A 57,671-nucleotide genomic window follows, 5' to 3' on the forward strand; every position below is an offset into this window, starting at 1 on the left:
CAAGCTACGCACTCATATATTTCGATAGAAGAACGTATGAAGGAGGATAACTCGATGAATCTCATTAAACAAATTGTGAATAAAAAATTAAATCATATTTCTACAAAAGAGTTATTGAAATATAGTAAAGAATATGAAGTTTCAATTACAACTGCACAAGCTGATCAAATTGTTTTACTTATGAAAGGAAAGAATATTAACATTTATGATAATAATGAGCGACTAGAACTCTTAAAACAAATCGCAAAAGTAACTTCCCCTGCTACTGCGCAACAAGTAAACACTTTATTTCAGCAACTACTAAAATAAGGAGGGGATACCCCCCCTCCTTATTGCGCTTTAATTTTTTCAAGAATCCCCTCATCAAAAGTACCGTTTTTCAGCATTTCGATTTCTAATTTATATGGTGGCTTCTTATCTTTTTTATCTTCACCTACATATGGTGTTTCAAGAATTTTTGGCACGTTCATTAACTGCGGATGATGTACAATATGATGCAATGCTTTATAACCGATATGACCAAAACCGATATTTTCGTGACGGTCCTTTCCGGCCCCACGCACATTTTTACTATCATTAATATGAAGCACTTGTAATCGATCTACACCAACAATCTTGTCAAATTCGTTCAATACACCGTCAAAATCATTTACAATATCATAACCCGCATCATGCGTATGACACGTATCAAAACATACAGATAGCTTTTCATTATATTTTACACCATCAATAATCTTTGCAATTTCCTCAAAGCTACGACCACACTCTGTTCCTTTTCCAGCCATCGTCTCTAGCGCAATGTTAACCGTCTGTTCAGGCGTTATTACTTCATTAAGCCCTTTAATAATTTGTTGAATACCTGCATCTGCTCCAGCACCAACGTGCGCTCCTGGGTGAAGAACAATTTGTTTCGCAACACCTAATGCCGCTGTTCTTTCAATTTCCATGCGCAGGAAGTCTACACCTAATTGGAATGTTTCTGGCTTCGTCGTATTACCAACGTTAATAATATATGGTGCATGGACGATAATTTCCTCAATACCATTCAGTTCCATATGTTTACGTCCTGCTTCTATGTTCAATTCTTCAATTGGTTTTCTTCGTGTATTTTGCGGTGCACCTGTATAAATCATAAACGTCGTTGCACCGTATGAAACAGCCTCTTCACTTGCTGCTAATAACATTTTCTTACCACTCATTGAGACATGAGATCCAATCTTTAACATACAATCACCTCTTCAATATACAATAGTTATAATGATAGCATAATTTGTAGAAATATGTAGTGAATTGTTTGTTCACAAAAAACGCACTACACAAATTTATATGACTATTTAAACAGACTATACTCTTCATTTAAATGAACTGGATTAAGTGAAGCTTTAATCCATATTTTTCTACCCATATTGATTACGACTCTCACAAATAGCTGGATAAAAAAAAGATAAGGGAAATCCCTTATCTTTTTTTATTGCTATATTTTTTCTTCACTTTGTCACGTTCTGTTGCAAGTTTTCGCTTATAGTTTGGTTTTACTTTTTTCGGCTTTTTAACAACTTTTGTTGCCATAACATCTAGTCCATCATTTGGTTTTTTACGACTCTTACGACGACGACGGTCACCTAAATCCGCCCACTCATCTCCGCGTAAATCTACATGCTTAAATTCGATATGACGTTGTTTTTCCAAACTATCTAACGCTTCTTCATTTGCTGGATCATAAATTGTCACTGCAATCCCTGAATGACCCGCACGTGCAGTTCTTCCAACGCGGTGAACGAAGAAATCTAAATCCGATGGAAGTTCATAGTTAATAACATGGCTAATTCCTTCAATATCAATACCGCGTGCCGCTAAATCTGTTGCGACAATGTATTGGAACTCTAAATCACGAACTTGTTTCATCATTTTTTTACGATCACGTGGTGATAAATCACCGTGTATACGCCCTACTTTTAACCCACGTTCAGCTAATCCATCGGCTACTTCATCAGCCTTCTTCTTCGTGTTTGTAAACACAATTGCTAAGTACGGTTTAAATTGAAGTAGCATATTTTTCACTAATTCAATTTTATTACGGTGTCTTGAAGGCACAAGGTAATGCTCAATATTTCCTGCTGCAACTTGTTTCGGATTAATATGAATATGTTCTGGATTCTCCATATATTTCTTCAAAAATGGTTTTAATTTTTGAGGAATTGTTGCAGAGAAAACTAGCATTTGCAAGTTTTTAGGCATACGTGCTGCAATTTTATCTACATCTTGAATGAATCCCATATCAAGCATTAAATCCGCTTCATCGACAATAATAGTATCCGCTTTATAAACAAATAGCGCCTTTTCTTCTACTAAGTCTTTAATACGTCCTGGTGTTCCAACTACAATATGTGGTTGTTTTTTCAACTTTTCAATCGATCGTTGTTTATCAGTTCCACCAATTAAACAACGTGCTGTAATCATTTGATCTTCTGCACAGAACTTTGTTAATTTCACGATTTCTTCGTAAATTTGTTGTGCTAACTCACGAGTAGGAGCTGTAATAACAAGCTGTACTTCTTCACGACTTGGATTAATTCTGTTTAATGTAGGAAGTAAGTATGCATGTGTTTTCCCAGAACCTGTTTGGGATTGTCCAATTACACTTACACCTTTTTTCACGACCGGGAAAATTTTCTGTTGAATTCCTGTCGGCTCTGTAAAGCGTAGTTCACGAATTGCATCTATTAAAAATGGTTTAAAATCATACTGTGTAAAAGTTTGTTGTGTCATAAGTTACACCTTCTTTCTAAATTTCTACTGCGCGCACAAATCAGTCAAGTCTACATTATATCGAAATCTACAAGTAAAATCCATCTTTAGTTTAGGTTTTTACTTCAAAAACTAACCTTCTTCACTCTTATTGCATATTGTATGTGTATATACCTAACTGAAGAAAGGAGGATTTCTCACATGTTTCCAAAATCTCCCGTAAGGCAAATGTATCCGAATCCAGGCCAACAACCTTATACACCATACCCCATTCCACAACTACCACCGATGGCACAAAAAAAGAAAGGGTTCCTTGCTAAACTCTTTAAAAAACACGATCCAACCGAACCTTTCATGCAAATGGTTCCGCCTTATCGACAAATAGAAGGACAGCCGCCAATGATGCACCAACAACAGCCACCCCAATATCAACAGCAATACCAACAACAATACCAACAACAATACCAACAACAATACCAACAACAATACCAACAACAATACCCGCATCAATACTCACAGCAATATCAACCATACATGCAGCAGTATCCAGAGCAAATGATTCCCCCTCAAATGTATGAATCAAACGAAACGCGCGGCGGTGCAGCCACTACAGCAGCATCTAGCAGCGGCATCGGCAGTTTTTTTTCGAATTTAATTTCGAATCCAACTAATATGATAAACAATATCGAAAAAGTATCACAAGTCGTTCAATCTGTAAGCCCTGTCGTCGAACAGTACGGTCCCATTATGCGTAACCTACCAAGCATTGTTAAAATCCTCACCTCTGGAAAAAGTACGGAAGAAGATCAAACTGAAGATCTAACAGAAAAGGTTGAGGTAGCAACTCCCCCTCCTCCACAAAAAAAAAGAAAAAGAAAAAAAATAGTGATTGAGCCAGCCATAGAAACAGAAGTACGAGAGGAGCCTGTTCAAAAAATAGCAACAAAACCCAAACTATATGTGTAACAATCCTTTGTTTTCTATCCTCTCCTCCTTTATAATGTAAAGGACTATGCACAAAAGTATCCCTTGTTTAGAAGGAGAGGATTACTCATATGAAAATTGTTAAAATTTCCCCTCGTGGTTATTGCTACGGTGTTGTCGATGCAATGGTAATTGCACGTAACGCTGCATTAGATAAATCATTACCGAGACCTATTTATATTTTAGGTATGATTGTTCACAATAAACATGTTACAGACGCTTTTGAAGAAGATGGAATCATTACGTTAGACGGACCAAGTCGCTTAGATATTTTAGATCAAATCGATTCTGGTACTGTTATATTTACTGCTCACGGTGTTTCTCCTGAAGTTAAACAACGTGCAAAAGAAAAAGGTTTAACGACAATCGATGCAACTTGTCCAGATGTTACAAAAACACATGACCTTATTGAAGCAAAAAAAGCTGAAGGATATCATGTCATTTATATCGGCAAAAAAAACCATCCAGAACCAGAAGGCGCGGTTGGTATTGCACCTGATATCGTTCACCTTATCGAAAGAGCGGATGATTTAGAAACATTAGAAATCCCAACGGATAAAATTTTAGTTACGAATCAAACAACGATGAGTCAATGGGATGTTCAACATTTAATGGAGGACATTCAGAAAAAATTTCCAACAGCAGAATTCCATAAGGAAATTTGTTTAGCAACTCAAGTTCGTCAAGAAGCTGTAGCTAAACAAGCGGATGTTGCAGATTTAACAATCGTTGTTGGTGATCCAAAAAGTAACAATTCGAATCGCTTAGCGCAAGTATCACAAGAAATTGCTGGTACGAAAGCTTACCGTGTTGCGGATGTAAGTGAAATTCAATTAGAATGGCTACAAGGTGTAGAAAACGTAGCTGTTACAGCAGGTGCTTCTACTCCAACACCAATTACAAAAGAGGTTATCGCTTTCTTAGATCAATATGACCCAATGAATCCGGCTACGTGGGAAAGAATTCGAAAAGTACCACTTCAAAAAATCTTACCTCGTGTAAAAGTGAAAAAAGAACAATAATAAAAACCGTTGCCTACATGAGCAACGGTTTTTATTTTTCTTATACAAATGTGAATGGATCTGTATGTAACTGCGAAGCATGAATTTGTACATTGAATTTTTTCGCATCTACTTTTTCTTGCAGTTGCTTTTGCACACCTTGCTTCATTACCTTTTCAACGTTATGTCCTGGATCAACTATATTTAAACCGAGCATCATCGCATCATGAGCGACATGATAATACATGTCACCTGTTACATATACATCTGCCCCTTTAAATTTCGCTTGGTTTATATATTTATTACCGTCCCCACCAAGTACAGCAACTTTACGCACTTTATCACCTAACTTGCCGACAACTCTTGCGCCCTTCACGTCTAAGGATTGTTTCACATGTTCAGCAAACTGTCCAAGTGTCATTTCTTCTTGTAAATAGCCTATTTTTCCAAGCCCTAACGTTTCACCTTTATTATCAAGAGGATATACATCATATGCCACTTCTTCGTATGGATGAGCTGCCAACATCTCTTTCATAACTTTTCTTTGTAGTGAAGCTGGAATTATCGTTTCGATACGTACCTCTTCCACACGTTCTAACCGCCCAGTTTCCCCGATATAAGGATTTGTTCCCTCCTGAGGTACAAACGTGCCTGCTCCCTCACTACTGAACGTACAGTGGCTATAATTGCCGATATGACCCGCACCTGCGTCTCCTAATGCTTTACGAACCTCTTCTGCATGAGTTACTGGCACAAACACAACAATTTTTTTCATTTCTTCTGCGTATGTTGGAGCTAATACTTCTGTATTTTGTAATCCTAACGCATCAGCGAGTAAATCGTTTACTCCACCTTTAGCGACGTCTACATTTGTATGAGCGGCATAAATGGCAATATCATTCTTAATACACTTTTCAATAATTTTCCCATACGCTTTCTCTGTATGAATCGCTTTTAACGGATTAAAAATTAAAGGGTGATGCGCAATAATGACATTCGCACCTAATTGAATTGCTTCATCTACAACCTCCTCCGTTACATCTAAAGCGATCAATACGTGCTGCACAGGTTTATTAAGCGCCCCAATCTGCAGGCCAATCTTATCCCCTTCCATCGCTAAATGCTTCGGGTACATACTTTCAAATAAAGAAATAACCTCATGGCCATTTGGAATTTTACTCATGATAAAATCTCCCCTATCATTTTCATTTTCGCTTCTACTTCTACACGTTTCGCTTTTGTTTCTTCAGAATCTGCTGCACGTTCTAATTGTTTTAAGATATTTTGGAAGTTTTTCAATTCTCCTTCCCACTTTTCAACAAAAGCCTCACCTTTTTCTTTTATTAAAAATGGACCCATAAATAATTCAGCTTGTTTATTATCCGAGTAAGGTGCTGCAATATTTCCTCGTTCCCCAACTAAAATTTCGTAAATTTTCCCGTCTTCTTTTACGATTTTCTCACGGATAAGCTCCCAGCCATTTTCAATAAACCATTCACGAATGTGATGTGCTGCAATGTTCGGCTGTAAAATTAAACGTGTTACACCTTCTAACTTTTCTTTACCACTTTCTAAAATGTCACGAATTAGTGCTCCACCCATACCAGCAACTGTAATTACATCTACTTCCCCTGGTGTAATTACTTCTAATCCATTCCCTTTACGAACATCTACTTTATCTTGTAAGCCACTTTCAGCTACAGTTGCTTGCGCAGAACGAAACGGCCCATCTACAACTTCTCCTGCAACTGCTTTTGTAGCAATATTATTTATAATTGTATAACACGGTAAATACGCATGATCCGATCCAATATCAGCTACTGTAGATCCTACTGGAATCTCGCGCACAACTTCTTCTAATCGTTTTGAAAGCTTTACTTCATTCATGTATTTCCATTACTCCTTCTCTTGTCAGTCTGTCTCCATGATAATGAATTTATAGTAGTTGTTGCAAGCCCATAACAACAATTCCATTCTCTATTACTCATCGTATTTTAGAAAGTATAGAAAAACAAGCCTTTTGCAAAAGCAAAAGGCTTGTTTTATGGAACCTTATTTTTTCTTAGATAGCCAATCAGCTACTTTAGCCGCTTGATCAGCTGGAACTAAATTTGGCGGCATATTTCCTTTTCCTTTCGAAAGAATTTCTTTAATTTCATCCTTTGAAAGTTTTCCACCAATTTTTTGTAAATTAGGCCCTACCGCCCCTTGTAACTGATCGCCATGGCAGCTCGTACAGCTTTGCTTCACAATATCCTCTGGCTTTGATGCTGTTTGCGCTGGCTTCCCGCCATTTTTTGTATCAGCTAACTCTTTAGATTTATTTAGCCCCTGAAATGAAAATACAAACATAACGATAATACCTAATGCTGCAATAAGAGCGAACGGAATCAGCGGATTACGTTTCATATCTCTTCTCCCCCCTCTATACCCCTAAATAGTTAGATGATTCAGTCATTTCCATTGTACTTGAAAACGCTCTATCCGAAAAGAGTAAACTATCACTTGTTGAAAATATTCCATAAATTCAGTTTATTGTTTTTTATTGTTATATCGCTTATTATTTCGATAATTATTAACGTTTCTCATCATATTTTTCGCTTTTCTACATATTTTTTTGTATAGAATAAACAAAATTAATCGAAAAATCGAAAAATGAGCATTTGCAAATCAAAAGACAATTCTGTAAAATAAATTACAAGAAATTGTAATCGTTGCCGATAGCTAAATTTTAACAAAAATTAACAAAATAAAAAAGTTTACTTCACAAAAGTGAAGTAAACTTAAAGTTAGCCTATTCTAAGAAATCCTTAAGACGCTTACTACGACTTGGATGTCTTAATTTGCGAAGTGCTTTCGCTTCAATTTGACGGATACGTTCTCTCGTTACGCCGAATACTTTCCCAACTTCTTCAAGCGTACGAGTTCGTCCATCATCTAAACCGAAACGAAGACGTAGAACATTTTCTTCACGATCTGTTAGTGTATCTAACACATCTTCTAATTGTTCTTTTAGCAATTCATACGCTGCATGGTCCGCAGGCGATGTTGCTTCTTGGTCTTCAATAAAGTCACCTAAATGGGAGTCGTCTTCTTCACCAATTGGTGTTTCAAGAGAAACTGGCTCCTGTGCAATTTTTAAGATTTCGCGTACTTTTTCTGGCGCAAGATCCATTTCTTCACCAATCTCTTCAGGAGATGGTTCGCGTCCTAAATCTTGTAACAATTGACGTTGTACACGAATTAACTTATTAATCGTTTCAACCATATGAACTGGAATACGAATTGTTCGCGCTTGGTCTGCAATCGCACGTGTAATTGCTTGGCGAATCCACCAAGTTGCATACGTACTAAATTTGAAACCTTTACGATAATCGAACTTTTCAACCGCTTTAATTAGACCCATATTTCCTTCTTGGATTAAGTCTAAGAAAAGCATACCACGGCCCACGTAACGCTTTGCAATACTTACTACAAGACGTAAGTTCGCTTCCGCAAGACGGCGTTTTGCTTCTTCATCGCCTTCTTCAATACGCGTCGCAAGTCGAATTTCTTCTTCAGCGGATAGTAAGTCAACGCGACCAATTTCTTTTAAGTACATACGAACAGGATCATTGATTTTCACACCTGGTGGCACACTTAAATCATTAAGGTCGAATTCTTCTTCCGTTTTTGTAATTTGGCGATTATTAGGACCTTCTTCGTTGTCGTTATCGCCAACTAAGTCAATCCCTTGTTCACCTAAATATTCATAGTATTCATCCATTTGATCGGATTCAATTTCAAATCCATTCATGCGTTCTGCGATCTCTTCATATGTAAGAACGCCACGTTTTTTTCCGACCTCAGTGAGTTGTTCTTTCACTTGCTCAAGGGTCATTTCAGTTTCAATTTGTTTAGAACGAGCTGGTTTGTCAGCCATCTGTTCCCCTCCTTACGCGAGATACAAACATTCATTATACTAAATCTTTACCAAAAAAGCTATTTTCTCGCTTTTTGATTTTGTAAATATGCTACATAATATTTAGCAGCCTCTACAGGATCTGTTTTTTCCATCTGTTTTACTTTAAAGATGATTTCCATCTTTACAAGTTTTTCCTTATGACGTCTAAGCGTCTCTAAATGGCCTTGTAACACTTCTTCTGTGTATTCTGGATTAATAAATTCATCCGTCGAAATATCAGTGATAATGTTTTTCAACTTTTCATCAGAGAGCCAACTTAAAAATGTTCCGACTGAAGGTTCATTTCCCTTTTCATAATATGCGTATAGTTCATATAAAATCCCTTTATGTTCTTCTGTATGAAAATCTTCTATATGGGATTCCATGCGAACGGCTACTTCTGCACTTTGCAACATATGATAAATAATTTCTCTTTCTGCCCTTTCAAAACCTGTTAACTTCGGTTTTGTTTGAACAACTTGAGACGGCTTAGAAACCTGCTTTATTTGTTTTTGCTGTACCTTTTGTTCTTTGCGATATTGGTGCAATTGATTCAAAAGTGTTTCCATTGAATAAGAAAACTCTTGCGATAACGACTTCAAATATGATTCTGCCTGCATCGCGTCTTGTAACAACGACAACTCTTTTAAAACACTTTTCACATATTCTTCTTTGCCAGACTCATCTTGCAAATTTTTCCCTAAACGCAAATAATTTATTTTAAAACCAACAAAACTTATACTTGATTTCACAAGATTTTCAAAAGCGGTTGTCCCATATTGTTGCACATATTCATCAGGATCAAGCTTATCTGGCAAGGATGTGACTTTCACTTGGCAACCAACTTTTAACAGTAATTGCCCTGCTTTCATCGTCGCTTCTCGTCCTGCTTTATCACCATCATAGCAAAGAACAACAGTTTCAACGTTACGTCGCAGAAGTTTTGCTTGTTCTTCAGTTAAAGCTGTTCCCATTGTCGCAACAGCTTCTTCCACACCACTCTTTACCGCAGCTAGTACATCGGCATACCCTTCAAAAAGGACTACTTGCCCACGCTTTCTAATAAACGGCCTTGCTTGGTGGAAGTTATACAACAATTTACTTTTGTGAAAAATCGGTGTTTCAGGGCTATTTAAATATTTCGGAGTGTCATCTCCTAAAGCCCTTCCACTAAACGCTATCACCTTACCTTGTAACGTATGGATTGGAAACATAACTCTTCCACGGAAGCGATCATAATGACTACCATCCTTCTCACTTCTTATTAGAAGACCGGCTTGTTCCATACTAGACAGCGATAAACCTCTTTTTTGTAAAATTTTCGTTGCAGCATCCCAAGCAAGTGATGCATAACCAATTTCAAACTTCTCAATCATCTCTTTCGTAATACCACGGTTTAATAAATATGAAAGTGCTTCATTTCCCTCTTCCGTATTTACTAATAAATGATGATAATACTTTTTCAAAAGTTCGTGAGCCTGTTGCATGATGACAGTGTCATCAGATATGTCTTCTTGTTGTACTTGCCCTGATGTATACTCTGCAACCGCAATTCCATTTCTTTCACCTAACTTTTGAACAGCCTCGGTAAAAGCAAGTCCTTCCATTTTCATTAGAAAGGAAAATACATTTCCACCTTCTCCACATCCGAAGCAATGAAAAATTTGCTTATCAGATGAAACAGAGAATGAAGGAGAATTCTCACCATGAAATGGACAAAGGCCGAAATAGTTACGTCCCTGCTTTCTAAGTTGAACGTATTCACCAATCACTTCTACAATATCGGATGACGTCCGAATCTGTTCAACAACTTCTTCGGGAATTCTGTTGCCCATAACTCCATCTCCGTGTCGTATTTTGTATTCGATATAAATTAAAAAATTCCTTTATAATTCGACAATATTTTTTCTAAACTTGTTAGAAAGTATTGTCGATCACATTGTGTAAACGACTTTGGACCTCTTATATAGGCCCTTTGTCTGCGTAACTTCGCAGATACATACTACTATATAAAATTGTATTCATATGCTCATCTATTACAAATGCACCTCTTGAAGACAATACATATACACCTTTTTTACAAGAAGACTAGCAAGCCTCATATACTGTATGATCATGAGATCTGTTACCTTTGCAAGTTGATAGATATAAATCAACTTCATCTTGTCCAGAATCTACATAAATCCAATTGCCTTGCTGTTTTCTTGAACGATGAGTATACGATGCGACAAACACAATTTCGACATGAAATTCAGTTCCAACTTGCACAATCTCATCCTTCACGGGATATGCATCTGCATCAACTAATACGTTATTGATGTTTTGCATATTTCTGTATTCTACATCCCTTCTGTGAATCCTTCCATAATGTGCGTTTTCTTGTATAGATTTTGTCGATTTAATGTAATTACATGTCTTTTTTGTAAATCCTATCCCTAGTTTATTCTGAAAAATTAAAGTCTAAACGTAAAATATAGGTTTTTATCACAATTTTTTATTATAATATATTTTCTTCAACTACGCTACATATCCCTTTATTTTTTCATCTTCTACTTTAGGATAACTAAACCATGCTTTTCACATAATAAAAAAACAGAAGAATATAAGTATAACCACTCCGCTATAATCTATTACTAATCCAACAAGTATCGTATTTCATATGAGCGAAAAAAGCACATTCACCTTCGGTAAATGTGCTAAAACATTTTTTGGTTTTGCACTGCATTCACAATAATATTTGCTGTTTCTTCAATCGCTTTATTCGATACATCAATTACTTGACAATTTATTTTACTAATTACTGCTTCAAAGTGATCAATCTCTTCTTGAATACGATTAATATTGGCATATGTTGCGCCGTCACTTAATCCAAGTGATTTTAATCGTTCTTTTCGAATATGATTTAACTTATCCGGTGTAATTTTCAAACCGAAACATTTCTCTTTTGCCACTTGATATAATTCCTCAGGTGGATCCACTTCTGGTACAAGCGGCACATTGGCAACTTTCAACCGTTTGTTATGAGCTAAGTATTGAGAAAGTGGTGTTTTTGATGTACGTGAAATTCCAATTAACACGATATCCGCTTTTAAAATACCTCGTGCATCTCTACCATCATCGTACTTTACAGCAAACTCAATTGCTTCAATCTTTTTAAAGTACTCTTCATCTAATCTACGAACAACACCCGGCTCATATCTCGGCACTTGCCCTGTAATTTCTTCAATTTGATCGATAAGAGGTCCGATAATATCGTATGCCTCTACCCCTTCTTTTGCAGCCTCTTTCACTAAATACTGGCGCATTTCCGGCTTTACTAACGTAAAACAAATAAGCGCTTGATTACTCTTAGCAATCGAAATCACTTCTTTTAATGTCCCTGTATCTTCTACATACGGTACACGTCTAATATCAGGAGCAAATGGGAATTGCCCCATTGCTGCTCGAACAACTAAATCAGCCGTTTCTCCTACAGAGTCAGATACGACATATACGATTTTATTATCCATTACATTACCTCACTTTAAACAAATTACACTTATTCGTTATTTACTAGGTTTACAAACGCACGTGTAATATTTGTTTTTGTAATTCGTCCAATTACTTCTAAACCTTGCTTCGTATCTTTCACAACCGGCATCGCATCAATCTGTCTTTCTATTAATTCCATCGCAATATCATATAAAGAATCTTCTCTACGACACATGGCAATGTTTGGCATCCTTGTCATGATAATATTAACCGGAAGAGAGGTTAAATCCTGCTTCCCTAAGCTAGCTCTTAATAGATCTTTTCGAGACACAACACCAACTAATAGTGTAGATTGATCTACAACAAACAATGTACCAACATCCTCTAAAAACATCGTACAAATTGCATCGTATACTGATACATTTTTATCAATTACAGCCGGTCTAGATTGATAATCTTGCACTTTAATTTTCTTAACAGCTTCAGATAATAGCTGCCCCCCAGTTTTCCCCGTATAAAAATAACCTACGCGTGGACGCGCTTCTAAATAACCAGCCATCGTTAAAATTGCTAAGTCTGGTCTTAGCGTTGCACGTGTTAAACCCAATTGCGCAGCAATTGACTCCCCTGTAATAGGACCGTGATCTTTTACAATCTGAATGATATGTTCTTGCCGTTTATTCAGCTCTATGATAATCACCACCTTTAATGCACAACGAAAAAAGTTATACTATCTCTTAAATATTATATACTAAATATGCTATTCGAAAAAGAAAGTATGTAAAAAGGACCGTATACGGCCCCAAATTATATTTGAAACTTATCAAGTTGCTCTAGGAAACGTCTTGATTTCAAATAAATTCCGCAATATTCATCATAATATGTATTCAATACTAAGCGCATTTGTTTTTTTGTGCTATCCTTCACTGATACATTGCCGAGCCTATGTAAATCGAAATGGAAGAAAAGACGTAACAATTTATGTACAGCTTCTCCCACCGGTATACGATACGGATCTTGCTCCGCATGACGTGAGCACAGAAAACCGCCTTCCCTGACAGAGAAGGCGACAAAATCTGTTTCTTGATGACAAATCGCACATGTATCAAAATACGGGCGCATCCCTAATACCGGAAGCATTTTCGTTTGATAAATTAATGATAATACTTCTGGATCAACACCCTCACACATATAATGCAACGTTTGATATAACATTTCAAATAAGTACGGATTATGTTTTTTATCTTCTGTTGCTTTATCAGTTAACTCAACAACAAATGATGCATAAGCAGTTAAAAATATATCCTCGCGAATTTCTTTCATAGTTGAAATAATCTCGCCTTGTTGCAAAGTTCCAAGCCCAGATCCCACTTGAATAAGAAAATGCCCATGTGTCATAAGTTGCGAAACAGATGCTAACCGACTTTTCGGTTTTTTCGCTCCTCTTGCCATTGCACTTATCTTACCGAATTCTCTTGAGAATATTGTAACAATCTTATTCGTTTCTCCGTAATCTGTCGTACGGATAACGATGCCCTCAACTTTTTGAAACATGTTCGTCACCATCCAAGGTTTGAACAAAACGGGTCAAGAAATTGGAGAGTCTAGATGCGCTAGCTCCTCATCATGTTGATCCATCTCATCGTTTACGTCTTTTTCCATCTCTTTTAAAAGCAAATACGTTTCAATGCTTCCTGTTTTGGAGAAAAACTTCCAGGTAAAATCTAGCATAAGAATCCACCTTTCTCAATAAGCGTAGCCTATAAACCAATTTCCTTTGTTATTAAATTGACCCATTTTGTCCATTTTCATGTGAGAAAAATTTTTCCTAATTTATTAAAGTTTACAAAAACCAATAATCAGCGGATGAGCAAACATCCACTGATTACAGCCTTACTTTATTTTAGTACTCGTCTTCGCGGAAACCAAGATCACGAAGCTGAGACATCTTATTGCGCCAATCTTTTTGTACTTTTACCCATACCTCTAAAAATACTTTAGAACCAAGAAGTGCTTCAATATCAAAACGAGCTCGTTTCCCGACTTCTTTTAACATCTTCCCTTGTTTCCCAATAATAATTCCTTTTTGTGACGCACGTTCAACAACAATCGTTGCATTTATATAAACTGCACCGCCCTCACGCTTCTGAATTGCATCAATAACAACCGCTACAGAATGTGGCACTTCTTCACGTGTTAAATGTAGTACTTTTTCACGAATAAGCTCTGCAATAATAAATCGCTCCGGATGATCCGTTACTTGATTATCTGGGTAGTATTGCGGTCCTTCTGGTAAATATTTTTTAATTGCTCCAATTAACGCTTCTACATTATTACCGTCTAATGCAGAAATTGGTACAATTTCTGCAAACTCATGTAGTTTACGATATTGATCAATTAACTCTAATAATTGCTCTGGATGAACTTGGTCAATTTTATTAATTACCAAAAATACCGGTTGTTTCGTTTCTTGTAATTTCTCAATAATGAATTCCTCACCACGACCAAATCCTTCAGTTGCATTGACCATAAACAGAACAATATCAACTTCTTTCAATGTCGTTTGAGCCATCTTCACCATGAAGTCACCTAGTTTATGTTTCGGTTTATGTATTCCTGGTGTATCAATGAAAATTACTTGTGAATCATTTTCTGTATATACGCCTTGAATTTTATTACGAGTCGTTTGTGGCTTGTCACTCATAATGGCAATTTTTTGGCCGATAATACGATTTAAAAATGTAGATTTCCCAACATTCGGTCTGCCAATAATAGAGACAAAACCTGATTTATAACCTTTTCTATTCATGTAAATCCTCCGCTAAAAATGCTCCTGGTAACAATTCTCCGACTGTCGTCTCTTGAACGTCACCATGTAAATTTGATAGGTATACTTTCGTATCCTGTTTACATAATTCTACCATAACTTGTCGACATGCTCCACAAGGAGGTACTGGGCGTTTTGTATCTGCTACAACCGCAATAGCTACAAACTCTTTATCCCCTTCAGAAACTGCCTTAAATAAAGCAGTTCTTTCTGCACAGTTGCATAAGCCATATGATGCATTCTCAACATTACAGCCACGATATACTTTTCCATCGTGCGTTAATAATGCTGCACCTACTTGAAATTTTGAATATGGTACGTACGCTTGTTTACGCGCTTCGATTGCTTCTTGAATTAATTGTTTACTATTCATATCCCGCATCCTTCCTGTTCACAGCTGTGAATAGATACACTCTCTCACTAAAGGCCTTTATAGCACTTCCAAGGCTTAATAAAAGCTTCGGAATGCAACTATACCACATACGGTACAAAGATAATAGCACCAATTATAACGGCTATAACTGCAAAGAGTAAAACCGCTCCTGCTGCGACATCCTTTGCAATTTTCGCAAATGGATGTATATCAGCAGTCACTAAGTCTACTGTTTTTTCCACAGCCGTATTTACCATCTCTAAACCCATTACAATCCCTATCACAATAAGTAATACCACCCACTCTATTTTCGTAATATGGAAATAAAAGCCGCAGCATATAACAATGACTGCGGCTAAATAATGAATTCTCATATTTCTTTCATGACGAAGACAAAAGAATATACCAGCTATAGCATATCCAAAACTATCTAAAAGTTTTCCTTTTTTCATCGTCCTAATCCAAATGCTTCTAAAATTTCTTTTTGTCTTCCAAACATTTCTTTTTCATCTTCTTCTGTCATGTGATCATAACCAAGCAAATGTAAAAAGCCATGTAACGCTAAAAACCCAAGTTCCCTATCAAAAGAGTGTCCATATTCTTCAGCTTGCTCTTTCGCTCTTGGAATAGAAATAATAAGATCTCCTAACATACGCGGCATCTCCGCACCGACAATTTCCATTTCACCTTCTCCCATTTCTTCCATAGCGAAAGAAATAACATCCGTAGGCTGATCCTTATCTCGGTAATCACGGTTTATTTCACGAATACGTTCATTATCTACAAACGTAACCGATAATTCTGCCCCTTCTTCTATGTTTTCCATTTGAGCCGCTTTCTCTACCAGCTCTCGAATCAAACTTATATAATCGTCTTTCACTTCTTCTGTTTCATCAATAAAATCAATTAATAAACTCATTCTTTCTCCTTCTCTTCCGGTAGTTCCGGATATGTAATACGCGAATGGAAAATACCATTTAACGTCTCGCATAACGTTTTTCCAACGATTTGTAGCTCTTTAAATGTCAAATCACATTCACTAAATTGTCCATCTTGCAAACGATCTTTAATAATACTTTGCACTAAATTATTAATTTGATCTGGCGTTGGATGATTCATAGAACGCACCGCGGCCTCTACACTATCAGCAATACCAACAATCGCCGACTCTTTAGAAGTTGCTTTGGATCCTGGATAACGGAACATCTCTTCTGTATATTTTTCTTTATCTTCTTTAATCGCCTTATAGTAAAAATATTTAAGTAACGTTGTACCATGATGTTGTCCAGCAATATCAATAATTTCTTGCGGAATATGGTACTCTTCTAGCATCCTCACCCCGTCCGTTACATGAGCGATAATAATATCTTTACTCGTTACAGGGGCGAGTTTATCATGTGGGTTTTCAATCCCCATCTGATTTTCAATAAAGAACTGTGGTTGTACCGTTTTTCCTACATCATGATAATACGCCCCTACACGGGCTAATACACCATTTGCCCCGACTGCTTCACAAGCAGCTTCAGAAAGATTCGCTACCATTACACTATGGTGATATGTCCCTGGCGCTTCTAGCAAAATCTTACGCAAAAGCGGATGATTTGGACTTGATAGTTCCATAAGCTTCATACTTGATACAATGCCAAGTCCACTCTCTAAATATGGTAAAATCCCCATAGCTAACACCGAAGAGATAATCCCTGAAACAGAAGCCATCAATAATTGTGTACCAATTTCAAGAGGCGAAAAATTCCCATTACGCAACAATAATAACGCTGCCAATACGACCACATTTAACACAGAAACGAGTATACCCGCTTGTAAAATCATCGTACGACGATTTTTTTCTCTCAAGAAAATACTAACTGATAGTGAACTTAGTAACACATAGATCCCCACACTATAATTCAGGGTGCTCGTTACTCCTTCATTAAACATAATGCTTCCGCATACAGAAAAAATCATGCTTGTTAAAAAAACAAATCGATCACCAATCATTAGTTTTACAAGTATTGTTCCCATTGCAACTGGAACGACATACGCGATCCCTGCATATTCAAGCTTTTGGAACAAGCTAATGATTTTCATTAAAACGATCGTGATCGACAAAATGGTAATGTACGCTAAAATATACGGTCTATCTTCCCTTTTCCGTTGTAAAAATACTTCAAACTGCTTATGCATAAAGTACAATAGCACACCAATGAGTACCGCTAATCCAACATAGGGTTGAAAACTGTTCCCTTTTTCTAACAGACCAACTAATTTCAACTGATTGTACATATCACTTGAAATCGTTTCACCTTCTCTAACAAGGACTTGCCCTTGAAGAATATAAACAGGTGGAACTAAATCTTCTTCCGCTTTTCTCTTCTCTTTTGTTAAGGTCGGATCATAAAAATAGTTTGCAGAAATCGCATATTTCCCTAACGCCTTAATAGATTCCTTTAAACCATTATCAACATTAACACTATTCATCTCACTTACATATCGTTCCTTCGCATCCTTCAATTCGTCCATTTTAATATGCTCAGTCATGATACTATTAATAGCTGTAACTGCTGCATCTTTTGCTAATACTAATTGGTTCGAATCTGCATTAATTAAGTTTAGTAAGTTTAAATCAGATAATTCTTTCGTTAAATCAGTAGGCAATTTTTTTTTCAACTTGTCCACTTTTTCAGCATCAGTAATCTTTTTTTGCTCATCCGGCCCAACCGCTTTAATCTCTTGTATCACTTCATCTACTTTAGCAAAGACGTCATTCACAATATCCACTTTATTTTGTTTATACTCACTTTTATATGTATATTGATCTTCAACTTTTGTAGCGGCTTCTTTTTTCTTTTTGTCCGTTGTAACTTTATCTTCAATTTTAATAGGAGAATGGATTGTTTTTTTCGCAATAGAATATGTTGTAACATCTAATTGCTCTGGTTTTACATTATTCATAAGTGCAAAAAACAGCACTGCTCCTAATAAAACGTAAGAAATCCAACTTAGTTTTTTCGAATGTTGTAAATTACGAAACCACTTAGAAATTTCTTGAGATCTTGACATGATTTCAATACCTTCTCCTCTCCAGAAATAAAGTGAAACTATTTATAGCTTTCGTTTCTTCTAATAAGCGACACTTTTAGAATCATACGTCATTTATCGCTTATACTCTTCTTCTTTCATGATAGTAAAAAAATTGCTATTCGCCAACCTTATCATACAAAAAGAAATGATCCTGACAAATAGGATCATTCCATTTTATCATACGCCTCAATAATACGTTGCACTAACGGATGTCTCACAACGTCGCTTTGCTCTAATGTAATGAACGAAAGTCCTGATACACCAGATAAAACATTTGTAGCAATAGAAAGACCTGATTTTGCCCCTTTTGGCAAATCTACCTGCGAAGGATCCCCTGTTATAACCATTTTAGAACTAAAACCTAATCTTGTTAAAAACATTTTTATTTGGACACCAGTTGTATTTTGCGCTTCATCTAAAATAACAAATGAATCATCAAGCGTACGCCCTCTCATATAAGCAAGAGGCGCGATTTCAATTACACCTCGCTCCATCATACGCTGCGTATATTCTTGTCCAAGAATATCGTGCAGTGCATCATACAATGGACGTAAATATGGATCTACCTTCTCTTTTAAATCCCCTGGTAAAAAACCTAAACTCTCTCCAGCTTCTACAGCAGGCCTTGTTAGAATAATTTTCTTTACATACCCTTGTTTTAACGCTCTTACAGCCATTACTACAGCTAAGTACGTTTTTCCAGTTCCAGCAGGTCCTATCCCAAATACAATATCATTCTTCTTCATCGCATGAATATATCGTCTTTGTCCAATTGTTTTTACACGAATAGATTTACCCTTTGCCGTTTTAAAAATTTCTTCTTCATATAACTCTTCAAATTGAGCAATTTTCCCTTGTTGTGCGAGCTGAATTGCATACGCAACATCTCTTTCTGTAATGGATACACTTTTACGAATAACAACAAGTAATTGCTGTAAGATTTTTTCTACGAGTGTCACGTTTTCATCTGCCCCAGACACATGAACTGTTTCACCTCTAGTTACGATAGATACATTAAGTTCTCGTTCCATTACTTTTAAATGAGCATCATTGACTCCAAAAAGAGCGATTGCTTCGTTAGTATTTTCCAATTGTTGGTTCATTTCTACTAATTGTTCTGCCATTACTCAGTCTCCTTGAATATCGGATTCGGATATCGGTTGTGACTCTGCAATATTTTCAATTACAGTATAATGCAATGTAACTTTTAGTTGATCCGCCTCAACCTCTTTACTCAAAATCTTATCACTTACAATCATAGCATGTTCATCCAATTTTTTCTTTAGTTCTTTTTCAGCCATCTCTTTCGCTACTTTCAATGCCTGTTTTTCTGTGTATTCTCGATTCGCTTCTTCCTCTTCTCGTACAATATCTTTTTCATATGCAATCGGTAATGTAAAACCAAATAATTTCACATCATGTTTTACATGTTCAGTACGAGAGCGTTTATACTTATCATGTTGAAATCCCCATATTTTTATTTTTGCACTCCCAAACTTAAGAAAGTATTCATTATACGCATTACCAGTATACACTTGAAATTGTGTTTTCAGCGGCACACTCACCTCGGATGTATACCAAGTTTCTCCATATACAATACCTTTCGCCGAAACAACTGACGGGTTTTCCTCATTACCATATATACCTGATACAAGAAGTTGTCCTTTTTCGACATGGTCATTTTTCATAACGACTGGTTTTCCAACCTCTACAAACGTTTTTGTAATAATTGCTTCTTTTTTTGCCACTAAATTTTGTGGATGCTGTTCCTTTTCTTTTTTCGGCTCGTTTTTTTCCACAATTTTAAAATGATAGGTGGTCCCTCTTACTTCCAGCCCCGCCCAAGTAATCGCATTAATATTGTCCGTCAAATGGCGTTGCACATCTTCTACACTAGGCATTTGAAACTGTAGTTTTCCTTTCTTAATACCCATTTTATCCAATTCTTTCATCAATATATATTCTGTTTCAGGTTTCGCTCCTGTAATCTCAATTTTCCAAACCATATTTGACATTGCAATCATACCAAAAAAGAAAATTAAAAAACCGATTAAAAACCCACTATTTTTAATTAAACGCTTATTCCAAAAAGGAAAACCGTAGCGTCCAATGAAATATAATTTGCATTCATTTTTTCTATAAATTGGTTTTAATCTTTTCACATCGCGTAACAACATACAAAAAACTAACGTTTCATCAGCAATCTTCTTAACATCCCAAACTAATAATTTTCTACGTACGCATTCATTAACGAACCGTTCCGCTCCTCTACCTTCAATTCGTACTTTTACATATCCAAGCCACTTTATAAACCATTTATTTTTCATCTACTACCTCCACTACCTTTCCCAAAAGTAGACATACTACTTTTCACTTTAATTAGCAAAATAGCTCGTACGAAAATGATATAAAGAGTTTTACTGCCCATAAATAGCGAGATAACTGAATAGTAAGGTCGAATCACGAGAATAAAGAAGAAAAACTTCACATACGGAAGTTTCCCTCACTCTTTTTGCTTTTCACTTTCTAAAAACATCACTTGCTCAATGATCCCTTCAAGCAAAAGCTCCTCTGGAAGGATTGTTTTAATAACGAAGGATTGCCCCTTAATTAATAATTGACCATGTTTTAGCAACAATCTTACTTCTTTATCTGAAAACACTAATAAACCTTGATGATTTTCTATATAGATATGCACTTGCCCAACAAGCGTGATCCGAGGTAGATCCATTAGCACATCCACTGGCAGGTCTATTTGCTTCGTTAACCAACTCTTCATTTGTTCTAATTTTTTCATCTTAAAAGACCTCCTCTCATCCCATATGTATGAAAAAAGAGCTTGTAATATCACGTCCAAACTGAAAAAAAGCATAAAAAAACGTCTCATACGAAATGAGACGTTTTTTTATGCTAATAGCTGGATAACCAGCTTATTCACAAGTGATCCGTCTGTTTTACCTTTTACTTTCGGCATAACAGCAGTCATCACCTTACCCATATCTGCTTTTGATGTCGCACCAACTTCAGAAATAACTTGCTTGATTACATCAATCAGGTCTTCTTCAGTTAATTGCTCCGGCAAATATGCGCTTAAAATCTGAATTTCACTTTGCAGTTTATCAACAAGGTCTTCACGACCAGCTTTTTTAAATTCAAGGAGGGAGTCCTTATACTGTTTTACTTCACGAGCTAAAACTGTTAATTCCTCTTCTTCAGTAAGAGTATGTTGCAGTTTAATACCTTCATTTTGTAAAGCAGCCTTAACCATACGAATAACGGTTAATTTTTCTTTTTGTTTATTCTTCATCGCTTGTTTCATATCATCGTTTAAACGACCGAGAAGACTCATAACTTACACCCTCTCTTAGAATTTACGCTTTCTTGCCGCTTCAGATTTCTTCTTACGTTTTACACTTGGTTTTTCATAAAACTCGCGCTTTCTTGCTTCAGCAAGTGTACCAGTTTTAGAAACCGATCTTTTAAAACGGCGAAGTGCATCCTCCAAAGACTCGTTTTTACGAACGACTGTTTTTGACATTCTCTTTCCCTCCCTCCGAAACATCACACTTACATACTAACTTCAGCATGCAAAAAGAAACACTTCTTCAGCATGTCTTTTACGATTATAATACATTTTATCACTTCAGGTCAACTATTTGACAGAATAAAAGAGGAATAGATGCTCTTCCTTTTTTATTCTGTCAAATAGCTATCATCCTTTTCCACTGAAAACAACTATATTTTTATCATTGCACCTTTTCAACACTTAACTTTTCCATGAAAAAAGAAAGCATGCAAACCGTTTCCGTTTGCATGCTTTTTTTACGCGCTCGCTGATTCTTTTTTCACATCATCTTCAATAACACGAACAAATTGCGCTTCGTTATATGGATAACCAGCTTTCGTAATTTTCACTTTCACTAGCTTACCAATTAATTCTTCTGACCCTTCAAAGACAATTTTCAAATAGTTATCTGTATAACCTACATATAACCCTTCACGATCGCCATCTTTAAATTGCTCTTCCGGGATAATTTCAAGTACTTCTCCTTCAAACTGTGAAGCATACTCTTTCGCTAATTGATTAGATAGTTCAATTAGACGGTGAACACGATCATTCTTCACATCTTCAGGAACTTGATCTTCCATACGCGCTGCAGGTGTTCCCGTACGTTTTGAATAAGGGAATACGTGTAACTCAGAGAAGCGATTCTCTTTAATGAAATTGTACGTTTCCATAAATTCTTCTTCTGTTTCACCTGGGAAGCCAACAATTACGTCTGATGTAATCGCAAGACCTGGTAACGCTTCTTTCAAACGATCTAAACGCTCTTGGAAAAATTCCATTGTATACTTACGACGCATACGTTTTAATACAGTATTAGATCCTGATTGCAACGGAATGTGCAAGTGGCGTACAACTACTTCAGATTTGTCTAACACTTCAATTACTTCATCTGAAATTTGACTCGCTTCAATAGAAGAAATACGAAGACGTTTTAATCCACCTACTTCTGCTTCCATATCACGAAGTAATCCAGCTAAGTTATAATCTTTAATATCTTCACCGTATCCACCTGTATGAATACCAGTTAATACGATTTCTTTATAGCCTGCATCCACTAATTGCTGCGCTTGTTTAATAACTTCTTTTCCATCACGAGAACGCATTAAACCACGCGCCCAAGGAATAATACAGAACGTACAGAAGTTATTACAACCTTCTTGTATTTTTAATGAAGCACGTGTACGATCCGTGAAATATGGTACATCAAGTTCTTCGTATACACGTGTTTTCATAATGTTACGGACAGCATTAATTGGTTGACGCTCTTTACGGAATTCTTCGATGTATCCTAACATCTTTTCACGATCTTGTGTACCAACTACAATATCTACACCTGGAATTGCCATAATTTCAGCTGGAGATGTTTGCGCATAACATCCCGTTACACAAATAACCGCATCTGGATTTTGACGCACAGCACGTCTAATTACTTGACGGCTTTTTTTATCTCCAGTATTTGTTACTGTACATGTATTAATAACATATACATCAGATTTCTTTTCATATTCAGTTCTTTCATAACCACCTTGTTTAAACAATTGCCAAATAGCTTCTGTTTCATAGTGGTTTACTTTACAACCTAACGTGTGGAACGCAACAGTTGACATTGATCATCACCCCATCAATTCAAAATGATAAGAAGCAGCACTTAACGCATAAAGCGGTGCCGTTTCCGTTCTTAAAATCCTTGGTCCTAAACTACATAGTACAAATTTATGTTCACGAAGCGCCGTAATCTCTTCCTCAGCTAAACCGCCTTCTGGGCCAAATACAATTAATAGCTTTTGATCTGGTTTCATTGTCGTTAAAGCTTTCGCAAAATTAGATTTCTCGCCTTGTTTTGCTTCTTCTTCATACGCAACAAGACAAACATCATACTCACCACTCATTGAAAGCAATTGCTTAAACGATGCTGGAGCATGTACTTCTGGAACTTCACTTCTATGCGATTGTTCCGCAGCTTCTTTCACAATTTTTCTTAAACGCTCAACTTTTTTATCAGCTTTTTTCGCATCCCATTTTACGATAGAGCGAGATGCTTGAAATGGTAAAAATGCGGCTGCCCCAAGCTCGGTTCCTTTTTGAAAAATTAACTCTAGCTTGTCTCCTTTTGGCAGTCCACTTGCAATCGTCACGAACACAGGAAGTTCACTTGATGCCTCTACCCATTCTACAATAGCTGTCTCAACAAATTCACTGGTAATTTCATCAATTGAACATACTGCTGTTTTTCCGTTTACACAGCAATAAATGTGATCACCAGCTGACATACGCATTACTCTCGCAATGTGATGTACATCATCACCTACAATGCGAATCTTTGCTTCACTTACATGTTTTTCTTCTACAAAATAACGTTGCATATAATCACCTTAGTAGAGTTTCGTTCCTTTCGTAAGTCAACACTTACGAAAAGAACGAAACGTTATCATTTTTCATATAACAAACGGCAAGTCCCTCACCTTATAGTGAGAGACTCCCCTTTTCATTATAAACTAAAATCTATATTACGCATTTCGTGCAATAATTGCTACCCAATCATCCATTCGTAATACTTCTTCAATTGTAAATCCAGCTTTTTCTAACGCCTCAGAAATTACTTTTTCTTTCGCTGCAATAATACCAGATGTAATGAATAATCCACCTGATTTTACAACTCGTGCTGCATCTTCAGGGAATAGAAGAATAATTTCTGCTAATAAATTCGCTACGATTAAATCAACAGGTCCTTCAATACCTTCTAAAAGACTATTTTGTCCAACAGATACGATATCATCTGTTTTATTTAAACGTACATTCATTTCCGCACTTTCCACTGCAACTGGATCTAAATCGTATGCTTGAACAGAAGACGCACCTAATTTTGCCGCTGCAATACTAAGTACACCTGAACCCGTCCCTACATCAATGACAGTATCACCTGATTGAACTGTTTTTTCTAAAGCACGAATACACATCGTTGTTGTTGGATGAGTTCCTGTACCAAACGCCATACCCGGGTCTAATTCAATGATTTTTTCATCCAGAGAAGATGGTGTGTATTCTTCCCATGTCGGTACGATTGTGAATGTATCAGAAATTTGTACTGGATGGTAATACTTTTTCCAAGCAGTAGCCCAATCTTCTTCATTGACTTCGTTAATGGTAATATTTCCAGTACCAATTTCAATGTCGTAAGATGGAAGCACATCAATAGATGATTTTACACCCGCAATCGTTTCGTGTAAAGAATCCGTTTGTGGGAAATATGCTTTTACTAATACACCCTCTGCCGGGTATTCATCTGGGTTCAATGCATAAATTTCACCATATTGTTGCTCGCGCTCTTTCGTCAACTCTGCTGGATCCTCAATTGCAACTCCACTAGCACCAGCTTCATGTAAAATATGAGAGACAGCTTCTACTGCTTCTTCTGTTGTATGAATACTAACTTCTGACCATTTCACAATTTACCAACTCCATTTTTTATTTCCATTATTCCCCTTTGAAAGCACGTTTAAGCTTTCCGAATAAACTATCATCCTGCTCTTCTTGCCCTGCAAATTCACGTAATAAATCTTTTTGATGTGAATTTAATTTTGTTGGTACAACAACACGAACGACTACATATTGATCTCCTTGACCGTATCCACGTACGTTTGGAGCACCTTTTCCTTTTAAGCGGAATTCTGTTCCTGTTTGTGTTCCTGCTGGAATTTTCAGCTTCACTTTCCCATGAACAGTAGGAACTTCTACTTCAGCACCAAGTGCCATTTGCGCAAATGTTAATGGCATTTCGCAAATAATATGATCACCTTCACGCTCGAAGAATTCATGATTTCTTACATGAACAACTACATATAAATCTCCTGCCGGTCCACCATTTACGCCCGCTTCACCTTTTCCAGATACACGAATTTGTTGGCCATTATCAATACCAGCTGGAATCTTAACGTTAATTTTTTTACGCTTACGTACTTTACCTGAACCGTGACATGTCGTACATTTTTCTTTAATCATTTGACCAGTTCCTGAACAATGACCACAAGCTTGACGGTTTACAATACGACCAAACGGTGTATTTTGTTCTACACTTACTTGACCTGATCCTGAACAATGTTTACATGTTTCTTTTGAAGTTCCTGGTTTTGCCCCGCTACCTTTACAAGTATCACATGGATCTTCTACTGGAATTTCAACGTTTAACTCTTTACCAAAAATAGCTTCTTCAAAGTCTAAAGTGACTTGATATTGTAAGTCAGCACCTTGGCGCGGAGCATTTGGATCACGACGTCTGCCGCCGCCGCCAAAGAACGAACTAAAGATATCTTCAAAACCAAAGCCACCGCCGAAGTCTCCTCCGCCACCGAAGCCTTGATTTGCACCAGCATGACCAAATTGATCGTACTGCGCACGCTTTTGATCATCGCTCAACACTTCGTATGCCTCTTGTACTTCTTTAAACTTTTCAATTGCATCTTCTTCTTTACTTACGTCTGGATGGTATTTTTTAGCCAAACGACGATACGCTTTTTTAATTTCATCTTTTGAAGCACCCTGGCTAAGTCCAAGGACCTCATAATAGTCTCGTTTACTCATAAATTTGCAACCCCCGAATCTTTCACATAAACGTAATTTTAACACCGAAAGAAAGTGCTTTGCAACAAAGTTTCCTCACTTACAGTATGCAAGCTAAAAAACTTAAGATCCTCACACATTTCTCCTCATTTATGAAAAAAGCCAAAGCCAAGGCACGCTTGACTTTGACTTTTTGTCATCTTACTTATTATGTTTGTACTTAAATTACTTGTCTTCTTTTACTTCTTCAAATTCAGCGTCTACTACATTATCTTTTTTCGCGCCAGCGTCTTGTGCTCCTTGTGCACCTTCTGCTTGCCCTGCAGCTGCTTGAGCTTGCTCGTATAATTTAACGCTTAATTGTTGTACGATTTCTTGTAAAGCATCTTTTTTCGCACGGATTTCATCAAGATCGTTTTTCTCAATTGCCGCTTGCAACGCTTCTTTCGCTTCTGTCGCTTTTGCAACCTCAGCCGCATCTACTTTACCTTCTAAATCTTTTACAACTTTATCTGTTTGGAATACAAGTTGGTCAGCTTCATTACGAAGTTCAACTTCTTCCTTACGTTTTTGGTCAGCGTCAGCATTTGCTTCTGCTTCTTGTACCATACGATCTACTTCTTCATCAGAAAGACCTGAAGATGATTGAATTGTAATAGCTTGCTCTTTGCTTGTTCCTAAGTCTTTTGCACGTACGTTAACGATACCGTTCGCATCAATATCGAATGTTACTTCGATTTGTGGAATACCACGTGGTGCTGGTGGAAGATCCGTTAATTGGAAACGACCTAATGTTTTGTTGTCAGCTGACATTGGACGCTCACCTTGTAGTACATGAATGTCTACTGCCGGTTGGTTATCAGCAGCTGTTGAGAATACTTGTGACTTACTTGTTGGAATTGTAGTGTTACGCTCGATTAATTTCGTGAACACACCACCCATAGTTTCAATACCTAAAGAAAGTGGAGTTACGTCTAATAATAGTACGCCTTCTACATCACCAGTAAGTACGCCACCTTGAACCGCAGCACCTAATGCTACAACTTCATCAGGGTTTACGCCTTTGTATGGCTCTTTACCAGTTTCACGTTTAATAGCTTCTTGAACAGCTGGGATACGAGTAGATCCACCAACAAGGATAACTTTATCTAATTCACTTGGAGCAAAGCCAGCGTCTTTTAATGCACGACGAGTCGGCTCTAATGTTCTTTCAACAAGACCTGCTGAAAGCTCTTCGAATTTTGCTCTTGTTAACGTTAATTCTAAGTGTAATGGGCCAGCAGCTCCAGCACTAATGAATGGTAATGAAATTTGTGTTTGTGTTACACCTGAAAGATCTTTTTTCGCTTTTTCAGCTGCATCTTTCAAACGTTGAAGTGCCATTTTATCTTGGCTTAAATCAATGTTATTTTCTTTTTTGAATTCAGCTACTAAGTGATCGATGATAACTTGGTCAAAGTCATCTCCACCAAGGCGGTTGTCACCAGCAGTTGAAATAACTTCGAATGTGCCGTCTGCTAACTCAAGGATAGATACGTCAAATGTACCGCCACCTAAGTCATATACTAAGATTTTTTGCTCTTCATCTTGTTTTTCTAAACCGTAAGCAAGTGCTGCTGCTGTTGGTTCGTTAATGATACGCTCAACTTCTAAACCAGCGATACGACCAGCATCTTTCGTTGCTTGACGCTCTGCATCGTTGAAGTATGCAGGTACTGTAATAACAGCTTTCGTTACTGTTTCACCTAAGTATGCTTCAGCAGAAGCTTTTAAGTTTTGTAAAATGATTGCAGAAATTTCTTGAGGTGTAAAATCTTTACCTTCAACTTCTACTTTGTAGTCTGTACCCATATGACGTTTAACAGACATGATTGTATTTGGGTTTGTAATTGCTTGGCGCTTCGCAACTTCCCCAACTTGACGCTCTTCATTTTTGAAAGCTACAACAGAAGGTGTTGTACGGTTTCCTTCTGGATTTGGGATCACCTTTGGTTCTCCACCTTCCATAACAGCTACACAAGAGTTTGTTGTACCTAAGTCAATACCGATAATTTTACTCATGGCGAATCCTCCTACTTTTATGTAAATTATTGATTTACTTTTACCATTGATGGGCGAATCACACGGTCTTTTAGTTTATAACCTTTTTGGAATTCTTCAACTACCGCGTTTGATTCAAATTCACTGTCTTCCACTTGCATAATAGCTTGGTGTTCATTCGGATCAAACTGTTTACCAACAGCTTCAATCGCTTCCACACCTTCTTTAGTCAACGCTTCTAGCAATTGACGATGCACCATTTCCATACCTTGTAACAAGGATTTCGTTTGCTCGTCAGTCGCTTCCACTTGCATCGCTCTTTCAAAATTATCAAGAGCTGGCAAAATATCTGAAACTAGACTTTGTGCTCTATATTTGTCAGCAGCCTGTTTATCCATTTGGACACGGCGCTTATAATTTTCAAAATCAGCTTGTAGACGTAATGTGCGACCTTCCGTTTCCGTTAGTTTCGCTTGTAACTCATCTACTTTTTCTTGTAAAAGAGCAGCCTCACTTTTTTCTTCTACAGTTTTTTCACTGTTTTCTGGCGTGACAGCTTCTTCAACTTGCGCTTCTTTCACTTCTTCTACCACTTGTTCGTTACGCTCTTCCACAATTTTCACCTCCTTAAAAGGTATTAGGTATCATGCTTAGCATGATTACCTAATCATTATATATTACACACAGCAATGAAAATTTCATTACTTGAGCGAATGTATTACTCTCATTTACTTTTTAAGTCCGTCTGTAAACTGTCTTGTAAATAACTGCAGTAAACTAATTACACGAGAGTATTGCATTCTCGTCGGACCTAAAATTGCAATTGTTCCAAGTTGCTCTTCTCCAATCGAATACGTTGCAGAAATCAAACTGCAATCCTCCATTGCCGTAGAAGAATTTTCTCTACCAATTTTCACTTGAATTCCGACTTGTTTATGACGCAAAATGTCATAAAACGCAGCCTCATTATCAATCATCGTCAGCAAAGATCTTACTTTATGAATGTCATGGAACTCCGGTTGCGAAAGCATATTCGCTTTCCCTCCAAAGTATATCTTTTCCGATAACGGAACTTGAAATGTACCATCTAACATTTTTATCGCACTATCGTAATTATGAACATACCCACGTAAAACTGTAACAATCTCTTTAAAGATTTTATTATGAAGTTCTGCCATCGGTACACCAGATAGCTTTTCATTTAAAATGTTAACCATTTTTTCTAAATCTGATAAATCAACAGATTCCGGAACGGTAATCGTTTTACTTTGTACATGCCCTGTATCCGTTACAATAATAGCGACTGCTGTTTGACGATCAAGCGGCACAATTTGTACGTTTTTAAGTTTATTTGTGCTTAACTTAGGCCCTAGAACAATCGCCGTATAGCTCGTAAGCTCTGATAAAATTTGAGCAGATTGCTGTGCAACTTTTTCTGCTTCAAAAATTCTTTCAGCAAATAAATCTTTAATTTGTACAATTTCATCGTTCGGTAAGTTTTGCGGCGCTAAAAGATGGTCTACATAAAATCGGTATCCTTTCTCAGAAGGAACCCGTCCAGAAGAACTATGTGTTTTTTCAATAAAACCTAATTCTTCTAAATCAGCCATTTCATTTCGAATAGTAGCTGAACTAAATGTGATTTCTTCTTTTTTAGCCAACGTTCTAGACCCAACGGGCTGCGCTGATCCAATAAAGTCATCAATAATTGTTTGTAAAATTAAGAGCTGACGTTCCGTAAGCATCTCATCATCACCTCTGTTAGCACTCTTTGTCTTCGAGTGCTAAATCTATTAATAACTTACCAAAATTGACATTCAATTGTCAACGGAAACGTCACGAAATAATGAATTTTTTTCACGTTTATGAAACATTTAATTAGTCAATCAAAAATGACTGGAACACTTCATTCCCTAATAATTTCCCTTTTCGTGTTAAACGCACATATCCATCTCTTTCTTCAAGCAACCCTTGTTCTTGATTGCCTTGTAACTGCTTCGCGAAAACTTGATCCATCTCCATATTGAATTTCTTTTGGAATGCTATTTTAGAAACACCTTTTGTTTTTCGAAGTCCTAAAAACAACTCTTCTTCCATTTTTTCCTTCTCAGTCACTTCATGAACATCTAAATAAGGAAATCCTGTTTCATCAATTTTCGTAAAATACTGCTTGAGCGGTCCTACATTTTGAATACGTTCTCCATTTACATAACTATGCGCTCCAGCTCCAAATCCATAGTACTCTTCATTATTCCAGTATGTGAGATTATGTCTACTTTCATTATCACCTTTTGAGAAATTACTAATTTCATACTGGTTATAACCGTGTTTCTCCATTTCATCCATTACCATTTCATACATTTTCGCTTCATGGTCTTCACCCGGAAGACGCAATTTCCCTTTATTCATTAAGTTATAAAACACTGTTTTGGGTTCCACAATTAATGAATATGCCGAGAAATGTTGTACACCAAGCGTAAAAGCAATGTCTAATGTTTCCTTCACATCTTCTATCGTTTGTCCTGGCAAAGCATAAATAATATCTACATTAATATTTTTAAAGCCTACTTCTTGAGCTTCTCGAATCGCTAGGAATGCATCTTCCCTCGTATGCTTGCGCCCGATTTTCTCCAGCAGTTCATCACGGAACGTTTGCACACCAAAACTAATTCGATTCACTCCACCTTCTAGCAGTACATTCAACTTCTCTTTCGGCAGATCTCCTGGATTCGCTTCAAATGTCAATTCACAATTCGGAGCAAACGGACGCAAATGACGATTAATAATCTCGAGTAATTTTTTTGTCTGTTCCATATTTAATGCTGTCGGCGTTCCTCCACCAACAAAAATCGTTTTCATACTATCAAACGGTACTTTTTGAACCGTATTTATTATTTCTTTCTCTAAGTACTCTAAATATTGATCTACCGGTTGGCGTTCAATAAACACTTTATTAAAATCACAATAGTGACAAATATGCTGACAAAACGGAATATGAATATATGCAGCTTGTACCAAATATAACTCCTACCTTTCTAAAAAGAAAACCTCCGCACTCCGGAGGGTTCTCTACTTCTCTAACGTATTACGGATTTGTTCCATTCGCATTTTTCCCCAATCATACATCATTTCAACGATTGGTAAAAGTGACATGCCTAGTTCCGTCATATAATACTCAACACGAGGAGGAATTTCGGGATATACTGTTCGATCAACAATCCCATCTTCCATTAACTCTTTTAATTGGTTCGACAAAACTTTATGAGAAATGCTTGGGAATAACCGTTGTAATTCGCTAAAACGATGAGGCCCTTCCACACCAAGATGCCACAGTATCACAACTTTCCACTTTCCACTAATAATAGAAAGCGTCAATTCCTTTTCACAATTAAAATTACCATTTTGTAGTTTCTCTTGAATATCTTTTCGAATATTTTCGGACATTAATAATCTCCTAACTCTGTATGAACTAAAAAGCTCTCTCACTATTGTAAATGAGAGATACTAAGATGTCTAAAAAGTAATGATACAGAAAAAAAGAAGCCGCATAAACGACTCCTTCTTTATTTTATATTAGTTGTCATCCATTTTCAGTACAGCCATGAATGCCTCTTGCGGTACTTCTACAGAACCAACAGACTTCATACGTTTTTTACCTTCTTTTTGCTTATCAAGAAGTTTACGCTTACGAGAAATGTCACCACCGTAACATTTTGCAAGTACGTTTTTACGCATCGCCTTAATTGTAGAACGTGCTACAACCTTGTTTCCAATAGTAGCTTGAATTGGCACTTCGAACTGTTGTCTTGGAATCAATTCTTTTAATTTCTCTACGATTACTTTACCACGGTCATACGCTGAATCACGGTGCACAATGAATGATAAAGCATCCACTTGTTCATTATTTAAAAGAATATCCATTTTCACAAGTTTAGACGGTTTATAACCAATTAACTCGTAGTCAAATGATGCATATCCTTTCGTATTTGATTTCAATTGATCGAAGAAGTCATATACGATTTCTGATAACGGGATTTCATATGTTAATGTAACACGCGTTTCATCTAAATATTGCATATCAATAAACGTTCCACGTTTACCTTGGCAAATTTCCATTACAGCTCCAACATAGTCATTCGGAACCATAATTGAAGCTTTAACAAACGGCTCTTCTACACGATCGATAGACTGTGGATCTGGCATATTAGATGGATTATCAACAATAACATCTTCACCGTTTGTTAAATAAACTTTATAAATAACGCTTGGCGCTGTTGTAATTAAGTCAATCTTAAATTCACGTTCAATACGTTCTTGAATGATTTCCATGTGAAGTAAACCTAAGAATCCACAACGGAAACCAAATCCTAGCGCTTGAGATGTTTCTGGTTCAAACTCAAGAGCAGAATCGTTTAACTCTAATTTTTCTAACGCATCACGTAAATCGTTATAACGAGCAGAATCAATTGGATACAGCCCACAGAATACCATCGGGTTTAATTTACGGTAACCTGGTAACGCCTCTGCAGCCGGACGTTTCGCATGTGTAATCGTATCACCAACACGTGTATCACCTACGTTTTTAATAGATGCTGCTAAGAAACCTACATCACCTACAGTTAACTCATCACGCTGCGTTGTTTTCGGTGTAAATACACCTACTTCTGTTACTTCAAACTCTTTACCAGTTGCCATCATACGTACTTTATCGCCAACTTTTACCGTTCCGTTTACAACACGGATATATGCAATTACACCACGATATGGATCATATAAGGAATCGAAAATCATACATTGTAACGGCTCTTCTGAATCACCCGTCGGAGCTGGTACTTTTTCAACGATTTGTTCTAAAATGTCCTCAATACCAATGCCTGCTTTTGCCGAAGCAAGTACAGCTTCCGATGCATCTAAACCAATTACATCTTCTACCTCTTGACGTACGCGTTCTGGATCCGCACTTGGTAAATCGATTTTATTAATAACTGGTAAGATTTCTAAATTATTATCAAGCGCTAAATATACGTTTGCTAATGTTTGCGCCTCAATCCCTTGCGCTGCATCAACAACAAGAATTGCACCTTCACAAGCCGCTAAACTACGAGATACTTCGTACGTAAAATCGACGTGTCCTGGCGTATCGATCAAGTGAAGAATATACTCTTCACCGTCTTTCGCTTTATACGTTAATTGTACTGCATTTAATTTAATTGTAATACCGCGCTCACGCTCTAAATCCATAGAGTCAAGCAACTGAGCTTTCATTTCGCGCTGTGTTAACGCGTTTGTTTTCTCCAAAATACGGTCTGCCAACGTTGATTTCCCGTGGTCAATGTGAGCAATGATGGAGAAGTTACGAATTTTGGACTGTCTTTTTGCTCTTTCTTCTTTATTCATCTATGTTCTCAACTCCTAATAGTCTCGCCAATATACACTAGCACTGATTATATCAATAGAGCAGCAAAGATTCAATGAAAACTCGTGCTGCTTACAAGACAAATCATTCTATCTATATCTTATGCGAACAAACCATAAGAGACAAACCTTTTTCAAATTAAAAAACGGCTGTCGTACAAAACGATAAGACAACCGTTCTTCCTGCTACTCTTAGCTAAAAATCTCTTTCACTTTCCCAACAACTATATCCGTTCCAAACTTTGTTATTTCATAAGCAACACTTGCTATCGCCATACCAATTCCTTCTACGACATTAAAACTTCTTAAACTTTCTAATTGTTTTTGTTTCTCAATAGTTGAAAACGAACTTCCCAAAATTTCTGATTCAGCACTCGCACCCTCTGTCCCTGTCATATGAGCTATTTGTTCATACGACAGCTGCTGATAACCTTTCATACTTTTCAAACCATGATTAGCAAGCGCAACTCCTGCTATCATCATAAGTAAACATAAAACTGCACTACATATACACAGAAGTGCAAAACGACTTAAACTATCATCGTCTCTCCCCCTCAATGTGTATATGCTCCTGTATTATCTTGGTCAATTTGATGATGCAGCGCTGCATTTAACCCACTCGCTATTACATTTGCCATATCCTCTATAAAAGCATCTACTTCTTTTGGGGTCACCATTAAATTATGACCGAGAGGAGACAGTACTTCATAGATCAATTTTCTTTTTTCTTCTTCTTCCAACGTACCAATAGCACCTAAAAACATATTCCGACTTTTTTCATCCGGCATATCTTCTTCTGTTAATTTTTTCTTTTCTCCGAATGAAAATCCCGCTGGTAATAAAGACCGTGACGGCTTATGTCCCTCTTTCATCTCTCTTCCAAAGTGCTTCAAAATAAAATCGATCGTATCACTCGTAATAGAAACTGCGTCTACTACAGTTGGAACACCAATCGCAATAACAGGGATTCCTAATGTTTCTTTACTTAGCTCCTTACGTTTATTCCCAACACCAGATCCAGGATGAATCCCTGTATCCGAAATTTGTATCGTACTATTTACACGTTCAATAGAGCGTGCAGCTAACGCATCAATTGCAATTACAAAGTCTGGCTTCGTCTTCTCAATGATTCCATAAATAACATCGCTCGTTTCAATTCCTGTAATTCCCATTACTCCCGGACGAATTGCACTAACAGGCCTAAAACCTTCTTCTATACTTTCAGGCTGCAATTGAAACAAATGTCTCGTTACCAATACGTTTTCTACAACTATCGGTCCAAGTGCATCCGGTGTTACATTCCAATTCCCAAGACCAACAATTAAACAGCTCGCTTCTTTTGTAACGCCAACCTCTTCTAAGAAATAAGAAAATTCTTTCGCAAAAATCCGCTCTACCTTTTGTTGCAGTTCCGTATCTTGTTGACGTATACCTTGCACTTCAAGCGTTAAATAATTTCCAGGTTTTTTACCCATCGATTCAGATGCAACTTCATCAATTGTGACTTTTGTAATTGTAATACCCTCTTCTTCCCTCTCTTTTACAATAACTCCTTGTACCCCTTCTTGTTCTTCTTGGCGTTCTTGCAACATTTGATGCGCTTCTACAGCAAGGTCAGTTCTAATACTATATTTACTTAAATCTAATGGTTCTTTCATCGTATCTCCTCCGTAATTCATAGTAAATATCGTTAGATTTCCCAAAGTTATATAAGGTCATTCTTTCCTTTACGTGAAATTTCATTGATATACTATTGCAATTCTCTTCACCGTTTGATAGAATATCACTTGTTCTATGTTAAGAATCGAGTCATTCGATTGCACCAGGGAGGTGAAAAGTATGGCAAACATCAAATCTGCTATCAAACGCGCTAAACTTAGCGAAGAGCGTCGTGCACATAACGCTTCTATCAAGTCTGACATGCGTTCTGCTGTTAAAACTGTAGAAGCTTTAGTTACTAATAACGATCTTGAAAATGCTAAAGAAGCTTTCAAAACTGCTTCTAAAAAACTTGACAAAGCAGCTCGTAAAGGTCTTATCCACCAAAACGCTGCAGCTCGTCAAAAATCTCGCTTAGCGAAACAAGTAAACGCGTAAGGCGTTTAAAAAACGATCCATTTGGATCGTTTTTTTATATACAAAAAAGTTCACGTAACAAGTACATGAACTTTTTTGTATCACTACATATGATTTAGCCGCAGCAGGAAAAACTCAAGCACAAGTTTCTTATCCATTTTCCCCGTCTTCATACTATAATCAGCTTCCGCTAATTCTATAATAACTTTTTTTAATTCTTCAAAAGAGAAAAACTTCGTTTGATTCATCGCCAACTTTACACGATACGGATGTACACCAATATGAGACGCGATTTGATTTTGTCCGTAACCACGTTGTTGCAACTCTTTCACTTGATGCAGCAAGCGGAATTGACTCACTAATAACGCAAGCAATTTAATCGGTTCTTCCTGCTGCGTAAATAATCCATCTAAAATTTGCATTGCACCCGCAATATCCTTTTTCACTACTTTTTCTGTCAAAGCAAATACATTTTGCTCCACAGACTTCGGCACAAGCTCTGTAACAAGTTTTGGTGTAATCTCTCCGCCCATACCAACGTATAACGTTAACTTGTCCATTTCCTTCGCCAACATCGTTACATTACTTCCCACAAGCTCTAATAACAAACTAACAGCTGCATTATCAATATGCACATGTACTTCATCAGCACGAGCACCAATCCATTTCTGAACATCTTGCACTTGCATCGCATTCGCTTCTACTACATCCGCTGTTTTCTTTAATAGTTTTGTAATTTTTTTTCGTTCATCGAGTTTTTCGTAAGGCGCAACAAAAACAAGAATAGAAAATGGAGAAGGTTCACCAATATATTCTTCTAAAATTTTTATATTTTGTTCTAACTTTTCTTTTTGTGAAGTTAAAAAAAGTGGTGATTTCATTAATAGTACTTTCCGTTCCCCAAAAAAAGGAAGTGTACGCGCATCCTCAACCACATCTTCTAAATAGGATTCTTCCAAATCGTATGTCACAACATTAAATTCTCGATCTTCCTCTTCAAGTGCTTCTGTTGTAATAAGCTTTATCGTTTCATTTATAAAAAACGCTTCCGTTCCATACAGTAAATATAACGGAGCAAACTGCTTCTTTTTAATTTTTTTATGTATATCACTCATACTTTTTTCCTACTCCCTAACTTGGCAATATATATTTATACTAATGCCCTAGCTTTTGTTTTACAAGTACAAAGGAACAGGCTTTACAACCCGCCCCTTTATTTATATTAAACGCCACGCAATAAGTCCCGGGTTTCTTATTGGTGTGCGGTAATCACCTTCCCTTTATTATTCACAATAAAAATCCGAGTATAAGTGCCAACTCTTAACATGCTTGGAAACGAAAAACTCATGTCACTTAACGAACTAGAAAGTAGTAAAAATACTCGGTTCCTCTTCATATGGAAATTGTAGATTTTTTTCTGACAATATTTTATACTAAAGTGGAATGTTGGGGAGGGATTCTAAATGAATGATTTTGAACAAAATGTTCAAAGTAAACGCAATGACGCTATTGATTCAGGGGTAGGATTTATCGTCTCATTTGGTTTTTTCGCAACACTTTTCATTATTGCAACTGTTATTAAATTCATCGGTTCTTAAAGGCTGCCATTTCATGGCAGTCTTCTCTTTTTCATCTATTATGTATTTCATCATATGTGATTTTACTTTTAAAGGTTCCGGTTTCCCCTTTAAAAACATAGGAAATAGCACCTTGTTTATCCGTTCGCCATATTTCAGTACCCATCTTCTCAAAACGCTCTATCACCTCCTTATCCGGATGTCCATACCTATTCCGTTCTCCCACAGAAACAATCGCTATACTAGGCTGTATAAGCCTCAAAAAAGGTGCTGTAGATGACGTTTTACTCCCATGATGCGCAACTTTTAAAACATCCGCCCGTAAATATGGATATGTCGATGCTAAAAATTCCTCTCCCTCTTCTTCTAAATCACCTGTAAACAGCCATGTTAATCCTCCTAATTTGGCCCACATTACAATTGAAGAGTTATTTTCACTTTTTTCTTTCCCTTTCGGAGCTAGTATAAAAAATTCCGCTCCATTTACACTCCAACACTCCCCTTCTTCCACTATACTTATTTTCACTTCTTTTTCTAATGCTTTTTTCTTTAACACCTTTTCTAATACTGTCTCTTGTTTCTTTTGACCAAATACAACTTCTTTTACAGTTATATACGATAATAAATCCGATGCGGCACCTATATGATCCGCATCTCCATGCGTTATGATTAATTTATCAATTGTTTTCACACCTTCCTTTTGCAAAAAAGGAACAAGAATATCGTGACCAACAGAAAATTCATGCTTTTTCCGTTGCCATTCTTCTTTATTTATCCGAAGTGTTCCACCTGTATCAATAAGATAAACCCCTTTATCATATGGAAGTCGAATTAATATTGCATCACCTTGTCCAACATCAATAAATGTCACACTCCCACTCTCGCGAAAATACGGGTATACATAATGACACGTGCTAATAAAAAGAAAGCCACTCATGACTATGAACACAATTTTTTTCGGCATCCCTCTTTCCAAGACGATCAATATACTAATAATTATTACACAATATACAACTATAAGAAGTATGGGTGTTTGCCCGAAAACTAGGCGGGTAAACGGTAAGCTTTCACAGTAACTTAGTAAATTATTAGAAATAATTAAACCTACTGACAGTACATTCGCAAGTCCTTTTGCGAGAAATGGGATAATTGGTATAAATACCAGAATAATAATACTACATGGTAATACAATTATAGATAAAAATGGAACGTATATGAAGTTGAGGAAAATACTATATGGAGAAAAATAACCAAAATGATATAACAAAATCGGGGTACTAACGAGCTGCGAGATAATAGAAATATAAATAGCATTTCGAATTACTCCATTACTACACCTTAGTAGTATCGGAGCAGATAAAATTAAAGCGAAACTACCTACAAATGAAAATTGAAATCCTATATTAAAAACAAGATATGGGTCGTATATAAGCATACATATAGCCGTTATACTTAAGGCATCTAAACTAGATAAGCGAACAGAACAAATGAAAGCACCCAACAATAAAACACCTGTTATAGAAGCTCTTATAACAGATGGTGATGCGCCTGCTATAATCATGTACACTGGAATACAAACAATTAGAAATACTGTCGCCATCTCCTTCGTCACACCACTTCTCAGTAAAACAAAGTAAACTATCACCATTAACAGAACAATATGCGACCCTGAAATCGCCAATAAATGCACAAGACCAAATTGCTGATACTGTTCTTCAACTTCAAACGTCATTTGTTGTCGGTCACCAAATAATAATGCATTCATAAAAGCACCTGATTGCTCTGGAAACATTTCTGTAACTTTAAAGATTATGTGCTGCCTATAAAAAAGAATCCATTGCACAAATGATAATGATGTTTTTTGGCACTCAGAAATATATGTAGCATGGAATATAAAATGAATATTTTGTTTATATAAATAATCTCGGTAATCAAAACCATGAAAATTCCGAGCAGTTTGCGGTTCTTTCCTCTCACCTTTGAATACACAGGATACTCCCGCATATAATTGTTGTAATTGTTTCTTTTCCAAGGCTGATTTCATTTTGTAACTTAACTGCACTGTATTTTTATTCTGATCTTCAAATTGAAAAGATAGGCGATCCCCATTAATAAGAGGTGTATTTTGTATCACCTCTCTTGTAGCTTCATAGGGCTCCCCTAGAGGCTTATTTTGCCCTTGAACATACGAAGTGTACATAGCACCACTAAAACACGCTATCATACAAAAAATGAAGGTTTTACGCGAAGTACGATATAAACAGAAGAAAACATATAAAACGAAACAACAAGCAATCCATAAAAATGACAAGGAAAAGGCGATTGCAATCCCCATTATAAAAGAGATTGCAATATAGCCCCATTGTTCATGCAACTTATACTCACTCCTTATAGCATCATTTTTGCTTTCGTGAATACATGCTGTAATTCTTCCATTGATAAATTATCTTTTTCGAAAGACGCAAATAATTCTTTTAACTCCGTATAACGTTTTTGCTCCTCTAATGCAGCAATATCATATTCTAGTGGAACGTGCTTCACTGTTACATTCGCTTGTTCAAATAACTCTATGGCGTATGGATGATTTTTATAATCCTGCGCATAATAAACCGCTGTAATACCACTTTGAATAATTGCCTTACAACATTGTAAACAAGGGAAATGCGTAACGTAAATTTCTGCTTCCTCTGTTTTCGCACCAAACTTGGCACATTGTAATAAAGCATTCATTTCTGCATGAATTGTACGAACACAATGATTATCAATGACATAGCATCCATCATCGATACAATGTACCCCACCTTTAATTGAACCATTATAGCCGCCAGCAATAATCCGCTTGTCACGAACGATTGTTGCCCCTACTGCAAGTCTTGTACATGTACTACGTAAAGATAACAAATGACTTTGCGTCATAAAATATTGATCCCACGAAATTCGTTCCATATTTTTCACCTTCTTTTTTGTCTACTTGTAGTGTAGCGAATGAAGAAAAACTTCGTCAATCTTTTACGGAATAATAATTTGATCTTTTATTTTTTCCAAAGACTTCACACCAATCCCATCAATCTCTAATAAATCTTCTATTTTCTGAAACGGACCATGTTCCTCTCGATATTTCAAAATACTTTCCGCTTTTCGAGAGCCAATGCCTGTGATTTTTTCAAGTTGCTCTTTAGAAGCTGCATTTATTTGAACTTTCCCTTCCCCCTTTGAAGAGGTAGCCACATCTTGCACTTGCTCATTTTTATTGGGTACATAAAGAATCATTTGGTCTTGTACAATTTGTGCTAAATTCACCTTCTTTATATCTGCCTCGGGCAAAAAACCACCCGCCTTTTCAACGGCATCCTTGAACCGATCCCCTTCTTTCATTTCATACACCCCCTCTTTAACAACGGCCCCTTTCATATCAATTAGTATTTTTTTCTGTTCCTTTGCATCTAATATTTTCGGTTTACTTTTTTTCTCTACATCTTTCGCCTGAACATCCGTTGCAATGACCGATCGCTCTGTATGCTGGTTTGTTTTCCAGAAAAAAAGAAAAAGTACAGTTACAATAATAGCTACTAACCCCAACCATTTTTTCGGAAAATCCCACATCATTTTACACCTCTAATCATAAATTTATAACATCATTCATATTGTTTAGGAGAAAGCTGTTACGAAGGAGGGATGAAACATTGAACATAGGAATTATAGGGACAGGAAACATGGGGAATATACTAATCGATGCATTTTTAGAGACCCGTGCTGTCAAACCTTCGTGCCTTACAATCATTAATCGGACGCCTGCCAAAGCATATCATATAAAGGAAAAATACCCTTCTATTCATATAGCCAAAACAATCCCAGAAGTACTCGAACAATCACAACTTATTTTTATTTGCGTTAAACCGAAAGATATATACCCTATCCTACAAAAATATGCTGAATATTTTTCTGATGAAAAGTGCTTAGTTTCTATCACAAGTCCAATATCCCCATCACAATTAGAGACACTTGTACCTTGCCACGTCGCACGTATCATTCCGAGCATTACAAACCGCGCCCTATCTGGCGCATCATTATTTACATTTGGAAGTAAATGCTCTGAAGAGTGGCAACAAAAACTACTTCGGCTATTCAAAAAAATTTCTACTCCACTTGTAATAGAAGAAGATATAACGCGCGTTTCATCTGATATAGCAAGCTGCGGCCCTGCATTCTTTAGTTATTTATTACAATGTTTCATTAACGCTGCTGTAGATAAAACAAATATTACACATGAAGAAGCTACTACTTTAGTAAGTGAAATGGTCGTTGGAATGGGGAAATTACTTGAAAAAGAGATTTTCACATTACCTACCTTACAAGAAAAGGTATGTGTCAAAGGCGGCGTTACAGGAGAAGGTATTCTAGTTTTAGAAGAACATGTTGGAGATATGTTTCATAAATTAATCGAACGGACACACGAGAAGTTTGATGAAGATTTAAAATGCGTTGATCAGCAATTCAATAAACACACATAATAAATACGCCATCGCCATTCCAAATCCTTTTTATTAATACGTATCTTTTTTATGCTACATTTTCACTAAAACTAGCATTTTTGTACTTTACATGTATCATCTTTTTAATATTCTAGAAATAAAATCAAATCTTTTCTAAAAAAACAAAAGCAACCTTATCGGTTGCTTTTGTTTTATCCATTCTTCTTCGCCATAAAAAAGATGCGCTCTGTTTGTTCTGTCACTTCAATTCGTTCAAAGTCTCCTGTGACGCGAAGCACTGTAAATCCAGCCTCTTCAAGCCATTTCGTTAATTCTTCAACCGAATATGCTCGTTGCACGTGACATTCATCAAAACGATGATATACATCTTCTTCTGGATCTTGTACAAAGAATGTCAAATCATGTTCCACACTATTGGATTCTTCTCCAGGGAAACAGTTCCAAATAAGTGATATTTCCTCGCCATTCACTGTATATGTTTCATTTTGAAATACGTGATGTATTTTATATAAAGAGTGTACGTCGAATAAAAACAAGCCATCTTGACGTAAATGATGGAAGACTCTTCTAAACGTTTCTTGCACTCCACCTTCTTGCAATACATAGTTTAACGAATCACAAAAGATTGTTACACAATCAAATTCACCAGGAACATCAAGTTCTCTCATATCTTGTTGGTAAAAAGGAAGAAAATAACCTTCTCCTCCTAATTTCTGCTGTGCGACAGTTAACATTTCTTCTGAAAGATCGACACCAGTTAAATCATAACCTTTTCGCATAAGCGGTAGTGTTACGTTACCAGTTCCACATGCTACATCAAGAATTTTTGCCTCTTTCATGCCCGCATGCTGCAAACTTTCCTCTGTGAACTCTACCCATTTATCATACGGGACATCATTCATCAGTTCGTCATACAGTAATGCAAATTGTTCGTATTTCATTGATCTAACTCTTCAGTAATATCTTCACGTGGTACATCGCCCCATAGACGCTCTAAATTGTAGTGATCACGCTCATCTTTATGGAATACATGAGCAACCACATCACCAAGGTCTACTAATACCCAACGAGCCTCATCAAAACCTTCCATACGTTGTACATTAATTTCGAATTCATGCGCCTTCGCTTTAATTTCACGCGCAATTGCTTGCACCTGTTTATCAGAGTTTCCGTGACAAATAATGAAATAGTCTGCAATTGGTGAAATCCCTTGCATATTTAGTACAACCATATCTTCTGCTCTCTTATCATCAGCTGCTTTTGCTGCTAATACTAATAAATCTTTATCTTTCATTTAATAATTTCCTCCTTGATAACTGCATTGTATGTTTGGAATGTTAATGGATAAATCGTTTGATCTTTTTCCATTAAAAATTGAATTGTTCGCTTTAAAGCAAACAGTAACGCTTGATTTATATCTTTATATGCGAGTTTTCTCGCTTCTTCTACACCAGGAAACTTACGCCCCGGCTCAATGTAATCTGCTACATAAATCACTTTATCTAACATCGTCATTTTCTCATGACCACTTGTATGGTATGTAATAGCTTGCAAAATTTCAGGATCCGTAATGCCTACTTCTTTTTCTACTAAGTATGCCCCAACAGGTGCATGCCATAACTCTTTGTTATAGTGAAGTAGATCCTTCGGCAAACCTTCCCTCTTAATAATCTCTTCCATTTCTGAAATCGCTCTACATTTTGCATAATCATGAAAGATAGCAGCTGTTTCTGCCTTTTTCTCATCTACATCATATAAACGAGCCAGTTCAATCGCTGTTTCCATTACACCTATTGTGTGTACATAACGCTTTTCATGCATTTGTTGTTTAACAATATGAAGTGCTTCCTCACGATTCATACAACCCATTCCTCTCGATATATACCTGTACTTTTTCCGGAAGTAAATATTTGCACGTTTTCTTCTCCATATACCTCTCACGTAACAAAGAAGAAGAAACTGCAAACTCTGGAATTTCCACTTTTACAATATTATAAGGCGTATGCAATGTATAACCTGGTCTCGTAACTCCAACGAAAGTTACAAGTGTAAGTAACTTTTCAATGTTATACCACTTTGGCAAATACTCAACCATATCTCCACCAATAATAAAGTGGAACTGCACATCCGGATACTTTTCCGTTAATTGTAACATAGTGTCATACGTATAAGATGGGCCTTCTCTGTTTAGCTCTTCTAAACAAATTGAAAAGTATGCTTCTTCCTCAGTCGCAAGCTCTAACATCTTTAAACGACTTTCTACACTTGTAATATTCCGCCCTTGTTTATGTGGCGGAATTTGATTTGGCAGGAACCATACTTCTTCCAAGTCCAAAGCGTGATATACTTCATTTGCAATTAGCAAATGCCCATAATGAGGCGGATCAAATGTACCGCCAATGATGCCAATTTTTCTCAAAAGAAACGCCCCTTCCTTTTACATACAGCAACTCTCTTCCTATCAATTCGAAGAGAGTTCACTGTTAATAAAAGTTCAATTGGTTTCGCTCTCTACATCATTAAGCACTAGCAATAAAAGTACCGCATGCTAATCTTTTTATCGAGGAAGCTTAATTTGTTTATTTTCTCTTGATTCTTTATATAAAACAATTGTGCTTCCAATTACTTGAACGATTTCAGCACGTGCACCTTGTGCAAGTTCTTCTGCAACTTCACGACGATCGAATTCACAATTTTGTAGCACGCTCACTTTAAATAATTCACGAACCTCTAATGCTTCTCCAATTTGTTTCACCATATTTTCATTTACGCCGCCTTTTCCAACCTGAAAAATTGGTGTTAAATGATGTGCCTGTGCACGTAAAAATCTTTTTTGTTTTCCTGTTAACATATAATTAGCCTCCAAGCTTTCTCATTACTAATTGTTTCATTCTATCAATATTTGGCACGCGTCCTGTCCACATTTCAAATGCAAGTGCCCCTTGATAAACAAACATATCAATACCATTTTGAATGATTGCACCTTGCTCTTTTGCCTCACATAAAATTTTCGTTTCAAATGGATTATAAATTATATCTGATACAATTGTTCCTTCTTTTAACGAACAAATTTGTAATGGCGTATGTTCGACATGCGGATGCATACCTCTTGTTGTCGTCTGAATGATAATATCATAATTCCCTTGTTCTTCTGTCGCTTTTTCTAACGATAAAGCAACAGAATGAACATCAGCCGCACATGCAGCAATAAGTTCTTTCGCCTTATCGACTGTACGATTTGCTACATCAATTTCTTTCACACCTACATCAGCAAGAGAAAAATAAATAGCTCGGCTAGCACCACCAGCGCCAAGTAATAAAATACGTTTCTCTTGAAGTGGTTCACTACTAATTGACTGTAAGGCTCGGACAAAACCGATTCCATCTGTATTGTAGCCAATTAATTTTCCATCCTTATGAACCACTGTATTTACTGCACCAATTTGCCTTGCTAGTGGGTCAATCTCATCCAAATAATCCATAATAGCAACTTTGTGCGGAGTTGTTACATTAAATCCTGAAATACCTAACGCTTTTAAACCTCTTACTGCTTCCCCTAGCCCTTCTTCTACAAGAAACGCATGATAATGGGCATCCATATTCAAGTGTTCAAATGCATCGTTATGCATAACGGGCGATAATGAATGTCCAATTGGATTTCCGATTACACCATATAATTGTTTCATAAATCCCTCTCCATATTAAATTAAAGATTTACGCAATGAAACACTTACTCCTTTTGGTACGTGAGCAACAATTTTTGCTCCTGATTCGTTTACAGTAACCCATCCTAATCCAGAGAATACAACGTCCGTTTTCGGTTCACGAATATTAAACTCGTATTTCACCAGCTCAGGCATATTTTCTAATTCTTCTGGTGTTGGCGGGCTTAGTAAATCTCCGGCATGATTTTTATACAATTCATCTGCTTTCTCAAGCTTTGTACGATGAATTGTTAAACGATTTGAGAAGTGACAAGTAAACGCACGACGACCACCACTTACATAATCAAAGCGTGCCAATCCACTAAAGAATAATGTTTGTTCCTCATTTAATTGGAATACCATCGGCTTAATTTCTTTTGTTGGTGTAATAAGCTTTAAGCTTTCCTTTCCAACATAATGAGCCATTTGATGGTGGTTAATAATACCTGGCGTATCATATAAAGAAGATTCTTCGTCTAATGGAATATCAATTAAGTCAAGTGTTGTTCCTGGGAAATGAGATGTTGTAATTACATTTTCAGTCTCATCACTAAATTCTTTAATCATACGATTAATAAATGTAGATTTTCCTACATTCGTACATCCAACAACGTAAACATCTTTGCCGTCGCGATAATACTCAATAGCATCCGCTAATTCAGCAATCCCTTGTCCCTTCGCTGCACTAATTAAAAAGACATCCTCTGGCTTTAATCCTAACTGCTTTGCACTATAGCGCATCCAATGCTTTACTTTATCATGTTTTACTGACTTAGGAATTAAATCCGCCTTATTTCCTACAAGTAATACTTTATTATTTCCTACGAAACGATGTAAGCCAGGTAACCAGCTACCATTAAAATCAAAAATATCTACAATCTTGACTACTAATGCATCTGACCTTCCAATTCCATTTAGAATGCGTAGGAAGTCATCATCTGTTAGCGATACATCTTGAATTTCATTGTAATGTTTCAAGCGAAAACAGCGTTGACAAATCACTTGCTCTTTTTCTAAAGATGAGGCAGGCGCATACCCAACTTCATTTTTATTTTCTGTTTGAATTTCTACACCGCAACCAATACATTTAATTGTTTCAGTCAAACTTTATTCCTCCCAGTTAATTAAACCTTTTTTCTTCATATTTTTCATAATTCTTCGTTCAATTTTTCGATTAAAGCGAGTCACCAATCCATCAGTTTGCGCTACTGGCACAACTAAAATTGTATGAAGTCCTACACGATTTCCACCAAGCACATCTGTAAGCAACTGATCCCCAATTACTACAACTTCATCCGGCTGCAGGTGCATCTCTTGTATCGCACGCTTAAATGCACGAACAAATGGTTTACGTGCACTATGAATAAATGGAATATTTAATGGATCAGCAAAGTCTTTCACACGTTGCTCATTATTATTCGAAACGACCGTTACTTGAATGCCTTGCTCTTTCATTTTTAAAAACCACTCTTCAAGTTGCGGCGTTGCATTTGGACGATCCCATTCAATTAACGTGTTATCTAAATCAGTAATAACTCCTTTAATTCCACGTTTTTTCAAATCTTCTGGTTGAACATGATATACATTTTTCACATATTCATTTGGTAAAAATAATTTCAATTTCTTTCACCTCTTTGAGGATTTTTCATAAAATTTTTCGACAACATTTTTCGATATACAACCTGTGGATAAAATTGTACACACTTTCCACATTAATTTTTCAGTCAATTTGGAATTTACTAACAATCTATACACAATTTATCCACTGTGGTATGTGGATAACCACTTGTTTGTGACTGTCATATTTTTTTGGTACATTAAATGCAACAACGAATCAATCCTTATATTATTAGGAGGTGACTCACCTTGAAAACAAAACATATGGAACAGTTATCTACTGAGTTACTCACTGAGTCTTATTATAAAGCAAAAGAACTAAAATTAAATCCCGACTTCATTTTACTTATAAAACAAGAAATTATTAGACGCTCATTAGAGGACAAGCTTGCCAAATCTTCTTGAGTACATATAGATTACTAATAACCTGTAAAAAGAGCCATCCTACGATGGCTCTCGAATAAACAAGTACTCCCATCTAGGGGGATTTCATCATTAAGCATCTTTGTCCATAACTCTTATTTACGATTATAAAATCTTCTCTTTACTTGTGAGTTAATCGAGTAGCAATTTTTTCACCGAGACGAAGTTCTTGTCCGCTCTTCAAATTCTGCACTACTTCTATCATATCTTTTTCAAACAATAATACAACTGTTGAACCAAATGTAAAGTATGCCATTTCTTCACCTTTTTGAACAGTACTTCTTTCATGCAAAAGCTCAATACTATTAACAAACATAGCCCCTACTTTTACAAGTGCCATATGTTCGCCGTCACTATTCACTTCTGTAACAGAACGATAATTTTTTGACAGTGGTTCTTTACCGTATTCCATACCAGCTGCATTTACCGGATATGATTTTCTACCGAGTACAAATCTTTCAGTCACAGCCCCAGAAAGTGGACTATGAATGCGATGATAATGACTTGGACTCAAATAAATGACCATGTATGTACCGCCTGCATATCGCTTTGCACGTTCTTCATTACCTAGCATATCCACAATTGAATAACGCTTACCTTTAATATCAAATGTTTTTGTATCCTCAATAGGACCGTGGTCAGCAAAAACACCATCAACAGGGCTAACGATACTCGATGTATCTGTATCAATACTACGCTTTCCTTCTTTTAGCCTACGCGTAAATAAGTCATGCAATGTTCTATATTCCTTCAAACCCTTTTCCATCTCATCTTGATTAATTTGAAAAACTTTCGCATATGATGGAATTATGATGGAGCTCAAACGAGATTGTGCAAATTTACGTAATATATAAGAAGTAAAGCGACCATTTGTAAGTTCTATCATAAGTCGATATAATGTACGTCGCAAATTGCGAAACCTCCTAACCAGTCTATAACTTTAGTTTTCCCTTATTTTCTTTCTATATCATATGTAAAACTGGTTCTTATTCCCACATATCATATAGAACTGTTCATTATGCAAATCGAAAACTAAGTTAAGTATGGTATTATTCTTAAATTGTTTAGCACCCTCTAATATTACAGATAGAATCCGTCATTTTCAACAGTGAACATGTATTTCTTCTTAATACAACTCGTTTTCTTTCCTTATTTACAAAAAGAAAAGCAGCCCATTTTAAAATTTGGCTGCTTGCAATGCACATTATTCTTTCGCTTTTTTCTCTTTCTCTGCTCTTACAAATTCATGGAACATTTTCATTAACGCACGCTTTTCAATTCTTGATACGTAGCTCCTTGAAATACCAAGTGCCTTCGCAATCTCCCGCTGCGTTTTCTCCTTATCAAGCCCAAGTCCAAAGCGCTTTACGATAACTTCTTTCTCTCGTTCGTCTAAAATATCGATATACTCTTTAATCTTTTCTAACTCCATACTAAGCTGAATCATATCAATTACATCTTCAGACTCAGATTTTAATATATCAATAAGCGATATTTCATTCCCCTCTTTATCTTGCCCGATCGGATCATGAAGTGAAACGTCTTTTTTCGTTTTCTTTAGTACACGTAAATGCATCAAAATTTCGTTTTCAATACAGCGTGCTGCATACGTCGCAAGCTTTGTTCCTTTCCCTGCTGAATAACTCTCAATTGCTTTAATGAGCCCAATTGTACCAATTGAAATTAAATCTTCTGCATCTTCTCCTGTGTTTTCAAATTTTTTAACGATATGAGCTACAAGCCGTAAATTATGTTCAATTAAAAGATTTCTCGCTTGAGCATCACCTTGCTCCATTAACTCTAAGTACTTTCTCTCATCATCTGATGATAACGGCTGCGGGAACGCATTATTCTTCACATAAGAAACAAAGACAAACACTTCTCGAACCATATATCCAATTGCGGCGAATAGACTCAAACCTTTCACCTCCGCCAAAATAGTGGTCTTTATTATGTGTATGTGGGCGTGAGGTTGTTTGTGTCTGTACGATATCATTCCAATATGTTTTTACACATAATATTTGTCTCAAAAAGCTTTGCTACATATACTTAAACAAAAGATTGGAGAGTGGAATATGAAACATTTCATTACCCTCTTGTTCATAAGTAGCTTGTAAGAGATGAACTCCTTGTACGCTCTTGCAAGCTACTTGTACTACAAGGAGTGATTATACAAATATGAAATTTGAAAGAACACGTGCTTATACAAGGCACCAACGTCAGCGTACGATGCGCCGAAAGATGATTATCGTAAAACATGCATGAGGACATACACCTAAAACAGCTGGTATTTTTGCAAAAAGAAAAATTCACTGTTCCTGTGGAATGTGCACAACAAAGTGGAGAACAGAAGGACCACCTGCTAGTGTACAAAAGTGGTTATACAAAATCGATATATACGAAGAATAAATCGTTATTTCTAAAAAAAGGTCTTCTCTCGAAGACCTTTTCCTTATTCACTCCAAATTTTCTCCCCAGTATGCGCATCAATATAACGAATTTCTCGACTACAATCGAAGGATTCTTTATGATTTTCATCCGTTGTTTGTTTATACAATAGTACGTAGTTCGTTTCCTCTACATCATTTTCTAAAAACCATTCTAAATTCACTCGCATGGCCCCTCTGTATATTTCTAGCGCTTTTTCTTTTGTTATTTTTATTGTTGTTTCATATGTAAGTAATTCTTTTATAAAGTTGCTAGACTCTCCGGAGTAGTGCATCACAGCACCATTTTCTGCATTGATATTGACCCTAAATTGGTTATACTCTGCTGGAATACCATTCACATATACGGAAAAGGTAAACCTTTCAATCCCATCTTCTGCTTCTTCACGTTCTTCCCAAAGTCGTAGATATTGTGTGACATCTGGAATAACTTGTTCCAAAAATTGAAGTGCTTTTTGTATGCATTCCTCTCTAGACAGTATTTGCTTTACTTCATTATCGTCTGTCAGTTTTATAAAACCAGTTAATTCATTGGTAGATTTATCAATCATAACGCCAACAAAATTATTATATTTTAACATCGGTAAATGCTTTTTAAAAAATTCATTCATTAAATATGGATTCTTTTCTTCTTTCTGTTTCTGTAATTCCTCTTTCGGAACAAATTTCATCCTTATTTCATAATCATTTTCCTTCTCAGCTACTTTTGTAAAATTTTCTTTATCCCAATCAAACAAATCGAATATATCCTCTTGTCGAATACCTTTTTTCGGGTTTTCAACAGCTACAGTTAGAGGCAATTTATAATGATCTGTTCCAAACAAATCTTTACCTGTACTTGCATCAATAAACGCATGACTAGGTTCTGGTTCATATACAAGATGATACCCTTTTACTTCCTCACCATTTTCATATTTACATGAAGAATGTGTTAAATCTACAAATACAAGTCTCATATCTTGTCTAGCTTTCAGATTTTCTAAAACGACGTTCTCCTCAACAATTTCACTTGGCCATAACGGTTTTTTCTCAATAGCTTTTTGTCCATTATAACGAAAATGTACAACATTGCCTGAAGGATGAACTCGCACAACACACCCTGCATTCGGTAATGGGTAGCCATTCACTTCTTGCATATAATTTACTTCTTTCCACCCACGCCTGTCATCCTTAACCGTTATATATGTATAAAACTCATATCCTTCTTTTGTATATTTTTTTAAGAATGCATTTGCAATCTCTCTTGCTTTATTCTCATCTATCGCTTCCTTACCACTCGAAAAATAAATTTCATCATCTATACTAAATTCAATTAAATTACCAGTATGTCTATTCAACGTAATTTGTATCGTTCTCTCCTCATCCTCTTTATGCTCCCACCATACTAGATGATATGGGTCATCCACACCTTCTTGATCATCTACAACAAGCCTATATTCATCTGGAATGTCAATCATATGAGCCACTTGCTCTTTTCTTTCTTTATCTTTTTGATTCATCATACCTCTCCTTGCGTTACAATTTAAGGTAATTATAACAAACAAATCCAAAACTTATTAATAAAAAAAGACTAGAGAAATCTCTAGTCTTTTACTTCGTTTCACGATGTAACGTTACTCGCTTTAATCGTGGACAATATTTTTTTAGTTCGATGCGCTCGGGATTGTTTCGTTTATTTTTTTTAGAAATGTAATTACGATCACCGCACTCCGTACAAGCTAATGTAATATTTACACGCATATGTAATTCTCCTCTCTTTCAAAGATTGCAACTAAAACGTAATGATTACGATTTATATATTATATAACTTCATTCTATTTGTCAATTACACAACAAAAGGATTCTAAATAGAACCCTTTTGTTTTTAGTAATCTATCATTTTGATGAAAACGATTCGTATGTAACGAACTCGCTAATTGGCTTTCGATATCCTCTAGGACGAATTTTAGTAGTATCACTTTTCCCTATCGTAACCATTAAAACAGGTACTATATGCCCTGGCATATTCAACTCATTTTGTACTGCTTTTTCATCAAAACCAATCATTGGACACGTATCATAGCCGTAATATTTAGCAGCGTACATAAAAGTCATTGCGCTTAACGAAGCATTTCTAATCGCTTCCTCTTCCATGAACCGCTCTCCTTTTCTTTCATATAACCCTTTCGTTTGCCTAATTGTATCTTCATATTCACATTCATCAATCATTTTTAAAACCTTCATACCAAAATAAATATTTTCAACATTTTGATACGCTCTCTTATCACCACAAACAAGCACTACAGCAGATGCACTCGCTACTTTATATTGTCCGAAAGCTAATTCTTTTAATTTTTCTTTTCGCTCTTGATCACGAATTACGACATAATGTGCATGTTGCAAATTATAACAAGAGGGGGAAAGCTTTGTTAACTCAAATATTTTTTTAAAATCCTCATCAGGGATTTCTATGCCTTGTATAAATTTCATTGCGGAACGCCTAGCAGTTGCCAATTCTTCAAAGTTCACCATATATCCTCCTTAATAACTATAAATTTAAATATACATTAATTTATACAAATGAATAAATCAAATTAAAACACTTTAAATTACAGATAATAATTATGATTTACAAAAAAAAGACAAAAAGCTGAAACAATTAGTTCATACGAAATTCACATGAATCTATTACTATAGAAGTTGTACATAGTGAATTTATTAACAATCACGTTTACTCATATAGAATCTCACTCGAAAGGAGTTGAAAGTATGAAAACTAAATATCGTTTTATGATCTCATCATTTGCTGCTTGTGCTTATATGATTTGGTATTTAGTATAAATAACAACCTCACTTGTAAATAGGAAAAGGTGTGTATATAAATGGAATATAATCAATCAACAGTTAACTACTGGAAAGCTTTTGTATTACCGTATACATTTGCTTTAGAAGAGTTAAAAACAAAATTTGAAATTATGAACCGGGAAGCTCAATTTTTAGAGGATTACAACCCGTTTGAACATATAAAAACTAGACTAAAACAACCTGAAAGTATTATAAAAAAGCTAGAGCGAAAAAACTTATTGCCAACAATTGAAAATGCTCAAACAAATTTGCAAGATATCATTGGTATTCGTATTACATGTTGCTTCGTAGAAGACATCTATCATTTAAAAGAAGTAATTCAAAAGCGTGAGGATATGGAAGTCATAGAAGTAAAAGATTATATCGCTAACCCAAAAGGAAACGGATATAAAAGTTTACACATGATTATTAAGTATCCCTTATCACTAAATTCTGGTACAAAAGATGTATTTGCAGAAATTCAATTACGTACACTTGCAATGGACTTTTGGGCAAGTTTAGAACATAAACTTTATTATAAATATGAAGGAAATATACCTGAATATTTAAAAGATGAACTACATGATGCAGCAATGAAAGCTGAAGATCTTGATAATAAAATGGCAACAATTCGTCAAGATATTGATGACATTGAAGCATGCTCAAATCAAATTCTGTTACCACTATAAAAAAGGTTCTCTTCAAGGAGAACCTTTTTTATTTCTTCTCTATCGTGCGGACCTCTTCGATCTTCCAGGTCTCATCTTCTTTTCCAAGCGCATACTGTACTTTCTTTTGAATAGCAATTTCCCCATCTAATTCTTTTTCCTTTGTTTCAACAATAATATACCCTGCTTTACTAGCTTTCATATCTATATGTTCCAATTCAATTTTTTTATTTCCCTTTTGAAAAGCTGCTTCTTTTTGTGTTTTTAAGTCTTCGGCACTAGGTAGCTTCTTTGAAAATAACTCCATATGTTCAGCAAATTTTCGTTCATTCGTCGTCCGTACAAATGCCTCAATAACATCTTGAATAGACTGTTCTTCCTCTTTCGTTATCTGTACTTTTTCTTCAGTTTTTTTCGTAGTAGATTTTTGTTCTATATTATTCTCTTGAGGTTGACATCCAACTAGCAATAATACAAAGAATAGAAGAAAACTTAAATTCCGTAAAAAAAATCTCATCTGTCCATCTCCTAAAAAGAAAAGTGAGGCATTTTGCCTCACTTTCGTTCATAATTAGCGTCTTCCTTTATTCGGGTCGCCACCACCAACAATATCAAAGACACGTTTCGCTATATTTGTATTCTCTTGAACACCGGAGAATAAGTATTTACCTGGTCCAAATGCATATACGTTTACATCTTCACCTGTATGTCCACCTGTTGTCCACCCTGTAACCGAACGCTTATTGAAGATATCTTCAATCGCATTATCAATCTTCGTTACATCTTTTGATGGAGCTATATCATTTACAGCTTTAATTTCTTCTGGTGTTAATTGTAAATCGATATATTTTTTCAATGTTTCTTCTACATTTGCACCTTTTGCAATCTCATTTGCCATAAAGTCTGGTGTACGTTTTGCAGCTTTAATTGGATCTACTTTAAAGTTGTACTCACCATTCGCACCTAGAGATAATCCACCTGTAGCGTGGTCTGCGGTTGCAACGACTAACGTATTTTTATCTTTTTTCGCAAACTCAATCGCTGCTTTAAATGCTTTTTCAAAGTCCTCCATTTCACTCATTGCACCGACAATATCATTATCATGCCCAGCCCAGTCGATTTGACTTCCTTCAACCATTAAGAAGAAACCATCTTTGTTTTTGTTTAAACGTTCAATTGCTGCATTCGTCATTTCTTCTAGTGAAGGTGTTTTCTCATTGCGATCAATCATTTTATCTAAACCGCCTGGTGCAAATAAACCAAGGATTTGATCATTTTTATCATTTAACAATTGATCTCGATCTGTTACGTAGCTATAACCAGATTTCTTAAACTCTTCTGTAAGATTACGATCTTTTCTAACAAAGTTCTTTACACCGCCGCCAAGCATAACATCAACTTTATGCTTCCCTTTAATTTTTTCATCAAAATAATCATTTGCAATTGCGTCCATATTTTTACGGCTAATATCATGAGCACCGAAAGCAGCTGGTGTCGCATGTGTAATTTCAGAAGTCGCAACAAGTCCCGTTGATTTCCCTTTTTCTTTCGCTTGTTCAAGAACAGTTTTCACTTCTGCTTTATCATTATCAACCGCAATTGCCGCATTATATGTTTTAATCCCTGCTGACATAGCTGTTGCCGCTGATGCAGAGTCTGTAATATTTTCATGTTCATCTTCCGGATATGTTTTTTGTGTTCCTACAAGATGCTTATCAAATTCTGTAGATTCCATCTCGAATGTTTTTGGATTATCCTTCATATAACGATGAGCCGTCATATATGAAGGACCCATGCCATCTCCAATTAACACAATAACATTTTTAATCTTTGCATTGTTTCCGCTCTCATCTGCATTAACTTCACTAGAACGTGTAAAATTCCATGTTGCTACCGAAGTAACTGCTAACGACGCCACAACTGCAAATGGCCATGCTTTTTTTACAAACTTTTTCACTGTCTTGTCCCCCTAATTAGGTTATTCATTTCCCACTATCAAATTTAATAGAAGACTGTTAAGGGAAAATTAGTTATATGTAAATTTTTTGTTAACTTATGTAAATATCAGTTATAATTTGTATAAGTTTGTCTTTTCATATCAAGCATCGTTCCCTTTACAATCTAAATATAAACAAGTTGGATTTCCTTTAACGTAAACCTCTTATTTTACATTTCGAATCTATTTTTATGAAAACAAATAGAAATGTGGTGTACTTTTATGAAAATAGTAAAGCTAAATGAATCTTTCATTTTTGAATTACTCAATCTTTGCAAATCTGTTGGATGGTTACAAGATGAAATCTTTATGAAAAAACAATTCAAAATGTACCTCTCTATTGGCACACTTGTAGGTTATATTCATGAAAATAAACTCATTGCAACTGGAGGTGTATTTCCCTTTACAAGTAGCTTTTCTTCCATTGGCATGTTAATCGTTCATCCTCATTTTCAAGGACGAGGAATTGGACGTATGTTACTAGATAGCTGTTTGAAACACGCTCACTCAAAACAACCAATTGCACTTATTGCAACAAAAGCTGGCGAGCCCTTATACACATCATGCGGATTTCAAACAGTAACGACGATACATCGTTTTGAAAAACAAACTACTAAGACGAATACCGTTCAAACACAACAAGTGAAAGAAAAAGACCTTATCTCTATTACCTCTCTCGATGAAATTGTAACTGGTGCCAATCGCTCTCTACTCTACTCATTATTATTACCAAGAGCTGTACACTCTTTTAAAATTGAGAGAAATAACTGTATAGAAGCTTTTTCCTTCTGTATACAGAAAGGGAATATTTTATGTATCAATCCACTTATCGCAAAACAAGAGGAAGATGCTATTCGATTATTAAAAAAGATTTGTGAGTGTTGGCATGGTATCGTACGAATTGATGTCCCGCATTCACAATTTACATTTCGTAACTTTCTTCAAACAGACAATTTCCAAGAAACGCTCCTTTCACCTCTTATGATAAAAAATGGTAGCCAACTTCCTGGAAATCGTAATATGCTATTTGCTGTGATAGATACAGCATTATGTTAGAAAGGAGACAACTAATTGAAGCAGTTTAGCTATTTTATGGTAGGTTGTCTTACTCTTACACTATTAGTAGGATGTAGTGCAGCAGAAAAGCCAGTAGAACAAGTAAAACAAGTTAAAAATACAATTACAGCAAAACTAGCTGCCGAGGAAAAAATGGTAGAAATAGACGGTCAAACGATTTACTTTAAAAAAATCGGTAATGAAAAACCACCTTTACTTATGATCCATGGATTTGGAGGATCATCAGATGGTTTCCAAAAGATTTATTCCGATTTAGCAAAAGATCATACGATTATTTCTGTAGATGCTTTAGGATTCGGGCGTTCATCTAAGCCGATGGATTTTTATTATTCTTTCCCAACTCATGCAAATTTGTATTATAAGTTAATGAAAAAACTAGGGTATGATTCATTCGCAATATTAGGGCATTCGATGGGTGGAGAAATTTCTCTTAATTTAACATATTTATACCCTGAAGCGGTTACCCACCTTATTTTAACTGACGCTACAGGTGGCCCTCATACATTCGTTCATAAACAAGGATCACCAAAGCCACAGTTGTCGACTGATTTAAGTGCCGTTTCTTCAATTGCAGATTATGATGAGAGCAAAGTGAAATTCAAGCGTAATGATGAAGAGCATTATAATAAAATGAAGTTATGGCCTAGACGACTTAAAATCAATGCAAATGAAATGAAACAACCAACTTTAATTATCTGGGGAAGAAATGATAGTAGCGTTTCTTGGAAAGAAGGAGAAACGTATCACCAATTCTTAACAAAC

At 36.2% G+C, this 57,671-nt stretch carries 63 protein-coding genes and 1 pseudogene (1 of these 64 only partly in view); 11 read left to right on the plus strand and 53 right to left on the minus strand.

What is annotated here, in order from left to right; translation table 11 throughout:
• The first annotated feature begins 54 nt into the window (after positions 1–54).
• On the plus strand, positions 55–309 hold the full coding sequence (locus JDS98_RS15700) for a DUF2624 domain-containing protein (RefSeq protein ID WP_001048958.1): 255 nt from the start codon (positions 55–57) through the stop codon (positions 307–309).
• 20 nt (positions 310–329) lie between these two features.
• Here the strand turns inward: JDS98_RS15700 and JDS98_RS15705 are convergent, their stop codons facing one another.
• Together JDS98_RS15705 and JDS98_RS15710 are read right to left on the minus strand one after the other, a co-directional pair.
• Positions 330–1,226, minus strand: a complete 897-nt coding sequence (locus JDS98_RS15705) for a deoxyribonuclease IV (protein ID WP_000912447.1) — start codon at positions 1,224–1,226, stop codon at positions 330–332.
• Positions 1,227–1,458: 232 nt separating this feature from the next.
• On the minus strand, positions 1,459–2,769 hold the full coding sequence (locus JDS98_RS15710; RefSeq protein ID WP_000194009.1) for a DEAD/DEAH box helicase: 1,311 nt from the start codon (positions 2,767–2,769) through the stop codon (positions 1,459–1,461).
• A gap of 180 nt (positions 2,770–2,949) precedes the next feature.
• Between JDS98_RS15710 and vrrA the strand changes: the two genes are divergently transcribed.
• Both vrrA and JDS98_RS15720 read left to right on the plus strand, forming a co-directional pair.
• Positions 2,950–3,714: a VrrA/YqfQ family protein gene (gene vrrA, locus JDS98_RS15715; protein WP_097958086.1), complete on the plus strand. Its 765-nt coding sequence runs from the start codon at positions 2,950–2,952 to the stop codon at positions 3,712–3,714.
• A gap of 89 nt (positions 3,715–3,803) precedes the next feature.
• Complete coding sequence (locus tag JDS98_RS15720; protein WP_000706652.1) at positions 3,804–4,754, plus strand: 4-hydroxy-3-methylbut-2-enyl diphosphate reductase; 951 nt, start codon at positions 3,804–3,806, stop codon at positions 4,752–4,754.
• Positions 4,755–4,794: 40 nt separating this feature from the next.
• Here JDS98_RS15720 and JDS98_RS15725 read toward each other — a convergent pair whose 3' ends face one another.
• The 32 genes from JDS98_RS15725 to gpr all read right to left on the minus strand — a co-directional run bounded on the left by JDS98_RS15725 (position 4,795) and on the right by gpr (position 35,666).
• On the minus strand, positions 4,795–5,916 hold the full coding sequence (locus JDS98_RS15725; RefSeq protein WP_087970628.1) for a Nif3-like dinuclear metal center hexameric protein: 1,122 nt from the start codon (positions 5,914–5,916) through the stop codon (positions 4,795–4,797).
• Entirely contained in the window at positions 5,913–6,620 is a 708-nt protein-coding gene (locus JDS98_RS15730) for a tRNA (adenine(22)-N(1))-methyltransferase (protein WP_085450590.1), read from the minus strand. Before JDS98_RS15730 ends, JDS98_RS15725 begins: the two co-directional genes overlap by 4 nt.
• A 165-nt stretch (positions 6,621–6,785) precedes the next feature.
• Complete coding sequence (gene cccA, locus JDS98_RS15735) at positions 6,786–7,142, minus strand: cytochrome c550 (protein WP_000828151.1); 357 nt, start codon at positions 7,140–7,142, stop codon at positions 6,786–6,788.
• A gap of 385 nt (positions 7,143–7,527) precedes the next feature.
• The gene (rpoD, locus tag JDS98_RS15740; protein ID WP_000764067.1) at positions 7,528–8,655 is read right to left on the minus strand and encodes an RNA polymerase sigma factor RpoD; all 1,128 of its coding nucleotides are present in this window, start codon (positions 8,653–8,655) and stop codon (positions 7,528–7,530) included.
• Positions 8,656–8,714: 59 nt separating this feature from the next.
• Positions 8,715–10,511 carry a DNA primase gene (dnaG, locus tag JDS98_RS15745; protein WP_000528230.1) on the minus strand — a complete coding sequence of 599 codons (1,797 nt, stop codon included), beginning with the start codon at positions 10,509–10,511 and terminating at the stop codon, positions 8,715–8,717.
• Between the two features lie 253 nt (positions 10,512–10,764).
• Positions 10,765–11,004, minus strand: a complete 240-nt coding sequence (locus JDS98_RS15750) for a DUF188 domain-containing protein (RefSeq protein WP_002039621.1) — start codon at positions 11,002–11,004, stop codon at positions 10,765–10,767.
• Positions 11,005–11,372: 368 nt separating this feature from the next.
• Positions 11,373–12,185 (minus strand): pyruvate, water dikinase regulatory protein, encoded by an 813-nt coding sequence (locus JDS98_RS15755; protein WP_000368950.1) that lies wholly within the window; start codon positions 12,183–12,185, stop codon positions 11,373–11,375.
• A gap of 29 nt (positions 12,186–12,214) precedes the next feature.
• Positions 12,215–12,847 (minus strand): transcriptional regulator CcpN, encoded by a 633-nt coding sequence (locus JDS98_RS15760; protein ID WP_000583755.1) that lies wholly within the window; start codon positions 12,845–12,847, stop codon positions 12,215–12,217.
• Positions 12,848–12,954: 107 nt separating this feature from the next.
• Complete coding sequence (gene recO / locus JDS98_RS15765; protein ID WP_000487005.1) at positions 12,955–13,701, minus strand: DNA repair protein RecO; 747 nt, start codon at positions 13,699–13,701, stop codon at positions 12,955–12,957.
• 33 nt (positions 13,702–13,734) lie between these two features.
• Positions 13,735–13,878 carry a YqzL family protein gene (locus JDS98_RS15770; RefSeq protein WP_000883923.1) on the minus strand — a complete coding sequence of 48 codons (144 nt, stop codon included), beginning with the start codon at positions 13,876–13,878 and terminating at the stop codon, positions 13,735–13,737.
• 172 nt (positions 13,879–14,050) lie between these two features.
• Positions 14,051–14,956, minus strand: coding sequence for a GTPase Era (gene era, locus JDS98_RS15775; protein WP_001080234.1), 906 nt, complete (start codon positions 14,954–14,956; stop codon positions 14,051–14,053).
• Entirely contained in the window at positions 14,949–15,347 is a 399-nt protein-coding gene (locus JDS98_RS15780; protein ID WP_001086291.1) for a cytidine deaminase, read from the minus strand. The genes era and JDS98_RS15780 overlap by 8 nt, the downstream gene beginning before the upstream one ends.
• Before the next feature lie 98 nt (positions 15,348–15,445).
• On the minus strand, positions 15,446–15,799 hold the full coding sequence (locus JDS98_RS15785; protein WP_000715513.1) for a diacylglycerol kinase family protein: 354 nt from the start codon (positions 15,797–15,799) through the stop codon (positions 15,446–15,448).
• Positions 15,796–16,266: an rRNA maturation RNase YbeY gene (gene ybeY, locus JDS98_RS15790; protein WP_000054674.1), complete on the minus strand. Its 471-nt coding sequence runs from the start codon at positions 16,264–16,266 to the stop codon at positions 15,796–15,798. The genes JDS98_RS15785 and ybeY overlap by 4 nt, the downstream gene beginning before the upstream one ends.
• Positions 16,263–18,407, minus strand: coding sequence for an HD family phosphohydrolase (locus JDS98_RS15795; protein ID WP_000091505.1), 2,145 nt, complete (start codon positions 18,405–18,407; stop codon positions 16,263–16,265). Before JDS98_RS15795 ends, ybeY begins: the two co-directional genes overlap by 4 nt.
• Before the next feature lie 185 nt (positions 18,408–18,592).
• Positions 18,593–19,552, minus strand: coding sequence for a PhoH family protein (locus JDS98_RS15800; protein ID WP_199634026.1), 960 nt, complete (start codon positions 19,550–19,552; stop codon positions 18,593–18,595).
• A gap of 3 nt (positions 19,553–19,555) precedes the next feature.
• Positions 19,556–20,755: a sporulation protein YqfD gene (gene yqfD, locus JDS98_RS15805; protein ID WP_097958092.1), complete on the minus strand. Its 1,200-nt coding sequence runs from the start codon at positions 20,753–20,755 to the stop codon at positions 19,556–19,558.
• Between the two features lie 176 nt (positions 20,756–20,931).
• Positions 20,932–21,225 (minus strand): sporulation protein YqfC, encoded by a 294-nt coding sequence (yqfC, locus tag JDS98_RS15810; RefSeq protein WP_097958094.1) that lies wholly within the window; start codon positions 21,223–21,225, stop codon positions 20,932–20,934.
• Between the two features lie 108 nt (positions 21,226–21,333).
• On the minus strand, positions 21,334–21,777 hold the full coding sequence (locus tag JDS98_RS15815; protein ID WP_000054576.1) for a GatB/YqeY domain-containing protein: 444 nt from the start codon (positions 21,775–21,777) through the stop codon (positions 21,334–21,336).
• Positions 21,778–21,792: 15 nt separating this feature from the next.
• Entirely contained in the window at positions 21,793–21,966 is a 174-nt protein-coding gene (gene rpsU, locus JDS98_RS15820) for a 30S ribosomal protein S21 (protein WP_000048061.1), read from the minus strand.
• A 284-nt stretch (positions 21,967–22,250) separates the two neighbouring features.
• Positions 22,251–23,603, minus strand: a complete 1,353-nt coding sequence (mtaB, locus tag JDS98_RS15825) for a tRNA (N(6)-L-threonylcarbamoyladenosine(37)-C(2))-methylthiotransferase MtaB (protein WP_000108698.1) — start codon at positions 23,601–23,603, stop codon at positions 22,251–22,253.
• A 6-nt stretch (positions 23,604–23,609) separates the two neighbouring features.
• Entirely contained in the window at positions 23,610–24,359 is a 750-nt protein-coding gene (locus tag JDS98_RS15830) for a 16S rRNA (uracil(1498)-N(3))-methyltransferase (protein ID WP_199634027.1), read from the minus strand.
• Between the two features lie 144 nt (positions 24,360–24,503).
• Positions 24,504–25,442, minus strand: coding sequence for a 50S ribosomal protein L11 methyltransferase (prmA, locus tag JDS98_RS15835; protein WP_098137352.1), 939 nt, complete (start codon positions 25,440–25,442; stop codon positions 24,504–24,506).
• A 28-nt stretch (positions 25,443–25,470) separates the two neighbouring features.
• Complete coding sequence (dnaJ, locus tag JDS98_RS15840) at positions 25,471–26,574, minus strand: chaperone protein DnaJ (RefSeq protein WP_199634028.1); 1,104 nt, start codon at positions 26,572–26,574, stop codon at positions 25,471–25,473.
• Positions 26,575–26,778: 204 nt separating this feature from the next.
• Positions 26,779–28,614, minus strand: a complete 1,836-nt coding sequence (dnaK, locus tag JDS98_RS15845) for a chaperone protein DnaK (protein WP_000034694.1) — start codon at positions 28,612–28,614, stop codon at positions 26,779–26,781.
• A 26-nt stretch (positions 28,615–28,640) separates the two neighbouring features.
• Entirely contained in the window at positions 28,641–29,207 is a 567-nt protein-coding gene (gene grpE / locus JDS98_RS15850; RefSeq protein ID WP_000392715.1) for a nucleotide exchange factor GrpE, read from the minus strand.
• A gap of 114 nt (positions 29,208–29,321) precedes the next feature.
• Complete coding sequence (gene hrcA, locus JDS98_RS15855; protein WP_000954961.1) at positions 29,322–30,338, minus strand: heat-inducible transcriptional repressor HrcA; 1,017 nt, start codon at positions 30,336–30,338, stop codon at positions 29,322–29,324.
• A 133-nt stretch (positions 30,339–30,471) separates the two neighbouring features.
• A complete protein-coding gene (hemW, locus tag JDS98_RS15860) occupies positions 30,472–31,611 on the minus strand; it encodes a radical SAM family heme chaperone HemW (protein ID WP_097958097.1) in 1,140 nt (379 codons plus the stop codon).
• Positions 31,612–31,662: 51 nt separating this feature from the next.
• Positions 31,663–32,037 carry a winged helix-turn-helix transcriptional regulator gene (locus tag JDS98_RS15865; protein WP_001293547.1) on the minus strand — a complete coding sequence of 125 codons (375 nt, stop codon included), beginning with the start codon at positions 32,035–32,037 and terminating at the stop codon, positions 31,663–31,665.
• Positions 32,038–32,166: 129 nt separating this feature from the next.
• A complete protein-coding gene (gene lepA, locus JDS98_RS15870) occupies positions 32,167–33,990 on the minus strand; it encodes an elongation factor 4 (protein ID WP_001030961.1) in 1,824 nt (607 codons plus the stop codon).
• Between the two features lie 210 nt (positions 33,991–34,200).
• Positions 34,201–34,566 (minus strand): YqxA family protein, encoded by a 366-nt coding sequence (locus JDS98_RS15875; protein WP_001214892.1) that lies wholly within the window; start codon positions 34,564–34,566, stop codon positions 34,201–34,203.
• A complete protein-coding gene (gene gpr, locus JDS98_RS15880) occupies positions 34,563–35,666 on the minus strand; it encodes a GPR endopeptidase (RefSeq protein WP_097958099.1) in 1,104 nt (367 codons plus the stop codon). Before gpr ends, JDS98_RS15875 begins: the two co-directional genes overlap by 4 nt.
• A 181-nt stretch (positions 35,667–35,847) precedes the next feature.
• On the opposite strand from gpr, the gene rpsT reads away from it, so the two are divergent.
• Positions 35,848–36,105 (plus strand): 30S ribosomal protein S20, encoded by a 258-nt coding sequence (gene rpsT, locus JDS98_RS15885; RefSeq protein WP_001274011.1) that lies wholly within the window; start codon positions 35,848–35,850, stop codon positions 36,103–36,105.
• Positions 36,106–36,188: 83 nt separating this feature from the next.
• On the opposite strand, the gene holA is transcribed toward rpsT, so the two are convergent.
• A complete protein-coding gene (gene holA / locus JDS98_RS15890; RefSeq protein ID WP_001279927.1) occupies positions 36,189–37,199 on the minus strand; it encodes a DNA polymerase III subunit delta in 1,011 nt (336 codons plus the stop codon).
• A 348-nt stretch (positions 37,200–37,547) separates the two neighbouring features.
• On the opposite strand from holA, the gene JDS98_RS15895 reads away from it, so the two are divergent.
• Positions 37,548–37,682, plus strand: a complete 135-nt coding sequence (locus JDS98_RS15895; RefSeq protein WP_000997609.1) for a YqzM family protein — start codon at positions 37,548–37,550, stop codon at positions 37,680–37,682.
• A 31-nt stretch (positions 37,683–37,713) separates the two neighbouring features.
• On the opposite strand, the gene JDS98_RS15900 is transcribed toward JDS98_RS15895, so the two are convergent.
• The 3 genes from JDS98_RS15900 to JDS98_RS15910 all read right to left on the minus strand — a co-directional run bounded on the left by JDS98_RS15900 (position 37,714) and on the right by JDS98_RS15910 (position 41,267).
• Positions 37,714–40,035 (minus strand): DNA internalization-related competence protein ComEC/Rec2, encoded by a 2,322-nt coding sequence (locus tag JDS98_RS15900; RefSeq protein ID WP_199634029.1) that lies wholly within the window; start codon positions 40,033–40,035, stop codon positions 37,714–37,716.
• A 14-nt stretch (positions 40,036–40,049) separates the two neighbouring features.
• Positions 40,050–40,607 (minus strand): ComE operon protein 2, encoded by a 558-nt coding sequence (locus tag JDS98_RS15905; protein ID WP_000439772.1) that lies wholly within the window; start codon positions 40,605–40,607, stop codon positions 40,050–40,052.
• A 63-nt stretch (positions 40,608–40,670) separates the two neighbouring features.
• Positions 40,671–41,267: a helix-hairpin-helix domain-containing protein gene (locus JDS98_RS15910; RefSeq protein WP_000989943.1), complete on the minus strand. Its 597-nt coding sequence runs from the start codon at positions 41,265–41,267 to the stop codon at positions 40,671–40,673.
• A gap of 77 nt (positions 41,268–41,344) precedes the next feature.
• On the opposite strand from JDS98_RS15910, the gene comER reads away from it, so the two are divergent.
• Entirely contained in the window at positions 41,345–42,172 is an 828-nt protein-coding gene (comER, locus tag JDS98_RS15915; protein WP_001020545.1) for a late competence protein ComER, read from the plus strand.
• A gap of 173 nt (positions 42,173–42,345) precedes the next feature.
• On the opposite strand, the gene JDS98_RS15920 is transcribed toward comER, so the two are convergent.
• From JDS98_RS15920 to JDS98_RS15955, 8 genes are all read right to left on the minus strand, one after another.
• Entirely contained in the window at positions 42,346–43,095 is a 750-nt protein-coding gene (locus JDS98_RS15920; RefSeq protein WP_097958101.1) for a class I SAM-dependent methyltransferase, read from the minus strand.
• On the minus strand, positions 43,092–43,448 hold the full coding sequence (gene rsfS / locus JDS98_RS15925) for a ribosome silencing factor (protein WP_000653199.1): 357 nt from the start codon (positions 43,446–43,448) through the stop codon (positions 43,092–43,094). Before rsfS ends, JDS98_RS15920 begins: the two co-directional genes overlap by 4 nt.
• Positions 43,445–44,014, minus strand: coding sequence for a bis(5'-nucleosyl)-tetraphosphatase (symmetrical) YqeK (yqeK, locus tag JDS98_RS15930; RefSeq protein WP_001078252.1), 570 nt, complete (start codon positions 44,012–44,014; stop codon positions 43,445–43,447). The genes rsfS and yqeK overlap by 4 nt, the downstream gene beginning before the upstream one ends.
• A complete protein-coding gene (locus tag JDS98_RS15935) occupies positions 44,004–44,573 on the minus strand; it encodes a nicotinate-nucleotide adenylyltransferase (protein WP_001226034.1) in 570 nt (189 codons plus the stop codon). The genes yqeK and JDS98_RS15935 overlap by 11 nt, the downstream gene beginning before the upstream one ends.
• Before the next feature lie 138 nt (positions 44,574–44,711).
• Entirely contained in the window at positions 44,712–45,005 is a 294-nt protein-coding gene (gene yhbY, locus JDS98_RS15940) for a ribosome assembly RNA-binding protein YhbY (protein ID WP_000955228.1), read from the minus strand.
• Positions 45,006–45,009: 4 nt separating this feature from the next.
• Positions 45,010–45,840: a shikimate dehydrogenase gene (gene aroE, locus JDS98_RS15945; protein ID WP_000812081.1), complete on the minus strand. Its 831-nt coding sequence runs from the start codon at positions 45,838–45,840 to the stop codon at positions 45,010–45,012.
• A gap of 15 nt (positions 45,841–45,855) precedes the next feature.
• The gene (gene yqeH / locus JDS98_RS15950) at positions 45,856–46,962 is read right to left on the minus strand and encodes a ribosome biogenesis GTPase YqeH (protein WP_000140803.1); all 1,107 of its coding nucleotides are present in this window, start codon (positions 46,960–46,962) and stop codon (positions 45,856–45,858) included.
• A gap of 3 nt (positions 46,963–46,965) precedes the next feature.
• Positions 46,966–47,478 (minus strand): YqeG family HAD IIIA-type phosphatase, encoded by a 513-nt coding sequence (locus tag JDS98_RS15955; RefSeq protein ID WP_000765312.1) that lies wholly within the window; start codon positions 47,476–47,478, stop codon positions 46,966–46,968.
• 246 nt (positions 47,479–47,724) lie between these two features.
• Here JDS98_RS15955 and sda point away from each other — a divergent pair, with 246 nt between their 5' ends.
• A complete protein-coding gene (gene sda / locus JDS98_RS15960) occupies positions 47,725–47,880 on the plus strand; it encodes a sporulation histidine kinase inhibitor Sda (protein ID WP_000850093.1) in 156 nt (51 codons plus the stop codon).
• Between the two features lie 139 nt (positions 47,881–48,019).
• Here sda and JDS98_RS15965 read toward each other — a convergent pair whose 3' ends face one another.
• Both JDS98_RS15965 and sigK read right to left on the minus strand, forming a co-directional pair.
• Entirely contained in the window at positions 48,020–48,808 is a 789-nt protein-coding gene (locus JDS98_RS15965) for a phosphatidylserine decarboxylase (RefSeq protein ID WP_001254986.1), read from the minus strand.
• A 294-nt stretch (positions 48,809–49,102) separates the two neighbouring features.
• The gene (sigK, locus tag JDS98_RS15970; RefSeq protein ID WP_000051382.1) at positions 49,103–49,816 is read right to left on the minus strand and encodes an RNA polymerase sporulation sigma factor SigK; all 714 of its coding nucleotides are present in this window, start codon (positions 49,814–49,816) and stop codon (positions 49,103–49,105) included.
• Between the two features lie 260 nt (positions 49,817–50,076).
• Between sigK and JDS98_RS30275 the strand changes: the two are divergent.
• Positions 50,077–50,307: pseudogene (locus tag JDS98_RS30275) on the plus strand (hypothetical protein).
• A 43-nt stretch (positions 50,308–50,350) separates the two neighbouring features.
• Here the strand turns inward: JDS98_RS30275 and JDS98_RS15980 are convergent.
• The 3 genes from JDS98_RS15980 to JDS98_RS15990 form a co-directional block, all read right to left on the minus strand.
• Positions 50,351–51,847, minus strand: coding sequence for a YcdB/YcdC domain-containing protein (locus tag JDS98_RS15980; protein ID WP_141523487.1), 1,497 nt, complete (start codon positions 51,845–51,847; stop codon positions 50,351–50,353).
• Positions 51,848–51,935: 88 nt separating this feature from the next.
• Positions 51,936–52,085 carry a 50S ribosomal protein L33 gene (gene rpmG, locus JDS98_RS15985; RefSeq protein ID WP_001265617.1) on the minus strand — a complete coding sequence of 50 codons (150 nt, stop codon included), beginning with the start codon at positions 52,083–52,085 and terminating at the stop codon, positions 51,936–51,938.
• Positions 52,086–52,220: 135 nt separating this feature from the next.
• Entirely contained in the window at positions 52,221–52,856 is a 636-nt protein-coding gene (locus tag JDS98_RS15990; protein WP_141402749.1) for a nitroreductase family protein, read from the minus strand.
• Between the two features lie 350 nt (positions 52,857–53,206).
• On the opposite strand from JDS98_RS15990, the gene JDS98_RS15995 reads away from it, so the two are divergent.
• The gene (locus JDS98_RS15995; protein ID WP_000456209.1) at positions 53,207–53,857 is read left to right on the plus strand and encodes a GTP pyrophosphokinase; all 651 of its coding nucleotides are present in this window, start codon (positions 53,207–53,209) and stop codon (positions 53,855–53,857) included.
• Positions 53,858–53,885: 28 nt separating this feature from the next.
• Here JDS98_RS15995 and JDS98_RS16000 read toward each other — a convergent pair whose 3' ends face one another.
• Complete coding sequence (locus JDS98_RS16000) at positions 53,886–54,353, minus strand: hypothetical protein (RefSeq protein WP_001210412.1); 468 nt, start codon at positions 54,351–54,353, stop codon at positions 53,886–53,888.
• 54 nt (positions 54,354–54,407) lie between these two features.
• Entirely contained in the window at positions 54,408–55,793 is a 1,386-nt protein-coding gene (locus JDS98_RS16005; RefSeq protein ID WP_000714919.1) for an alkaline phosphatase, read from the minus strand.
• A 261-nt stretch (positions 55,794–56,054) separates the two neighbouring features.
• Between JDS98_RS16005 and JDS98_RS16010 the strand changes: the two genes are divergently transcribed.
• Entirely contained in the window at positions 56,055–56,888 is an 834-nt protein-coding gene (locus JDS98_RS16010; RefSeq protein ID WP_000706706.1) for a GNAT family N-acetyltransferase, read from the plus strand.
• Positions 56,889–56,903: 15 nt separating this feature from the next.
• A protein-coding gene (locus tag JDS98_RS16015; RefSeq protein WP_199634030.1) for an alpha/beta fold hydrolase crosses the window boundary here: on the plus strand, positions 56,904–57,671 show its 5' portion. The gene runs 117 nt beyond the window's last position; the window shows 768 of its 885 coding nt (coding positions 1–768); the start codon lies at positions 56,904–56,906; its stop codon lies off the right edge, out of view.

The sequence above is a fragment of the Bacillus cereus group sp. N11 genome, assembly GCF_016483605.1.
Lineage (GTDB): Bacteria > Bacillota > Bacilli > Bacillales > Bacillaceae_G > Bacillus_A > Bacillus_A toyonensis.

What these genes read in the sequence shown, in the direction of transcription:
- JDS98_RS15785 (WP_000715513.1), bottom strand. Translation starts at nt 15,799, where the DNA reads ATGAAAAAAGGAAAACTTTTAGATAGTTTTGGATATGCTATAGCTGGT.
- JDS98_RS15755 (WP_000368950.1), bottom strand. Translation starts at nt 12,185, where the DNA reads ATGGATAATAAAATCGTATATGTCGTATCTGACTCTGTAGGAGAAACG.
- yqeK (WP_001078252.1), bottom strand. Translation starts at nt 44,014, where the DNA reads ATGAATCGTGAGGAAGCACTTCATATTGTTAAACAACAAATGCATGAA.
- JDS98_RS15780 (WP_001086291.1), bottom strand. Translation starts at nt 15,347, where the DNA reads ATGAATAGTAAACAATTAATTCAAGAAGCAATCGAAGCGCGTAAACAA.
- JDS98_RS15990 (WP_141402749.1), bottom strand. Translation starts at nt 52,856, where the DNA reads ATGGTGAACTTTGAAGAATTGGCAACTGCTAGGCGTTCCGCAATGAAA.
- JDS98_RS15705 (WP_000912447.1), bottom strand. Translation starts at nt 1,226, where the DNA reads ATGTTAAAGATTGGATCTCATGTCTCAATGAGTGGTAAGAAAATGTTA.
- JDS98_RS15995 (WP_000456209.1), top strand. Translation starts at nt 53,207, where the DNA reads ATGGAATATAATCAATCAACAGTTAACTACTGGAAAGCTTTTGTATTA.
- JDS98_RS16000 (WP_001210412.1), bottom strand. Translation starts at nt 54,353, where the DNA reads ATGAGATTTTTTTTACGGAATTTAAGTTTTCTTCTATTCTTTGTATTA.
- rsfS (WP_000653199.1), bottom strand. Translation starts at nt 43,448, where the DNA reads ATGAAAGATAAAGATTTATTAGTATTAGCAGCAAAAGCAGCTGATGAT.
- dnaK (WP_000034694.1), bottom strand. Translation starts at nt 28,614, where the DNA reads ATGAGTAAAATTATCGGTATTGACTTAGGTACAACAAACTCTTGTGTA.
- yqfD (WP_097958092.1), bottom strand. Translation starts at nt 20,755, where the DNA reads ATGAAAAATAAATGGTTTATAAAGTGGCTTGGATATGTAAAAGTACGA.
- dnaJ (WP_199634028.1), bottom strand. Translation starts at nt 26,574, where the DNA reads ATGAGTAAACGAGACTATTATGAGGTCCTTGGACTTAGCCAGGGTGCT.
- rpsT (WP_001274011.1), top strand. Translation starts at nt 35,848, where the DNA reads ATGGCAAACATCAAATCTGCTATCAAACGCGCTAAACTTAGCGAAGAG.
- ybeY (WP_000054674.1), bottom strand. Translation starts at nt 16,266, where the DNA reads ATGAGTTTATTAATTGATTTTATTGATGAAACAGAAGAAGTGAAAGAC.
- lepA (WP_001030961.1), bottom strand. Translation starts at nt 33,990, where the DNA reads ATGAATAAAGAAGAAAGAGCAAAAAGACAGTCCAAAATTCGTAACTTC.
- holA (WP_001279927.1), bottom strand. Translation starts at nt 37,199, where the DNA reads ATGAGTGATATACATAAAAAAATTAAAAAGAAGCAGTTTGCTCCGTTA.
- vrrA (WP_097958086.1), top strand. Translation starts at nt 2,950, where the DNA reads ATGTTTCCAAAATCTCCCGTAAGGCAAATGTATCCGAATCCAGGCCAA.
- JDS98_RS15725 (WP_087970628.1), bottom strand. Translation starts at nt 5,916, where the DNA reads ATGAGTAAAATTCCAAATGGCCATGAGGTTATTTCTTTATTTGAAAGT.
- yqfC (WP_097958094.1), bottom strand. Translation starts at nt 21,225, where the DNA reads ATGAAAAAATTAGAACAAATGAAGAGTTGGTTAACGAAGCAAATAGAC.
- JDS98_RS15720 (WP_000706652.1), top strand. Translation starts at nt 3,804, where the DNA reads ATGAAAATTGTTAAAATTTCCCCTCGTGGTTATTGCTACGGTGTTGTC.
- rpoD (WP_000764067.1), bottom strand. Translation starts at nt 8,655, where the DNA reads ATGGCTGACAAACCAGCTCGTTCTAAACAAATTGAAACTGAAATGACC.
- JDS98_RS15815 (WP_000054576.1), bottom strand. Translation starts at nt 21,777, where the DNA reads ATGAGTCTTCTCGGTCGTTTAAACGATGATATGAAACAAGCGATGAAG.
- JDS98_RS15830 (WP_199634027.1), bottom strand. Translation starts at nt 24,359, where the DNA reads ATGCAACGTTATTTTGTAGAAGAAAAACATGTAAGTGAAGCAAAGATT.
- JDS98_RS16010 (WP_000706706.1), top strand. Translation starts at nt 56,055, where the DNA reads ATGAAAATAGTAAAGCTAAATGAATCTTTCATTTTTGAATTACTCAAT.
- gpr (WP_097958099.1), bottom strand. Translation starts at nt 35,666, where the DNA reads ATGAAAGAACCATTAGATTTAAGTAAATATAGTATTAGAACTGACCTT.
- dnaG (WP_000528230.1), bottom strand. Translation starts at nt 10,511, where the DNA reads ATGGGCAACAGAATTCCCGAAGAAGTTGTTGAACAGATTCGGACGTCA.
- JDS98_RS15700 (WP_001048958.1), top strand. Translation starts at nt 55, where the DNA reads ATGAATCTCATTAAACAAATTGTGAATAAAAAATTAAATCATATTTCT.
- JDS98_RS15910 (WP_000989943.1), bottom strand. Translation starts at nt 41,267, where the DNA reads ATGATGTGGGATTTTCCGAAAAAATGGTTGGGGTTAGTAGCTATTATT.
- aroE (WP_000812081.1), bottom strand. Translation starts at nt 45,840, where the DNA reads ATGAAACAATTATATGGTGTAATCGGAAATCCAATTGGACATTCATTA.
- yhbY (WP_000955228.1), bottom strand. Translation starts at nt 45,005, where the DNA reads ATGTTAACAGGAAAACAAAAAAGATTTTTACGTGCACAGGCACATCAT.
- mtaB (WP_000108698.1), bottom strand. Translation starts at nt 23,603, where the DNA reads ATGTCAACTGTTGCGTTCCACACGTTAGGTTGTAAAGTAAACCACTAT.
- JDS98_RS15750 (WP_002039621.1), bottom strand. Translation starts at nt 11,004, where the DNA reads ATGCAAAACATCAATAACGTATTAGTTGATGCAGATGCATATCCCGTG.
- recO (WP_000487005.1), bottom strand. Translation starts at nt 13,701, where the DNA reads ATGTTTCAAAAAGTTGAGGGCATCGTTATCCGTACGACAGATTACGGA.
- JDS98_RS15920 (WP_097958101.1), bottom strand. Translation starts at nt 43,095, where the DNA reads ATGAAATACGAACAATTTGCATTACTGTATGACGAACTGATGAATGAT.
- JDS98_RS15800 (WP_199634026.1), bottom strand. Translation starts at nt 19,552, where the DNA reads ATGGCAGAACAATTAGTAGAAATGAACCAACAATTGGAAAATACTAAC.
- rpsU (WP_000048061.1), bottom strand. Translation starts at nt 21,966, where the DNA reads ATGTCAAAAACAGTCGTTCGTAAAAACGAGTCTTTGGAGGATGCACTT.
- JDS98_RS15865 (WP_001293547.1), bottom strand. Translation starts at nt 32,037, where the DNA reads ATGTCCGAAAATATTCGAAAAGATATTCAAGAGAAACTACAAAATGGT.
- hrcA (WP_000954961.1), bottom strand. Translation starts at nt 30,338, where the DNA reads ATGCTTACGGAACGTCAGCTCTTAATTTTACAAACAATTATTGATGAC.
- cccA (WP_000828151.1), bottom strand. Translation starts at nt 7,142, where the DNA reads ATGAAACGTAATCCGCTGATTCCGTTCGCTCTTATTGCAGCATTAGGT.
- JDS98_RS15980 (WP_141523487.1), bottom strand. Translation starts at nt 51,847, where the DNA reads ATGATGAATCAAAAAGATAAAGAAAGAAAAGAGCAAGTGGCTCATATG.
- JDS98_RS15730 (WP_085450590.1), bottom strand. Translation starts at nt 6,620, where the DNA reads ATGAATGAAGTAAAGCTTTCAAAACGATTAGAAGAAGTTGTGCGCGAG.
- JDS98_RS15795 (WP_000091505.1), bottom strand. Translation starts at nt 18,407, where the DNA reads ATGTCAAGATCTCAAGAAATTTCTAAGTGGTTTCGTAATTTACAACAT.
- era (WP_001080234.1), bottom strand. Translation starts at nt 14,956, where the DNA reads ATGAATAGAAAAGGTTATAAATCAGGTTTTGTCTCTATTATTGGCAGA.
- JDS98_RS15770 (WP_000883923.1), bottom strand. Translation starts at nt 13,878, where the DNA reads ATGCTAGATTTTACCTGGAAGTTTTTCTCCAAAACAGGAAGCATTGAA.
- JDS98_RS15895 (WP_000997609.1), top strand. Translation starts at nt 37,548, where the DNA reads ATGAATGATTTTGAACAAAATGTTCAAAGTAAACGCAATGACGCTATT.
- rpmG (WP_001265617.1), bottom strand. Translation starts at nt 52,085, where the DNA reads ATGCGTGTAAATATTACATTAGCTTGTACGGAGTGCGGTGATCGTAAT.
- JDS98_RS15710 (WP_000194009.1), bottom strand. Translation starts at nt 2,769, where the DNA reads ATGACACAACAAACTTTTACACAGTATGATTTTAAACCATTTTTAATA.
- JDS98_RS15905 (WP_000439772.1), bottom strand. Translation starts at nt 40,607, where the DNA reads ATGGAACGAATTTCGTGGGATCAATATTTTATGACGCAAAGTCATTTG.